Source organism: Amycolatopsis sp. NPDC006131 (assembly GCF_040614175.1).
Lineage (GTDB): Bacteria > Actinomycetota > Actinomycetes > Mycobacteriales > Pseudonocardiaceae > Amycolatopsis_E > Amycolatopsis_E tucumanensis.
The window spans coordinates 56,975-98,733 of sequence record NZ_JBEXTX010000015.1 but is presented as its reverse complement, the minus strand read 5'-3'; the positions used below and the strand labels follow the sequence as shown (position 1 = coordinate 98,733).

General features: G+C 71.9%; 46 protein-coding genes and 1 pseudogene (1 of these 47 cut by a window edge). 36 read left to right on the top strand and 11 right to left on the bottom strand.

All coding sequences use genetic code 11. From position 1 onward, the window contains the following. Positions 1-82: 82 nt before the first annotated feature. Both ABZ215_RS11440 and ABZ215_RS11435 read left to right on the top strand, forming a co-directional pair. Positions 83-196, top strand: coding sequence for a hypothetical protein (locus ABZ215_RS11440; RefSeq protein WP_354949434.1), 114 nt, complete (start codon positions 83-85; stop codon positions 194-196). A 7-nt stretch (positions 197-203) separates the two neighbouring features. After that, a pseudogene (locus ABZ215_RS11435) lies at positions 204-359 on the top strand (allantoicase); the annotation flags it as partial. Between the two features lie 25 nt (positions 360-384). Here the strand turns inward: ABZ215_RS11435 and ABZ215_RS11430 are convergent. From ABZ215_RS11430 to ABZ215_RS11415, 4 genes are all read right to left on the bottom strand, one after another. Next, positions 385-1,158 (bottom strand): SDR family oxidoreductase, encoded by a 774-nt coding sequence (locus tag ABZ215_RS11430; protein WP_020418137.1) that lies wholly within the window; start codon positions 1,156-1,158, stop codon positions 385-387. Positions 1,159-1,171: 13 nt separating this feature from the next. Next, a complete protein-coding gene (locus ABZ215_RS11425) occupies positions 1,172-1,936 on the bottom strand; it encodes an MBL fold metallo-hydrolase (protein ID WP_027935878.1) in 765 nt (254 codons plus the stop codon). Between the two features lie 123 nt (positions 1,937-2,059). Beyond that, positions 2,060-2,590 (bottom strand): CoA-binding protein, encoded by a 531-nt coding sequence (locus ABZ215_RS11420; protein ID WP_354949433.1) that lies wholly within the window; start codon positions 2,588-2,590, stop codon positions 2,060-2,062. Continuing rightward, complete coding sequence (locus tag ABZ215_RS11415) at positions 2,587-3,879, bottom strand: O-acetylhomoserine aminocarboxypropyltransferase/cysteine synthase family protein (protein WP_354949432.1); 1,293 nt, start codon at positions 3,877-3,879, stop codon at positions 2,587-2,589. The genes ABZ215_RS11420 and ABZ215_RS11415 overlap by 4 nt, the downstream gene beginning before the upstream one ends. Positions 3,880-4,042: 163 nt before the next feature. On the opposite strand from ABZ215_RS11415, the gene ABZ215_RS11410 reads away from it, so the two are divergent. After that, positions 4,043-4,774: an alpha/beta hydrolase gene (locus ABZ215_RS11410; RefSeq protein ID WP_354949438.1), complete on the top strand. Its 732-nt coding sequence runs from the start codon at positions 4,043-4,045 to the stop codon at positions 4,772-4,774. On the opposite strand, the gene ABZ215_RS11405 is transcribed toward ABZ215_RS11410, so the two are convergent. Together ABZ215_RS11405 and ABZ215_RS11400 are read right to left on the bottom strand one after the other, a co-directional pair. After that, positions 4,761-5,396: a (2Fe-2S)-binding protein gene (locus ABZ215_RS11405; protein WP_354949431.1), complete on the bottom strand. Its 636-nt coding sequence runs from the start codon at positions 5,394-5,396 to the stop codon at positions 4,761-4,763. The genes ABZ215_RS11410 and ABZ215_RS11405 overlap by 14 nt on opposite strands. Then, the gene (locus tag ABZ215_RS11400; RefSeq protein ID WP_354949430.1) at positions 5,393-6,238 is read right to left on the bottom strand and encodes a putative RNA methyltransferase; all 846 of its coding nucleotides are present in this window, start codon (positions 6,236-6,238) and stop codon (positions 5,393-5,395) included. The genes ABZ215_RS11405 and ABZ215_RS11400 overlap by 4 nt, the downstream gene beginning before the upstream one ends. A 219-nt stretch (positions 6,239-6,457) precedes the next feature. Between ABZ215_RS11400 and ABZ215_RS11395 the strand changes: the two genes are divergently transcribed. The 25 genes from ABZ215_RS11395 (at position 6,458) to ABZ215_RS11275 (ending at position 30,475) form a co-directional block, all read left to right on the top strand. Further along, positions 6,458-7,846, top strand: a complete 1,389-nt coding sequence (locus ABZ215_RS11395) for an ammonium transporter (protein ID WP_051123526.1) — start codon at positions 6,458-6,460, stop codon at positions 7,844-7,846. Then, complete coding sequence (locus ABZ215_RS11390) at positions 7,843-8,181, top strand: P-II family nitrogen regulator (protein WP_017987570.1); 339 nt, start codon at positions 7,843-7,845, stop codon at positions 8,179-8,181. Before ABZ215_RS11395 ends, ABZ215_RS11390 begins: the two co-directional genes overlap by 4 nt. A gap of 11 nt (positions 8,182-8,192) precedes the next feature. Then, on the top strand, positions 8,193-10,505 hold the full coding sequence (locus ABZ215_RS11385) for a [protein-PII] uridylyltransferase (RefSeq protein ID WP_354949429.1): 2,313 nt from the start codon (positions 8,193-8,195) through the stop codon (positions 10,503-10,505). Positions 10,506-10,551: 46 nt separating this feature from the next. Continuing rightward, positions 10,552-10,911 (top strand): hypothetical protein, encoded by a 360-nt coding sequence (locus ABZ215_RS11380; RefSeq protein WP_020418146.1) that lies wholly within the window; start codon positions 10,552-10,554, stop codon positions 10,909-10,911. A gap of 38 nt (positions 10,912-10,949) precedes the next feature. Continuing rightward, positions 10,950-11,831: a Ku protein gene (locus ABZ215_RS11375; protein WP_354949428.1), complete on the top strand. Its 882-nt coding sequence runs from the start codon at positions 10,950-10,952 to the stop codon at positions 11,829-11,831. Positions 11,832-12,120: 289 nt separating this feature from the next. Then, complete coding sequence (locus ABZ215_RS11370) at positions 12,121-12,420, top strand: YciI family protein (protein WP_354949427.1); 300 nt, start codon at positions 12,121-12,123, stop codon at positions 12,418-12,420. Further along, complete coding sequence (locus ABZ215_RS11365; protein ID WP_354949426.1) at positions 12,417-13,280, top strand: hypothetical protein; 864 nt, start codon at positions 12,417-12,419, stop codon at positions 13,278-13,280. The genes ABZ215_RS11370 and ABZ215_RS11365 overlap by 4 nt, the downstream gene beginning before the upstream one ends. 78 nt (positions 13,281-13,358) lie before the next feature. Beyond that, entirely contained in the window at positions 13,359-14,885 is a 1,527-nt protein-coding gene (ffh, locus tag ABZ215_RS11360; protein WP_017987574.1) for a signal recognition particle protein, read from the top strand. Next, positions 14,886-15,950, top strand: coding sequence for an amidohydrolase family protein (locus ABZ215_RS11355; protein ID WP_354949425.1), 1,065 nt, complete (start codon positions 14,886-14,888; stop codon positions 15,948-15,950). Between the two features lie 677 nt (positions 15,951-16,627). Further along, entirely contained in the window at positions 16,628-17,335 is a 708-nt protein-coding gene (locus ABZ215_RS11350; protein ID WP_354949424.1) for a hypothetical protein, read from the top strand. Between the two features lie 116 nt (positions 17,336-17,451). After that, positions 17,452-18,204 (top strand): type II CAAX endopeptidase family protein, encoded by a 753-nt coding sequence (locus ABZ215_RS11345; RefSeq protein ID WP_354949423.1) that lies wholly within the window; start codon positions 17,452-17,454, stop codon positions 18,202-18,204. Positions 18,205-18,266: 62 nt separating this feature from the next. Next, entirely contained in the window at positions 18,267-19,040 is a 774-nt protein-coding gene (locus ABZ215_RS11340; protein ID WP_020418153.1) for a type II CAAX endopeptidase family protein, read from the top strand. A gap of 175 nt (positions 19,041-19,215) precedes the next feature. Continuing rightward, the gene (rpsP, locus tag ABZ215_RS11335; RefSeq protein ID WP_020418154.1) at positions 19,216-19,641 is read left to right on the top strand and encodes a 30S ribosomal protein S16; all 426 of its coding nucleotides are present in this window, start codon (positions 19,216-19,218) and stop codon (positions 19,639-19,641) included. After that, positions 19,638-19,877 (top strand): RNA-binding protein, encoded by a 240-nt coding sequence (locus tag ABZ215_RS11330; RefSeq protein WP_017987579.1) that lies wholly within the window; start codon positions 19,638-19,640, stop codon positions 19,875-19,877. The genes rpsP and ABZ215_RS11330 overlap by 4 nt, the downstream gene beginning before the upstream one ends. 7 nt (positions 19,878-19,884) lie before the next feature. Next, positions 19,885-20,403, top strand: coding sequence for a ribosome maturation factor RimM (rimM, locus tag ABZ215_RS11325; RefSeq protein ID WP_017987580.1), 519 nt, complete (start codon positions 19,885-19,887; stop codon positions 20,401-20,403). 21 nt (positions 20,404-20,424) lie between these two features. Further along, the gene (gene trmD / locus ABZ215_RS11320; RefSeq protein WP_017987581.1) at positions 20,425-21,180 is read left to right on the top strand and encodes a tRNA (guanosine(37)-N1)-methyltransferase TrmD; all 756 of its coding nucleotides are present in this window, start codon (positions 20,425-20,427) and stop codon (positions 21,178-21,180) included. Positions 21,181-21,327: 147 nt separating this feature from the next. Next, positions 21,328-21,687, top strand: coding sequence for a 50S ribosomal protein L19 (gene rplS / locus ABZ215_RS11315; protein ID WP_017987582.1), 360 nt, complete (start codon positions 21,328-21,330; stop codon positions 21,685-21,687). Positions 21,688-21,718: 31 nt separating this feature from the next. Further along, on the top strand, positions 21,719-22,651 hold the full coding sequence (gene lepB, locus ABZ215_RS11310; protein ID WP_354949422.1) for a signal peptidase I: 933 nt from the start codon (positions 21,719-21,721) through the stop codon (positions 22,649-22,651). A gap of 53 nt (positions 22,652-22,704) precedes the next feature. After that, a complete protein-coding gene (locus ABZ215_RS11305) occupies positions 22,705-23,484 on the top strand; it encodes a ribonuclease HII (protein ID WP_027931788.1) in 780 nt (259 codons plus the stop codon). Next, positions 23,481-23,804, top strand: coding sequence for a DUF2469 domain-containing protein (locus ABZ215_RS11300; RefSeq protein WP_017987585.1), 324 nt, complete (start codon positions 23,481-23,483; stop codon positions 23,802-23,804). The genes ABZ215_RS11305 and ABZ215_RS11300 overlap by 4 nt, the downstream gene beginning before the upstream one ends. A 927-nt stretch (positions 23,805-24,731) precedes the next feature. After that, positions 24,732-25,106, top strand: coding sequence for a YraN family protein (locus tag ABZ215_RS11295; RefSeq protein WP_354949421.1), 375 nt, complete (start codon positions 24,732-24,734; stop codon positions 25,104-25,106). Further along, positions 25,106-26,617, top strand: a complete 1,512-nt coding sequence (locus ABZ215_RS11290) for a YifB family Mg chelatase-like AAA ATPase (RefSeq protein WP_354949420.1) — start codon at positions 25,106-25,108, stop codon at positions 26,615-26,617. The genes ABZ215_RS11295 and ABZ215_RS11290 overlap by 1 nt, the downstream gene beginning before the upstream one ends. 412 nt (positions 26,618-27,029) lie before the next feature. Further along, positions 27,030-28,193: a DNA-processing protein DprA gene (gene dprA / locus ABZ215_RS11285; protein ID WP_354949419.1), complete on the top strand. Its 1,164-nt coding sequence runs from the start codon at positions 27,030-27,032 to the stop codon at positions 28,191-28,193. 70 nt (positions 28,194-28,263) lie between these two features. Next, positions 28,264-29,256, top strand: a complete 993-nt coding sequence (locus tag ABZ215_RS11280; protein WP_354949418.1) for a tyrosine recombinase XerC — start codon at positions 28,264-28,266, stop codon at positions 29,254-29,256. 154 nt (positions 29,257-29,410) lie between these two features. Further along, complete coding sequence (locus ABZ215_RS11275) at positions 29,411-30,475, top strand: FliA/WhiG family RNA polymerase sigma factor (RefSeq protein WP_354949437.1); 1,065 nt, start codon at positions 29,411-29,413, stop codon at positions 30,473-30,475. Here ABZ215_RS11275 and ABZ215_RS11270 read toward each other — a convergent pair. Continuing rightward, on the bottom strand, positions 30,472-30,918 hold the full coding sequence (locus ABZ215_RS11270; protein WP_354949417.1) for a M23 family metallopeptidase: 447 nt from the start codon (positions 30,916-30,918) through the stop codon (positions 30,472-30,474). The two genes, ABZ215_RS11275 and ABZ215_RS11270, sit on opposite strands and share 4 nt — an antisense overlap. Positions 30,919-31,871: 953 nt before the next feature. Between ABZ215_RS11270 and rpsB the strand changes: the two genes are divergently transcribed. The 5 genes from rpsB (at position 31,872) to ABZ215_RS11245 (ending at position 35,928) form a co-directional block, all read left to right on the top strand. Continuing rightward, complete coding sequence (gene rpsB / locus ABZ215_RS11265) at positions 31,872-32,693, top strand: 30S ribosomal protein S2 (protein WP_017987592.1); 822 nt, start codon at positions 31,872-31,874, stop codon at positions 32,691-32,693. A 69-nt stretch (positions 32,694-32,762) separates the two neighbouring features. Continuing rightward, positions 32,763-33,590 carry a translation elongation factor Ts gene (gene tsf / locus ABZ215_RS11260; protein WP_017987593.1) on the top strand — a complete coding sequence of 276 codons (828 nt, stop codon included), beginning with the start codon at positions 32,763-32,765 and terminating at the stop codon, positions 33,588-33,590. A gap of 104 nt (positions 33,591-33,694) precedes the next feature. Beyond that, a complete protein-coding gene (gene pyrH, locus ABZ215_RS11255) occupies positions 33,695-34,444 on the top strand; it encodes a UMP kinase (RefSeq protein WP_017987594.1) in 750 nt (249 codons plus the stop codon). 44 nt (positions 34,445-34,488) lie between these two features. Continuing rightward, entirely contained in the window at positions 34,489-35,046 is a 558-nt protein-coding gene (frr, locus tag ABZ215_RS11250) for a ribosome recycling factor (RefSeq protein ID WP_017987595.1), read from the top strand. Next, entirely contained in the window at positions 35,047-35,928 is an 882-nt protein-coding gene (locus ABZ215_RS11245) for a phosphatidate cytidylyltransferase (protein WP_020418163.1), read from the top strand. It abuts the gene before it with no gap. A gap of 6 nt (positions 35,929-35,934) precedes the next feature. On the opposite strand, the gene ABZ215_RS11240 is transcribed toward ABZ215_RS11245, so the two are convergent. Both ABZ215_RS11240 and ABZ215_RS11235 read right to left on the bottom strand, forming a co-directional pair. Next, a complete protein-coding gene (locus tag ABZ215_RS11240) occupies positions 35,935-36,456 on the bottom strand; it encodes a GNAT family N-acetyltransferase (RefSeq protein WP_354949416.1) in 522 nt (173 codons plus the stop codon). A 37-nt stretch (positions 36,457-36,493) separates the two neighbouring features. Next, on the bottom strand, positions 36,494-37,336 hold the full coding sequence (locus tag ABZ215_RS11235) for a VOC family protein (RefSeq protein WP_027935885.1): 843 nt from the start codon (positions 37,334-37,336) through the stop codon (positions 36,494-36,496). 84 nt (positions 37,337-37,420) lie between these two features. On the opposite strand from ABZ215_RS11235, the gene ABZ215_RS11230 reads away from it, so the two are divergent. Continuing rightward, positions 37,421-38,251: a class I SAM-dependent methyltransferase gene (locus ABZ215_RS11230; RefSeq protein ID WP_237336315.1), complete on the top strand. Its 831-nt coding sequence runs from the start codon at positions 37,421-37,423 to the stop codon at positions 38,249-38,251. On the opposite strand, the gene ABZ215_RS11225 is transcribed toward ABZ215_RS11230, so the two are convergent. Further along, a complete protein-coding gene (locus ABZ215_RS11225) occupies positions 38,200-38,646 on the bottom strand; it encodes a PadR family transcriptional regulator (RefSeq protein ID WP_017987599.1) in 447 nt (148 codons plus the stop codon). The two genes, ABZ215_RS11230 and ABZ215_RS11225, sit on opposite strands and share 52 nt — an antisense overlap. A 241-nt stretch (positions 38,647-38,887) precedes the next feature. Continuing rightward, positions 38,888-40,117, bottom strand: coding sequence for a DUF6801 domain-containing protein (locus ABZ215_RS11220; RefSeq protein ID WP_020418167.1), 1,230 nt, complete (start codon positions 40,115-40,117; stop codon positions 38,888-38,890). A 213-nt stretch (positions 40,118-40,330) separates the two neighbouring features. On the opposite strand from ABZ215_RS11220, the gene rlmN reads away from it, so the two are divergent. Together rlmN and ABZ215_RS11210 are read left to right on the top strand one after the other, a co-directional pair. Beyond that, complete coding sequence (rlmN, locus tag ABZ215_RS11215; protein WP_354949415.1) at positions 40,331-41,437, top strand: 23S rRNA (adenine(2503)-C(2))-methyltransferase RlmN; 1,107 nt, start codon at positions 40,331-40,333, stop codon at positions 41,435-41,437. Positions 41,438-41,471: 34 nt separating this feature from the next. Beyond that, positions 41,472-41,759 carry the 5' end (the start) of a histidine kinase gene (locus ABZ215_RS11210; RefSeq protein ID WP_354949414.1) on the top strand. Its footprint extends 792 nt past the window's final position, so 288 of the gene's 1,080 nt are visible here — the first part of the coding sequence; the start codon lies at positions 41,472-41,474; the stop codon falls past the right edge of the window.

Here is a 41,759-nt window from a genome sequence, read left to right as displayed (position 1 = left end):
CTTCGAACGGCGGTTCACCGAGAGCAGCGGCTGATGGCGCGCGGCACCGGTTCCTGGTCCGGAGCCGCGCGAGCTGAGCGTGGTGCGGCTGGACATCTACCCGGACGGCGGCATGGCGCGACTGCGCCTGTGGGGCGTGCTGACGGAGCGGGGCTGGGCGGACTTCGAGCGGCGGTTCACCGACAGCAGCGGCTGATGGCGCGCGGCACCGGTTCTTGGTCCCGGAGCCGCGCGAGTTGAGCGAGGTGCGGCTGGACATTTACCCGGACGGCGGCATGGCGCGACTGCGCCTGTGGGGCGCGCTCACCGAGCGTGGCCGGGCGGAGTTCGAACGCCGGTTCACCGACAGCGCGGGCTGACGGCGCGCGGGCCGCCCGGGACGTGTCAGAGCGCGTGTCCGCCTGCCACCTGGAGCACCTGGCCGGTGATCCAGCGCGCCTGCCGCGAAGCGAGGAACACCACGGCGTCGGCGATGTCCTCCGGCTCGCCGACCCGGCCCAGCGGCACCAGGCCGCGCACCTCCTCCTCGAGCGCGGCGCTCATCCAGCCTGTCTGCACCGGTCCCGGCGCGACCGCGTTCACCCGGATCCCCTGCCCGCCCAGGTCCAGCGCGCTCGCGCGCGTCAGCGCCTCCAGCGCTGCTTTCGAGGTCCCGTATCCGATCTGCCCCGGGAAAGCCCTGGCGCTGTCGGTCGAGACGTTCACCACGCACGGCGGCTCCGCGCCCCGCCGTCGCGCCACCTCGGCGATCAGCAACGCGGGCGCCACCGCGTTGACCCGGTAATGCCGCTCCAACGACGCCGCCGACAGCGCGTCGATCGTGTCCGGCGTCTCGCAGTGCGCCGCGTTGTTGACCAGCACGTCCACTGGGCCGAGCCGCTCCGCCACCTCGGCCACCAGGCGGCGCGGGCCCTCCGGATCCGCCAGGTCCGCCGCGACCGCGACCCCACCCAGGTCCCGCGCCAGCGAAACCGCTGCCTCCACCGCGGGCGTGACGTGCGCCCACTCGCCGCCCTCCGGCGGCGCCGGGTCCTCCGCCAGGTAGTGCACCGCGACCCGCGCCCCCTCGGCGGCGAACGCGCGGCTGATCGCCGCGCCGATGCCGCCCGCGCCACCGGTGACCAGAACCGTCCGGTCACGCAAGCCGGTTTCGATCATGGAACCGAACGTATCAGCTGATATGTGCGCTTTCGCCCGGTTCCAGCACGTGCAGCCGGTCGCTCAACCCCGCCCCGGCGAACGCCTTCCGCACCTCGTCGGGGCCCTCGCTGAAGTGGGCCCACCCGCGGGTGTGCACGGGCACGATGTTGCGCGCCCGCAGCGCGTGGGCGGCCTCGGCGGCGTCCTCGCTGGTGAGGGTCAGCGGGGCGCCGTCGAACAGGGACGTGCGCGCGGCGCCTGCGAACAGCACCGCCAGGTCCAGGCGCCGCAGGCGGCGGGAGATGTCCCGCACCACGTCGAGCGACGCGTTGTCCCCGCTGACGTACACCGTCGGCAGGTCCTGGCCGGTCAGCACGAAACCGATGACCTCACCGGTCAGCTCCTCGCTGCCCTTCGGCCCGTGCTGGGCAGGCACGGCGGTCACCGCGACCGGCCCGATGTGCAGCTGGTGCCACGGCGCGAGCCCCTGCGCGGTGCCGCCCAGCCGGCGCGCGCCGCTCGGTGTGGTGAGCGTCAGCAGGGCCTGTTCGACGTACCGGCGGCCGTCCGGGTCGAGGTTGTCCGCGTGCTGGTCGTGCGACAGCAGCACCGCGTCGACCGGGCCGACCTCCGCCGCGGACAGGCCGGGGCCCTCGGTCTTCGTCAGCGGCCGCCCCGGCGTCGTCTCGTGCACGCCGGCCGGGCTGAACGTCGGGTCGGTCAGGAACCGCTTGCCACCCACCTCCAGCAGCAGCGTCGGGCCGCCGACGTAGGTCACCTGCACACCGTTCGCCATCACCAGCACCCACCTCCACACGGGGAACTTCCCGCCACACCAATGAGTCTGACACGAACGGCCGTTCCCGGAGGAGCCTCAGTGGAGGGTGAGTTGCGCCGGATCGCTTCCGTGGGCGGGGGATCAGGGCTTCAACCGCCGCCGCGAGGAGATCACCCCGGTGTTGAAACCGGCCAGGTGCAACCCGCCCGCGAAGCGCGCGTGCTCGATCTTCACGCACCGGTTCATCACCACGTCGAGGCCCGCCTCGCTCGCCCGCTGCGCCACCGGCTCGTGCCACAGGCCCAGCTGCAGCCACAGCGTCCGCGCGCCCGCCTTGATCACTTCCTCGGCCACTTCGGGCAGGTCGGAGTGCTTGCGGAACACGCTGACCAGGTCCGGCTCACCCGGTACGTCCGCCAGCGACGGGTACACCGGACGGCCCAGCAGCGTCGACAGCCGCGGGTTGACGAAGTGCACCTCGTACCCGCTGGAGGACAGCAGGTAGGTCGCGACGAAGTAGCTCGGCCGCGCCGGGTTGTCCGACGCGCCCACGATCGTCACCGACTTCGTCCGCGACAGCAGCGCGAGCCGCTCCCGCGCCGTCGGCGGAGACCAGGACAGGGGCGATTCCGACCGGACGGCTCCGGCGGGCACGGTCGTCTCCAGGCTCATGCGGCCTTCACCGCCGCGGTCAGGGCCTGGTCGATGTCCCACAGGATGTCCTCGGCGTCCTCCAGCCCGACCGACAGCCGGATCAGGTCCGGGCCGACGCCGCCCGCCTCCAGCTGCTCGTCGGAGAGCTGCTGGTGCGTCGTGGAGGCGGGGTGGATGACCAGCGTGCGGGCGTCGCCGACGTTCGCCAGGTGCGACAGCAGCTCGACGGACTCGACGAACTTCTCCCCGGCCGCGCGCCCGCCCTTGACGCCGAACGAGAACACCGCGCCCGGCCCGAGCGGCAGGTACTTCTTCGCCAGCTCGTGGTGCTTGTGACCGGGCAGCCCGGCGTAGCTCACCCATGCCACGCGGTCGTCGGCGTCCAGGAACTCCGCGACCGCCTTGGCGTTGGCCAGGTGCGCGTCCATCCGCTGCGGCAGCGTCTCGACGCCCTGGAGCAGCAGGAACGCCGAGTGCGGCGACAGCACCGCGCCGATGTCCCGCAGCTGCTCGGCGCGCAGGCGGGTGCAGAACGCGTACTCGCCGAAGTTCTCCCAGTACTTGAGGCCGCCGTAGCTCGGCACGACCTCGGTCATGCGCGGGAACTTCCCGTTGCCCCAGTCGAACGTGCCCGATTCGACGACGATCCCGCCGAGCGTAGTGCCGTGCCCGCCGAGGAACTTCGTCGCCGAGTGCAGCACGATGTCCGCGCCGTGCTCGATCGGGCGGCACAGGTACGGCGTCGCCAGCGTCGCGTCGACCACCAGCGGGATGTCGTGACTGTGCGCGAGGTCGGCGAGCCCGGCGAGGTCCGCGATGCCGCCACTCGGGTTGCCGATGACCTCGGTGAAGATCAGCCGGGTGCGGTCGGTGATCGCGGCCGCGTAGTCGTCCAGGCTGTCGCCGGCCACGAAGGTCGTGTCCACGCCGAAGCGGCGCAGCGTCCCGTCCAGCTGCGTGACGGTGCCGCCGTAGAGCCCGCTCGCCGACACGACGTGGTCGCCCGCCTCGGTCAGCGCCGCGAACGTGAGGAACTCCGCGGCCTGCCCGCTGCTGGTCGCGACGCCGCCGATGCCGCCCTCCAGGCTGGCCAGGCGCTCTTCGAAGGCCGCCACGGTCGGGTTGCCGATCCGGCTGTAGATGTTGCCGTACTTCTGCAACGTGAACAGGTTCGCCGCGTCGGCCGCGTCCTCGAAGACGAAACTCGTGGTCTGGTAGATCGGCACCGCCCGCGCCCCGGTCACCGGATCGGGAGACCCGCCGGCGTGCAGGGCGCGGGTGCGGAAGCCCCAGCTGCGCTCACTCACCCGGCCGACGCTACCTCCCGGTGCGGCGGTCGGGCGACCGTTCCCGCGCGGTGGACCACGAGCGCGCCACGTACGGTGAGTTCATGATCAACGAGGATCGGGACGTCCCACCGCTCTCGGCACACTCCGGGTCGCCGTCCGCGGCTCCGGTGAACCGATCGTGATGTGGCCCAGCCTCCTGATGGATCACACGCTCTGGCAGGCGCAGGCCGGCCACTTCGCGCAGCGGTACACCACCGTCGCCCTCGATCCACCCGGGCACGGCGCCAGCAGCGCGCTCACCAGGACCTTCACCCTCGACGAGTGCGCGGGGGTCGTCTGCGAGGTCTTGGACGCGCTCGGGTTCGAGCGGGCGCACTTCGTCGGCAACTCGTGGGGCGCGATGGTCGGGGCCACCTTCGCCGCGCGCCACCCGGAGCGGGTGCTCACCAGCACGTTGATGAACGGCACCGCCTCCGCCGCGCCGGCCCGTCAGAAGGCCGAGTACGCGGTGCTCGTGGCGGCGGTGCGGCTCTTGGGCGGCATCCGCCCGCCGCTGACCCGGTCGGTGGTCAAGGCGTTCCTCGGGCCGACCTCGCTGCGCACCCGGCCGGAGGTCGTCGCCCGCATCCTCGGCCTGGCCCGCCGCAACGATCCGCGGTCCGTGAGGCACGCGGTGACCAGTGTCGTGTCCCGGCGGCCGGACCAGCGCGGGCTGCTCGCCTCGATCAGCACGCCCGTGCTGGTCATCGGCGGCCGCGAGGACGCGACCTTCCCGCCCGGCGAGGTCGAGGAGATGGCCGCCGCCATCCCGGGCGCCGAACGGGTCGTCATCGAGGACGCGGCCCACCTCGTCGCCGCCGAGGTGCCGGACACCGTCAACAAGCTGCTGGACGAGTTCCTCAGCCGAACGTGAGCCGCAACCGCTGCTCCCGCTCCGAAGGCGTCTGGCGCGGGCAGCTGACGCACTTGGGCGCCCCGCCGGTCCGGTAGATCAGGCAGCACGACGCCCGCCGCACCACCGGGGTTCCGCCGACCTCCACGAACCTCGGCCGGGGCAGGTGGTCGCCCACGGCGGCGACCACCGCGCCGGCCAGCGACACCCCGCGCGCGACGTCCCCGGCCGCCTTCCCGGCCCACAACAGGACGTTCGCGATCGAGTCGGTCGCGATCGCGCACAACGCCCGGGTTCCGGCGCCGCTCACCTCGGCCACGGCGGCGATCCCGGCGTCCAGCGACCCGGCCAGCGCCTTGCCGATTTCGTCCACATCGGACCCCAGCGGCCGCGACGAGCGGGCGTCCAGCACCCGGCCGTCGGGCACCACGTCCAGCGTCACCGCCTCCAGCGCGGGGTCCATCGCGCGCCCGGTCGCCACCAGCGGGTCCAGCGCGGGCGTCACCAGCACCGCCGACACCGAGTACCACCAGATCGTCCCCAGCACGACCGGCCCGGCGTCGCCGTACAGCCCGGCGGCCAGCCGCAGCTGCGCGGACAGCCAGTCGCGGTCGGTGATCGCGGTCGCCGGCACGGCTGTCATGCGGTCCTCCGGTACTCCGACAACGAAAACGCGAGCGTCACCGCCGCCGGCGCGGCCACGCCGTCGAGCGCGGCCAGGCGGTCGGGGTGGTGGCCGGTCGGCCCCATCCGCACGGCGTTGCGGACGTCGTCCGGTTCCAGCGTCACCCGGTCCCGCAGCGACCGCCGGGACACCAGTTCGAAATGCTCCGACAACGCGGCGTCGAGACGTTCTTCCTTCCGCGAATCCACCTCGAGAACCGGCGCCACCGCGGCGAGTTCGGCCAGGTGCCCCCGTTCGGGCGACACGACGAGCAAAGTCCCGCCCGGCCGCAGCACCCGCCGGAACTCGGCGGCGTTGCGTGGCGCGAACACGTTCAGCACCACCGCGGCCGTCTCCGCCGCGACCGGCCACGGCTCCCACAGGTTCCACACCGCCGCCCCCAGCCGCGCGTGCGCCTTCGCGGCGCGGCGGAGGGCGACCGCCGAGACGTCCAGCGCGAGCCCCGCCGCGTCCGGCAGCCGGTCGAGCACGCCGGCGAGGTAGTAGCCCGTGCCGGCGCCCGCGTCGACCACCAGGCCGTCACCGACGGCATCCGACGCGACCTGCGCCAACAGGTCCCGCAACCTGTCGTAGTGCCCCGCGCCGAGGAACGCCACCCGCGCGGCGACCATCTCCGCGGTGTCGGCCGTGCCCGCCGGGATGCCGGCGTGCAGCAGGTTCACATACCCCTGTTTCGCCAGGTCGAACGAGTGCCGCGACGGGCACCGCAGCGACCGCCCGTCGAGGTCGAACGCGGACGCGCACAACGGGCACCGCAACGCCGCGACGACGGCGCCGGGCAGCGTGGCGGGCCTGGTCATGCCCACATCTCATCACACCGGCGGGCTCACCCAACGTCACCGGTGACGGGCGGTATTCGACGCCGACGTTTCGTGACCGGACATATCAGCCCTGGTGGCGCGAAACGTGCTCGTAACAAGAGCGGCGGCACAGTTCACCCGCGGGAAACGTGCGAAGTGCCGTCGTGAAACACGGGAATCGAAAACTCCCCGTCAATATCTCGTGTACGGGAGGACGATGTGCTGAACGCAGGAGACACCGCATGGGTGTTGGCCAGCGCCGCGCTGGTCATGCTCATGACACCAGGGTTGGCGTTCTTCTACGGCGGCATGGTCCGCGTGAAGAGCGTCCTGAACATGCTCATGATGAACTTCATCTGCCTGGCGATCGTCGCCGTGCTGTGGACCCTCTACGGGTTCACGATGGCGTTCGGCGACGACGCGTTCAGCGGGCTGCTGGGCAACTTCAGCCACGCGGGCATGGCGGACACCTGGGGTCAGCTGGTCGGCTTCGCCACCGCGGCGACCGACACGACGCCGGAGATCCCGTGGCCCGGCGGCGACGGCATCCCGATGCTCGTGTTCGCCATGTTCCAGCTGATGTTCGCCATCATCACCCCGGCGCTGATCTCCGGTGCCATCGCCGACCGCGCCAAGTTCTGGGGCTGGGCGCTGTTCGTCGTGGTGTGGGTGACGATCGTCTACTTCCCGGTGGCGCACTGGGTGTTCGCGTTCGACGGCTTCATGAGCGCCGACGCGGTCGGCGGCTGGATCGCCAACGAGCTCAAGGCACTGGACTTCGCCGGTGGCACCGCGGTCCACATCAACGCCGGCGCGGCGGGCCTGGCGCTGGCGCTGGTCCTCGGCAAGCGCCGCGGCTGGCCGCGCGACACCGGTCGCCCGCACAACGTGCCGTTCGTCCTGCTGGGCGCCGGCCTGCTGTGGTTCGGCTGGTACGGCTTCAACGCCGGTTCCGCGCTGAGCGCCGGTGACCTCGCCGGCGTCGCCTTCACCAACACGACCGTCGCCACCGCGGCCGCCGTCCTCGGCTGGCTGATCGTGGAGCAGCTGCGGTTCGGCAAGCCGACCACGCTCGGCGCCGCGTCCGGCGCGATCGCCGGTCTGGTCGCCATCACCCCGGCCGCCGGTTTCGTCACGCCGCTCGGTTCGATCGCGATCGGTGTCATCGCGGGCGCCGTCTGCGCGCTGGCCGTCAGCCTCAAGTACAAGCTGGGCTTCGACGACTCGCTCGACGTGGTCGGCGTGCACCTCGTCGGTGGTCTCGTCGGCACGCTGCTGATCGGCTTCTTCGGCACCACCAGCGTCAACTCGCTGGGCGCCGACGGCCTCTTCTACGGCGGCGGGTTCACGCAGCTGGGCAAGCAGGCCGCCGCGGCCGGGGTCGTGCTGGTGTACTCGTTCGTCCTGACCTTCATCATCGGCGGGATCATCAAGGTCGCCGGTGGTTTCCGGGTCAGCAAGGAGGACGAGGTCAGCGGCATCGACGAGGCGCAGCACGCGGAGAGCGCGTACGACTTCGTGGGCGGCAGCATCGGCGGCCACAGTGGATCGTCCCCCGCTCCGCTGCCGTCGAAGGACGGGGCGGCCCTGGAAGGAAGCAAGGCATGAAGCTGATCACCGCCATCGTCAAGCCGTTCACGCTGGACGACATCCGCGCCGCGCTGGAGCAGCTGGGCACGCTCGGCATGACCGTCAGCGAGGTGCAGGGCTACGGCAGGCAGAAGGGCCACACCGAGGTCTACCGCGGCGCCGAGTACGCCGTCGATTTCGTGGCCAAGCTGCGGGTCGAGGTGCTCACCGACGACGCGAACGTCGAGAAGGTCATCGAGGCCATCGTCAACGCCGCCCACACCGGCAAGATCGGCGACGGCAAGGTCTGGGTCACCCCGGTCGAGACCGTCGTCCGCGTCCGTACCGGCGAGCGCGGCACGGACGCGCTCTAGGGAAGCACCGGATGGTCGTCGGGGGGGAACTCGCCAAGGCGGCGAACCGGTTGCTGGAAGGCCGGCACGGCAGGCTCGGTGCCTCGGCACTGCGCGCCGCGCTGGTGGACCTGTACGAGTTCTGGCTCAGCAAGGCCGCCGCGGCGGCCGGCGTGGACACCGCCGAACCCGGTGTCGCGCTGGTCGCCGTCGGCGGCCTCGGCCGCCGCGAACTCGTGCCGTTCTCGGACCTGGACCTCGTCCTCGTCCACAACCAGCACCCGGGGATCGCCGAAATCGCCGACGCGCTGTGGTACCCGCTGTGGGACGCGCGCATCGGCCTCGACCACTCGGTCCGCACGCCGGGGGAGGCCCTCCAGGTCGCCTCCGAGGACCTGCGGACCGCGATGGGACTGCTCGACGCCCGGCACATCGCCGGGGACGCCGAGCTGACCGGCAGGCTCGCCACGGCGGCGCGCGACCAGTGGCGCCGCACCGCGCGCAAACGCCTGCCGGAGCTGGCCGAGTCGACCCGCAAGCGCTGGCAGCGCAGCGGGGAGATCGCCCAGTCCGCCGAGCCCGACCTCAAGTACGGCCGGGGCGGCCTGCGTGACCTCGGGGTGCTGGAGGCGCTCGCCGTCGCCCAGCTCACCGACCGGCCGGGCGAGGAACTGCGCCAGGCCAGGGAACTGCTGCTGGACGTGCGCACCGAGATGCGGCGCGAACTGCGGCGCGACCGGGACGTGCTGTCCGGTGTGGACGCCGAGCTGGTAGCCGCCGAACTCGGGTTCGGCGACCGGTTCACGCTGGCGCGCAAGCTCTCCGGCGCCGGGCGCGCGGTCGGGTACGCGGTCGACGTCGCGTTGCGCGCCACGGCCGAGGTGCCGCGCGGGCGGTTCTCGCGCCGGCCCAGCCGCACGCCGCTGGACGACGGCGTGGTGCTGCACGGCAACGAGGTGGCGCTGGCCAGGGATGCCGTCCCGGCCAAGGACCCCGCGCTGCTGCTGCGCGTCGCGGCCGCCTCCGCCCGCACCCGCACCCCGATTTCCCACGGCACCCTGCGCACGCTCGCCGATTCGGCGCCGGAACTGCGCACGCCGTGGCCGCCCGACGCGCGGGACTCGCTCACCGAACTCCTCGGCGCGGGCGAGGGCCTGATCGACGCGGTCGAGGCGCTGGACCGCACCGGCCTGTGGGCACGCTTGTTCCCGGAGTGGGGCGCGGTGCGCGACCTGCCGCCGCGCGAGCCGGTGCACGAGTGGACCGTCGACCGGCACCTCGTGCAGACCGCGGTCGAGGCCGCGAAGCTCACCACCACGGTGTCCCGGCCGGACCTGCTGCTGCTGGCCGCGCTCCTGCACGACATCGGCAAGGGCCGCGAGGCCGACCACTCCGAGCTGGGCGCCGCGATCTCGATGCAGGTCGCCCGCCGCATCGGGCTGCCCGACTCCGACGCCGCGCTCGTCTCCGCCGCGGTGCGGCACCACCTGCTGCTGGTGCACACCGCGACCCGCCGCGACATCGAGGAGCCGAGCACCGTCGCGCGGGTGGCCAAGACCGTCGACAACGACGTGGTCCTGCTGGAACTGCTGCACGCGCTGACCCAGGCCGATTCGCTGGCCACCGGGCCCGGCGTGTGGACCGACTGGAAGGCCGGGCTGGTCGCCAACCTGGTCAACCGGTGCCGCCAGGTCGTGCAGGGCAAGGGGTTCAGCCCGCCGGAGCCGCTCGACGCGCGGCGGCGCGAGCTGGTCGCCGCGGCGGTGGCGTCCGGCCGCAGCGAAGTGCTGATCACGCACGACGGCAAGATGGCCACGGTGGTGGTCGCCGCGCCCGCGCGCACCGACCTGCTGGCCCCCGCGGCCGGGGTGCTCGCGCTGCACTCGCTGGAGGTGCACACCGCGGTCCTGCGCGGCCACGACGGCGGACGGGCCGGGATCTTCACCGCGTCCCCGAAGTTCGGCTCGCTGCCCGATCCGGCGCTGCTGCGCGAGCAGTTCGCGCGGGCGGTCGCCGGCGGGCTCGCGCTGGAGGCGAAGCTCGCGGCGAAGGAACGGGACTACCAGCCGACCCGGGTGTCGGCCAGGCCGAAGGTGCTGTGGTTCGACGACGAGACCAGCGGCCCGAACACGGTCGTGCTGGAACTGCGGGCCACCGACCGGATCGGCCTGCTGCACCGGGTCGCCGGCGCGCTGCAGTCCTGCGGCGCGGAGGTGAAGTGGGCCAAGGTCGCCACGCTCGGCGCGGCCGTCGTGGACTCCTTCGCCGTCTCCCCGCGCGACGGGAAGCTGGACCCGGCGTGGCGGCAGCGGGTCGAGCAGGCGGTGCTCGCCGCGGCGTCGTGATCCGCTCCGGGGTGTCGCCACGGTTTTCTTGATCGGGGGTGGCAGGATGTCGCTCGTGCCAGAGTCGACGATCCTGCCGCTCACGGTCGCCGCCGCGCACCTGGAGGCCTGCGCCGCGGAGCTGGACCGGGCGCCGGAAACCGATCTCGGGGAGATCGTCGCCGTCCTCAAACACCTCGTCGCCGGGCAGCGCCACCTGTCCGGCGCGCTCACCGGGCTCGCCGAGCGGCTCGGCGAAGCGCGGTTCGGCGCGCTGGCCGCGATGCCGTCGGCCGAAATGGCCGCGCTCGTGGAGATACTCCAGGCAGCAGGCGCCGCGTTCGGCTATTCGGCCGACGCGCTCGGCGAGAGCGAGCCGCTGGCCGCGTTCATCGCCGCGAACGCTGGTGAGAGCACCCGTTTGTAGCTGTTGAACGTCGTTCCCGCGTCGCTAACGTCGGTGGGATGCGGACAGTCTGGAAGGGCACGATCGGGGTCGGCAGCTTCGCCATCCCGGTGAAGGCGTACAGCGCCACCGAGGAGCCCGGCAGCGGTCTGCACCAGCTGCACCTGACCGACGGCGGGCGGCTGCGGTTCAAACGGGTCTGCGAGGTCGACGGCGCGGAGATCCCGGCGGAGGAGGTCGGCCGCGGCTACGCCCTGCCCGGCGGCGACGTCGTCGTCCTGTCCGAGGCGGAACTGGCGTCACTGGCGCCGGAAAGCGCTCACTCGATCCAGGTGTGCGGGTTCGTCCCGCCGTCGCAGATCGACCCGGTCTACTTCATCAAGAGCTACTACCTGGAGCCCGAGGTCCCGGCCACGAAGCCGTACGTGCTGCTGGCCGAGGCGCTGCTCACCGCGGGCCGCGTCGCGCTGGTGAAGGTCGCGATCCGGCAGCGGGAGACCCTGGGCGCGCTGCGGGTGCGCGACCAGCTGATCGTGCTCGACACGATGCACTGGCCGAACGAGGTCCGCCGCCCCGACTTCCCGTTCCTGCACGAGGACATCGACGTGCGCATGCCCGAGCTGCGGGCCGCGGCGAACCTCATCGAGAACCTCTCCGGCGACTTCGAGCCGTCCGCCTTCGCCGACGGCTACGCGGCCGCGCTGCACGACCTGGTCGACGCGAAGGTCGAGGGCCGCGAGGTGGTCCGCCCGACCGCCGCGATCCAGGACGAGGCCGTCACCGAACTGCTGCAGGCGTTGCAGAGCAGCGCGCAGGACCGCACCGACGCCGACCAGGGCGTCGCGAAGGCCAAGACGGCCGCGAAGAAGGCCGCGGAGGCGAAGGGCCGGGCGCGCAAGGCCACGTCGAAGGCGAAGTCGGCGCCCAAGTCGCAGCGCTGAAATCTTTTTGCCCGAACCCGCGTCACGCACCCGCGCGACGCGGGTCACACCCGTGCGCGCACGCGGTTCCTGAGTAGATCTACCTACCACTACTTGGGGGTCTTCACGCTGCCCCGTGCCTCGCGGAACCGGCAGTCTTGGGACATCACGCCACGGATGTCCGGAGGGACTCGCTGGGACTGGGGGTACGGCGAGCACCGGGGGACCGGCGGTCGCGGCGTGCGTGTGCGGGTGGCCCGGCGAGGGGGCGGGCCACCCGCACTTTCCCATGCGCGGTTGGATGTCGCGCATGCTGCATCTGCTGATCCTGCGCTACCTGGGGAGCGAGGCGGACGTGGAGCCGCACATTCCCGGCCACGTCGAGTACCTCGAGCGGCACCACGCCGCGGGCACGTTCATCGCGTCGGGGCAGACGGTGCCCGCGAGCGAGGGCGGCGCGATCCTCGCGCGTGGCGTCGACCGGGCCGCGGCACTGGCCATCACCACCGAAGACCCGTTCGTGCGGGCCGGTGTCGCCGAGTACTCCGTCACCACGATCGACGTCGGCCGCGCCCACCCGGCGCTGGCGGGGCTGGTGAGCGCGGCGTGAACACGGACGTGACGCAGAACCTCTTCGCCTTCCAGCTCCACGGCCTGGACGAACCGGTCGTCGCGAGCGCCCCCACCGTGGCGGACGACGCCCTGCGGCAGGCGTGGGCCCAGGTGCGCGCCGAGCGCCAGGTCCAGCCGGGGGACGTCGCCGCCGTCTACAGCGAGTGGGAGCCCTCCGCCGAGGACCTCGGGTTCGTGGCGCTGATGTTCCCCGGCATCCGGCAGACCTACAGCTTCGACCGGCCGGGCCCGGACGGCTGGGCGGCCGCGTTCGCCGAGGCCGAGCGTGTGCTGGCGGAGCAGGCCGCGCCCGAGCCGGAGCTGCTGCCGGTGCTGTGGAGCGCGTCGTCGCCGCGGGCCGAGGTGCTCGGTGCGGTCCCGCACCACCCGCTGGTGCCCGGCCGGTTGTCCGTCGCACTCGCCCACGTCGGCCCCACCCCGCGCGGCACCGTCGGCATGCACCACGTCACCACGCACGGCTACCAGGAGCTGGGCTCGCCGCCGTTCGCCGAGCTGATGGCCGAGGCGGGCGCGAACCTCAAGCGCGGCCTGCGCGTCACCGGCCACCGCGGCGAGCGCGGCGACCTGCTGCACCTCACCCGCGAGAACTGGCTGGCCGGCTCCGCGCTGGCGCTGGACGACTTCGCCGCGCAGATGTCCCGCAACCTCGGCACGGAGCGGCTGGTGGTCGGCCTGCCCTGCCCGGACGAGCTGTTCGTGGCCGACGCGGACTCGGGCTGGGCGGAGGTGATCCACGAGCAGGTGCTGGGCTCCGAGTACGACACGACCGAGCTGGTCCCGTGCGTGGTGCTGCTGGAACCCGGCGGGATGCGGCTGCTCGCCGAACGGCAGGCCTGACAGGTCACCCGCCACGAGCGGCTACCCTGGTGGGACGCCGCAGGCGGACAACCACGACCAGCTGGAGCGTGCACACCCGTGTTCGACACCCTCTCCGACCGGCTCACTTCGGTCCTGCAGAACCTGCGGGGCAAGGGGAAGCTGACCGACGCCGACATCGACGCCACCGCGCGCGAGATCCGCATCGCGCTGCTGGAGGCCGACGTCGCGCTGCCCGTCGTCCGGGAGTTCATCGCGCACGTCAAGGAACGCGCGAAGGGCGCCGAGGTCTCCGAGGCCCTCAACCCGGCGCAGCAGGTCATCAAGATCGTCAACGAGGAGCTCATCGGCATCCTCGGCGGCGAGACCCGCAGGCTGAGCCTGGCCAAGAACCCGCCGACGGTGATCATGCTCGCCGGTCTGCAGGGTTCCGGTAAGACGACGCTGGCGGGCAAGCTCGCGTTGTTCCTCAAGAAGCAGGGGCACGCGCCGCTGCTGGTCGCCTGTGACCTCCAGCGCCCCAACGCGGTCACGCAGCTGCAGGTCGTCGGCGAGCGCGCCGGGGTCCAGACGTTCGCGCCCGAGCCGGGCAACGGCGTCGGCGACCCGGTGGACGTCGCCCGCCGCGGCATCGACGAGGCCAAGCACGCGCAGCACGACATCGTGATCGTCGACACCGCCGGACGGCTGGGTGTCGACGAGGAGCTGATGAAGCAGGCCGCGGACATCCGCGACGCGGTCCAGCCGGACGAGATCCTGTTCGTCGTCGACGCGATGATCGGTCAGGACGCGGTCACCACAGCCGAGGCGTTCCGCGACGGCGTCGGCTTCACCGGTGTGGTGCTGACCAAGCTCGACGGTGACGCCCGCGGTGGTGCGGCGCTGTCCGTCCGGCAGGTCACCGGCCAGCCGATCCTGTTCGCCTCCAACGGTGAGAAGCTCGAGGACTTCGACACCTTCCACCCGGACCGGATGGCCAGCCGGATCCTCGGCATGGGCGACCTGCTCACCCTGATCGAGCAGGCCGAGCAGGCCTTCGACCAGGAACAGGCTGAGAAGGCCGCGGCGAAGCTGGGCACCGGCCAGCTCACGCTGGAGGACTTCCTGGAGCAGATGCTCGCGGTCCGCAAGATGGGCCCGATCGGCAACCTGCTCGGCATGCTGCCCGGCGCGGGGCAGATGAAGGACCAGCTCGCGCAGGTCGACGACAAACACCTGGACCGCCTGCAGGCGATCATCCGCGGCATGACCCCGGCCGAGCGGGCCGATCCGAAGATGATCAACGGTTCGCGCCGTCAGCGCATCGCGCAGGGTTCGGGTGTGACGGTCCGCGAGGTCAACGACCTGGTGAACCGGTTCTTCGAGGCCCGCAAGATGATGCAGCAGATGGCGGGCCGCTTCGGCTTCGGCGGTGGCAGCGCGACCAAGCGCAAGAAGGGCAAGAAGGGGAAGAAGGGCAAGGGCCCCACGCAGCCCAAGGTGCGCGGCGGGTTCCCCGGCGGCATGCCGATGCTCCCGCCCGGTGGCGCCGGCGGCGGCATGCCCGACCTGTCCCAGCTGGGCGGCGGCATGAACGACGTGCCCGGTTTCGACCCGTCCAAGTTCAAGCTGCCGAAGAACAAGTAGATGCACCTGCGCGGGGTGGTGCTGCCCGACGGTGAGCAGCGCGACGTCTGGATCAGCGACGGCAGGGTCACGTTCTCCCCGGTCGAGGGCGCGCGGACCCTGGTGGCGGACGGTTTCCTGGTGCCGGGGCTGGTGGACGCCCACTGCCACCCGGCGATCGGGCCGGGCGGGCCGACGGATCTCGACGGCGCGGTGGTCAACGCGCTGGCCGACCGGGACGCGGGGACGCTGCTGATCCGCGACTGCGGCCAGCCGATCGACACCCGCCCCCTGCAGGAGCGCGCCGACCTGCCGCGGATCATCCGGTCCGGGCGGCACCTCGCGCTGCCCAAGCGCTACATCCCCGGGCTGGGCATCGACCTGTCGCACCCGGACGAGCTGCCCGCCGCGGTCGCCGAGCAGGCCGCGGACGGTGACGGCTGGGTCAAGCTGGTGGGGGACTGGATCGACCGTTCGGTGGGCGATCTCGCGCCGCTGTGGCCGGACGACGTGCTGGCCGAGGCGATCAAGGTCGCCCACGAGGCCGGAGCTCGCGTGACGGCGCACGTCTTCGGCGAGGACGCGTTGCCGGGGTTGATCAACGCGGGCATCGACTGCCTGGAGCACGGCACCGGCCTGGACCCGTCGTTGCTGGCCGAGATGGCCCGCCGGGGCACGGCGCTGGTGCCGACGCTGATCAACATCGAGAACTTCCCGGGCATCGCGGACGCGGCCGGCAAGTACCCGGTGTACGCCGCCCACATGAGGGCGCTGCACGCGAGGGTCGGCGAGCTGGTCGGAAACGCACTCGACGCCGGCGTGGCGGTCTACGCGGGCAGCGACGCGGGAGGCATGATCGCCCACGGACGGCTCGTGGACGAACTGGAAGCTTTCCACCGCGCGGGGATGACCGCGGAGCAGGCGCTCGCCGCAGGTTCTTGGGCGGCCCGGGAGTGGCTCGGACACCCCACCATCACCGAGGGCGCCCCCGCCGACTTCCTGGTCTACGACACCGACCCGCGCGAGGACCTCTCCGCCCTGCGCACACCCAGGCACATAATCCTCCGCGGCGCGATCATCCGCTGAGGGTTCACCGACACCGCCTCCGCGGGCGTGGTTTGGCGGCACCGCTTTCCCTCTGCCGCCCTGCGCCGCCGAGGCGCGCCGCTGCGCTGGCGTCCTGTTGTGCTGCCGCCCGCTCCGCGCTGCCCTAGCCGCTCCGGTCGCCCAGCCGCTGGGCGCCCTGCTGCCCGCCCTACGGCGCTGCCCGCTCTGCCCGTCTGGCCCGCTGGGCTGTGCGGGTTGCTGCCTGGCCTGCCGGCCTGCCCGCTCTGCCCGGCTGGCCCGCTGGGGTGCCCGGGTTGCTGCCTGGCTCGCTGGGCTGCCCGCTCTGCCCGGCTGGCCCGCTGGGGTGCCCGGGTTGCTGCCTGGCTCGCTGGGCTGCCCGCTCTGCCCGGCTGGCCCGCAGGGCTGCCCGCTTTGCCCGGGTTGCTGCCTGGCCCGCGGGGCTGCCCGCCCTGCCCGCCCGTCACGGTTCGCCCCTGGCCACCCCGCCACCCTCGCCTGCCCAGCCGCCCCGCTGCCATACCGCCTGCCGCCCTGCTGCACCTGCCGCCAGCACCCACCGCCCTGCCGATCAGCTCATCAGCTGCCCCACTGGGCCCCAAGCACCGGCCAACAGGCGCCGTCGCGCCCCGCCGATCCACTCCCCACCACCCAACGCGAGCCCCCGCCCCCTTCCCTCTCCTCCACTGACGGCCGAAATGCCGCTACCGTCCCGATCGATCCTTGAACAAGATGTCCGAGCGAAGATCATCAAGTCGCTGGGACTGCTCTACGCGGTCCCGCTGGCCCTGCTCGTCGTCGGCGTCGTCGGCGGGCTCGTCCTGGGGGAGGGCCTCTACCTGGCGGCCTTCGGGGTGGGTGCGGCGGGCACGCTCGCCGCCGTCTTCGCGCTGGTCGTCGCACGGATGAACGGCCGCGCAGCCGCCGACTGGACGCGGGTCGCCGTCGCGACGGTCGTGCTTGTCGTCGCCGGTCTGCTCCCGCTGCGCGCGGAACTGTTCGGCGGCCCGGACCTGCTGACCGCCGAGGGCCTGGAGACCGGCGTCGAGGAGCTGCGCAGCGTCGCCACCACCTACGACGCGATCCACATCGAGCACGACGTCATCCGCGGCCAGCGTGGCGACCGCGCGGTGATCTACCGCGACGGCGACCTGTCACCGGCCCCGGGCGACGCGGCAGGGCCGGATCCCGACTACGCGTTCGGCCTGGACGAGGTCGACTTCGGCGCGGTCCCGGGCCTGATCGACCAGGCGCGCCAGCGGTACCCCGACGCCACGGACGTGCTGCGCGTCGAGGTGACCCGCCCGCGCCGCGGGGAACCGGTCGAAATCAGGGTGCACGTCGGGCGGTCGGGCGCCGAGCGTCGCGGAGAGCTCGTCGCCGACGCCTCCGGCAACCCCCGCTAACGCCGCACCGACCGCGCTCGCCGCACCGGTACCGGTCGCCGTCGGCCTGTGGATCCGGTGACACCGCTCACGCCCCGGGGTCGATTGATCGCGCCCAGCCACATAGCCTGAACTCCATGAGCGCGTCGAGGGTGGGCCAGGGCATCGGCGAGGACGTGCGGAACCGGTTGGTCTTCGGCGCCCACTGGGGTTTCGTCGCGTTCTTCGCCGGCCTCGGCGGCTACCACCTCGTCACCGTCGTGATGACCGCGTTGCGTTCCGGGCAAGCCAGCGTCGACCCGCTGGAACTGCTCGACGTCGGTCCGGTGCTGCTGCTCGCGTTCGTGCCCAGCGTCCTGCTCGGGCTCGCCCCGCTGGTCGCGTCGCGCCGCTGGGGGAGCGGGCCGCGGCGCGACTTCGGCTGGCTCCCGACGCTGCGCGACGTCAAGGTGGGCCTGGCCTGCGGTGCGTTCGCCCTGCTCGCCGGCTACCTGGTGAACCTGGTGCTGCTGGGCATCTACGGCACCGACCGCGTCTCCGACAGCCCGCTCACCGACCTCGCCGAGGACGGCGGCCGGGACGAGTTCGTCTGGCTCGCGCTCGCCGCGCTCGTCGTCGTGGTCGCCACCCCGATGGCCGAGGAGCTGCTGATGCGCGGCTCGCTGTGGGGAGCGCTCGAGCACCACCGCGTCCCGCAGTGGGTGATCCTCGTGCTCACCGCGGTCGTCTTCGCCTACCTGCACGGCGAGCCGACCCGCACGCTGGCGCTGCTCGCGCAGGGGCTGGTGATCGGCGCGGCCCGCTGGCGGACCGGACGGGTGGGGGCGAGTTTCGTCGCGCACGCGGCGAACAACCTGGCCCCGGCGTTGCTGCTGTTCACCGGGTCCTGAGCGGAACGACCATGGCGACTAGGCTCGGTAGGTGCTGGGCGAGGATCAGAGGGAGGCGAGCCGTGACGGCACATCCGGGCGAGCTCGATCCGCCTGATCTGCCGGCCACCGCGGAGCCGGCGCCGTCGCACCGCTGGGGGTTCGGCGCCTTCCTGGTCGTCGAGGCCGTCCTGCTGGCCTCCGCCGCGTTCGTCAGCGTCCTGCTCGGCCCGGCGCCGCCCGGTCAGCCGCTGCCCGCGCGGGACGTGCTGATCGGCACGATGGCCCCGACCGTCCTCGCCGCGCTGGTCGCCATCCTGATCACCAAGGTGCGCGGCAACGGGCCGCTGGCCGACCTGCGGTTGTCCTGGCGCTGGGACGACGTGAAGCTCGGCCTCAAACTCGGCTCCTTCGGGCTGGTCCTGACCACCGTGAGCGCGTTCATCTGGACCCAGGCGGTGGGCGAGGCGAACGCCGGCTCGGCGATCAGCGCCCTGGTCGAGGAACAGCCGATGTCGGTGAGCGCGGCGATCGTGATGTTCGCCTACCTGTGGCTGCTCGGTCCGATCTGCGAGGAGGTCATCTACCGCGGCCTGCTGTGGGGCGCGGTCGAGCGGCTGCACTGGGGCCAGGAGAAGTGGGCGCGGCTGGCGGCGTTCCTGCTGTCCACCGCGGTGTTCGCGGCCAGCCACCTGGAGCCGCTGCGCACCACGCTGCTGCTGGTGATCGCCATCCCGATCGGCCTGGCCCGGTTGTTCACCGGCCGCCTGCTCGGCAGCATCGTGGCGCACCAGATGAACAACTTCCTGCCCGCCGTGGCGATGCTGCTCACGGCGCTGGGCGTCATGGCGATCTAGACGCCGCCTGCGAGCCACGCGAACGGGTCTGGCAGAATAGTCGCTTGCCTGCTGCGGCCGGGCCCTCTCACCGTGCCGTGGCGACCGAAAGCTTCGGGTACTCGTCCGGTGTCCCCACACGGATCGTGACCCGACACCCGCGAGCACGCAGAGAACCAAGGAGTACCCACACACCGTGGCCGTCAAGATCAAGCTCCAGCGCCTCGGCAAGATCCGTGCGCCGTACTACCGCATCATCGTCGCCGACGCCCGCACCCGCCGGGACGGCAAGGCGATCGAGTCGATCGGCAAGTACCACCCGAAGTCCGAGCCGAGCTTCATCGAGGTCGACTCCGAGCGCGCCCAGTACTGGCTGGGTGTCGGCGCGCAGCCGACCGAGCCGGTGCAGCGCATCCTGGAGATCACCGGTGACTGGCAGAAGTTCAAGGGCCTGCCGGGCGCCGAGGGCACGCTGAAGACCGCCGCGCCGAAGCCGACCAAGGAGGAGCTGTTCAACGCGGCCCTCGCGGCTGCCGGTGACGAGCCCGCCAACGAGGCCACCACCCCGAAGAAGAAGTCGGCCAAGAAGGCCGACGACGAGGCGGCGAAGGACGAGGCGTGAGCTTCCTCGCCGACTCCCTCGAACACCTGGTGCGGGGGATCGTGGACAACCCGGACGACGTCCGGGTCGACCTGATCACCACCCGCCGCGGTCGCACGCTCGAGGTCCACGTCCACCCGGACGACCTCGGCAAGGTCATCGGCCGTGGCGGCCGGACAGCGACCGCGCTGCGCACCGTCATGGGCGGCATCGGTGGCCGCGGCGTCCGCGTGGACGTCGTCGACACCGACCGCTGACCCATCCGTGGACGTCGTCGTCGGGCGGGTCGCCAAGGCCCACGGTGTGCGCGGTGAACTCGCCGTGGACATCCGGACCGACTCGCCCGAGGAACGCTTCCGCGACGGCGCGACGGTGACCGCGCGTTTCCGCGACGGCACCACGCGCCCGCTGACCGTCGCAGCCGCCCGCCCACACAGCGGGCGGCTGCTGGTCACGTTCGAGCAGGTGGTGACGCGTGAGGCCGCCGAGGCCCTGCGCGGCGCCCTGCTGCTCGCCGACACCGCCGACCTCCCGCCATCGGACGACCCGGACGAGTTCTACGACCACGAACTCGAGGGGCTGCGCGCCGAGCTGAGCGACGGCGAGGTGATCGGCACCGTCACCGAGGTCGTGCACGCCCCGCACGGCGAGCTGCTCGCGCTCGACCGCGACGGGCGCACCGTCCTCGTGCCGTTCGTGCAGGCCATCGTCCCCGTGGTGGACGTCAAGGGCGGCCGCGTCGTGGTCGATCCGCCCGAGGGCCTGCTCGACGACGCCGGCTGACGGGCTGGTTACGCTCGCGCCGTGCGGATCGACGTCGTCACCATCTTCCCCGAATACCTGGACCCGCTGCGGGCCGCGCTGCTGGGCCGCGCCATCGAGCGCGGGCTGATCGAGGTCGGGGTGCACGATCTGCGGGACTGGACCCACGACGTGCACCGCGCCGTCGACGACGCGCCCTACGGCGGTGGTCCGGGCATGGTCATGAAGCCCCAGGTCTGGGGCGACGCGCTGGACGCGGTGTGCGGTCCGGAGACCCGGCTGGTCGTGCCGACCCCGGCGGGCCGCCCCTTCACGCAGGAGATGGCGCACTCGTACGCCCGCGAGAAGCACCTCGTGTTCGCCTGCGGCCGCTACGAGGGCATCGACCAGCGCGTGATCGACGACGCCGCGCGCCGGATGCCGGTCGACGAGGTGTCCATCGGCGACTACGTGCTGGTCGGTGGCGAAGCCGCGGTGCTCGTCATGGTCGAGGCCACGGTCCGGCTGCTGCCCGGCGTGCTGGGCAACCCCGTGTCGGCCGAGCAGGACTCCTTCTCCGACGGCCTGCTCGAAGGCCCCAGCTACACGCGCCCCGAGGTGTGGCGCGACCTGTCCGTGCCCGAGGTGCTGCGGTCGGGCAACCACGCGCTGATCGACCGCTGGCGGCGCGACCAGGCCCTCGAACGGACCCTCCTGCGCCGCCCCGATCTCCTCGACCGGTTGCCGGAAGGTACGCTGGACCAGCGCGATCTCGCCGTGCTCGACCGTGTCCGGTCCGAGCAGCGGCAGGCCGGGTGATCCGGCCGGGGACGCGTCTGCAATACTTGACAGGTTGGCCGTGCCAGTGGTGCGTGCCTGCCACAAGCCCCCGGGTCGCCTGCCGTGAGTGAGCGTGCGCGTGCTCGGATGACTGCCAGACAGACGAAGGACGAGGACGGACTCCCGATGAACACCCTGGACGCCCTGGACGCTCAGTCGCTGCGTTCCGACATCCCGAACTTCCGCCCGGGTGACACGCTGAAGGTGCACGTTCGCGTCATCGAGGGAAACCGTGAGCGTGTTCAGGTTTTCCAGGGCGTCGTGATCCGCCGCCAGGGTGGCGGTATTCGCGAGACCTTCACCGTGCGCAAGGTTTCGTTCGGTGTCGGCGTGGAGCGCACTTTCCCGGTGCACAGCCCGAACATCGCGAAGATCGAGGTGCACAAGCGCGGTGACGTGCGTCGCGCCAAGCTGTACTACCTGCGCGAGCTGCGCGGCAAGGCCGCCAAGATCAAGGAGCGCCGCGAGGCTCCGACCGCGTCCTGAGGGATCGGACGTTCTCCGATAGCCTGGCGAAGTGGTCGAACCTGTGCCCTCCAGCGCCGCTGAGGACGAGCCCGAACGCCCGGAACCGGACGAGAGTGCCGATGCCGGCGCAAATGGGAAACGGCGCCGCCGTAAACCCAAGAAACAGCGCTCGTTCTGGGTCGAACTCCCGATTCTGATCGTCGTCGCGCTGGCGCTGGCATTCGTGTTCCAGCAATTCCTGGCGCGGGTCTACACGATTCCTTCGGGGTCGATGGAGACCACGCTCCACGGGTGCACCGGGTGCTACGGCGACAAGGTCCTCGTCGACAAGATCACCTACGACTTCACCGACCCCGAACCGGGTGATGTCGTGGTGTTCAAGGGCCCGGAGCCGTGGGTGGAGAACGAGGTCGCGACCGAGCGGTCGGGTAACGCGGTCGTGCGGTTCTTCCAGAACATCGGCTCGGTGTTCGGGCTGGCGCCGCCGGACGAGCGCGACTTCGTCAAGCGGATCATCGCGACCGGTGGCCAGACCGTCGAGTGCTGTGACGCCCAGAACCGGGTCGTCGTCGACGGCAAGGCCCTCGACGAGCCCTACATCCACTGGCAGAATCCGGACAACCAGCGGCAGGAGCCGTTCGATCCGGTGACGGTGCCGGACGGCTACGTCTGGGTGATGGGCGACAACCGCAACGACTCGTGCGACTCGCGCTGCCAGGGCGGCGGCGGGGTCCGCGGTGCCGTCCCGGTGGACAACATCATCGGCAAGGCACGCATCATCGTGTTGCCACCCAGCCGGTGGGGCGGGGTCAGCGACCACAACCCGCAGGCCGCCGCGCAGCCGGCCGCGCTCGGCATGAGCGCTCCGGCGTGGCAGGAAGGCGTTCCGCTCGGGTTCGGGGTCGTCGCCGCGTGGCCCGCGGTGTGGGGCGGACGGCGACTGGGCTCGAAGGTGCGCGAGGCGGCCGAGCGAAAGCGGTAACCAGGTTGGGTAGGTCTTCGGCGGTTCTGGCCTCCTTCCGCCCGCCCAGGGCGATCGTCCGGGGTGAGACGGCGTGGGGTCTGCAGTCGGCGCTCGACCGGCGTGGTCTCGGCCCGGTGGCCGGGGTCGACGAGGCGGGTCGCGGGGCCTGCGCGGGTCCGCTGGTGGTCGCGTCATGCGTACTCCGGCCGGGGGACGCCGCCCGGCTGGCGGAGCTGAACGACTCGAAGCTGCTCACCGCGCTGGCCAGGGAGCGGGTCTACGAGCGGCTCCTGGTGCGCGCCCTGGACTACTCGATCGTCGTCATTTCGCCCGAAGAGGTGGATCAGCTCGGCATTCATGTCACGAACATCGAGGGCATGCGCCGGGCGGTGGCGGGGTTGCGGGAGTGCCCCGGGTACGTGCTGACGGACGGTTTCAAGGTGCCGGGTCTGCCGGCGCCGAGCGTGCCGGTGATCAAGGGGGACCGGGCGGTCGCGTGCGTGGCGGCCGCGTCGGTGCTGGCCAAGGTGACGCGGGACCGGATCATGGCCGAGACGCACCTGGAGTACCCGATGTACGGATTCGATGTGCACAAGGGGTACACGACCGCGGACCACGGCGCGGCGCTCGTCGAACACGGGCCGTGTGAGGTACACCGGTGGTCGTACACCAATGTGGCAGCGGCGGCCGCCGCCCACGGTCTGCGACCACCGCGGAAGGTCATGCTCACCGCTGCTGCATTGGGGCAGTCCGATGCTCCGGTACGTGCTCTGGAGGGCACCGTGGTTCAGAATGGGAGTTCCGCCGCCGGAGACCGGTCGAACTCGCGAGGAGGGGCGCGGATTTCATGAGCGCAGAGGATCTCGAGAAGTACGAGACCGAGATGGAGCTGTCGCTGTACCGCGAGTACCGCGACATCGTCAGCCAGTTCTCGTACGTGGTGGAGACCGAGCGGCGGTTCTACCTGGCCAACGCGGTGGACGTGCAGGTCAGGGACAGCGGGGGAGACGTCTACTTCGAGGTCCGCATGTCCGACGCGTGGGTGTGGGACATGTACCGCCCGGCCCGGTTCGTCAAGAACGTCCGCGTGATCACGTTCAAGGACGTGAACGTGGAGGAGCTGGAAAAGCCAGAGCTGAGGCTCCCCGAAGAGGGCCCGTTCTCCAGCTGACACCCCAAGCTCGACGAGGGACGTCCCCCAGCGGGGACGTCCCTTTTCTTTTGACCGCCGCACCTCACCGGCCGTCTGCCCCTTTCGCCACCTACCCGGGCCTGACCCCTGGCGCCCCCAGCGGCCGTCCGCCTCCTGGCGCGACCCCCAGCCGTCCGTCCCCGGCGCCACCCACCGGTCTGCCTCCTGGTGCGACCCCCAGCCGTCCGTTCCCGGCGCCACCCACCGGCCGCCCGCCTCCCGGCATCACCCAGCGGCTGTCTGCCCCTGTCGTCGTCTACCTGGCGTCTGCCTCCTGGCGCGAGCCACCGGCCGTCTGCCTCCCGGCGTCACCCAGCGGCTGTCTGCCCCCTACGCGCCCGAACAGCCGTCCGCCCCGGGCGCCACCCAGCGCCCGTCTGCCCCTGGCGCCACCTACCGGGGGCCCGCCTCCCGGCGCGACCTACCGGCCTTCCGCCTCCCGGCGCGCCCCATCAGCCGTTCCCCCGGCGCCACCCACCGGGGGTCTGCCTGCCGGCGCGACCTACTGGCCGTCGGCCTCCCGGCGCGCCACACGGCCGTCCGCCACCTGGCACGCCCCATCAGCCGTTCCCCCGGCGCCACCCACCTCTCGACTCTGCTTCTGCCCCCACTCCGGGCGCTGCGAGGCCCGTTTCCCATCTCGACCCGAATCCCGACCGCTGCCCGGCCCTTTCCCGCCTTCACCTGGGCTCCCGGCCGCCCGCGCGCCTCCAACCCCAGCTCATCTCCCGCCCGCCGCCCCTACCACCCGGGTCCGACATTTCCGCCCCACCGAGCCGCACCCCACCGCGGTTTGTCCACATCACCCCACTTGTCCACAGGCCTGGCAATTCGCTCTGTCGACGAAACCGCAGGTCATGGCACCGTCGAAGGCAGTGAACGACCACCGACCTTGGGGGACCAGCCATGACCACCGCGGCCAGACCCGCCCGCCACCTGACACTCGGCCGTTGGGGCGAGGACATCGCCGCGCGCCACCTGCAGAAGCTCGGCTTCGTCGTGCTGGCCAGGAACTGGCGCTGCCGCCAGGGCGAGCTCGACCTCATCGCCACCAACGGCCGCACCCTGGTCATCTGCGAGGTCAAGACCCGCACCCGGGAGAGCTTCGGCGATCCCGCGGAGGCGGTCACCGAGGACAAGGTCGCCCGCATCCGGCGCCTCGCCGGGCAGTGGCTCAGCATCCACCGCGTCGGCTGGTGCCGGGTCCGCTTCGACGTCATCGCGGTCTACGCGGATGGCGACGGCGAACCCCGCGTCCGCCACATCCCGGGAGCGTTCTGATGCCGCTCGGACGCGCCTGGTCGGTGGCACTCGTCGGCCTCGACGGCCGCCTGGTCGAGGTCGAGGCCGACCTGGGCGGTGGCCTGCCCGGGATCAAGATGATCGGCCTGCCCGACGCCGGCCTGCGCGAAGCGAAAGACAGGGTCCGCTCGGCCATCCGCAACTCGGGCCAGCACTGGCCGGAGGACAAGCTCACCCTCGGCCTGTTCCCGGCGAACCTGCCCAAGCTCGGTTCTGGCTACGACCTCGCGATCGCGGTGGCCATCCTCGCGTCCGCGGGCAAGGTCCCGGCCACTCGGCTGCTCGGCACGGTCCTGCTGGGCGAGCTGGCGCTCGACGGCCGGGTGCGCGAAGTCCGCGGAGTCCTGCCCGGCCTGCTCGCGGCCCGCAAGGAGGGGATCAAGCGCGCGATCGTGCCGTCCGGGACGCTGTTCGAAGCTGCACTGGTCGACGGCCTCGAGGTCTACGGCGCGGCGAGGCTGCGGGACGTCCTTGCCTGGCTGGAGGGCGAAAACGCCCTGGCCCGGCCGGAGCCACCCACCGAAAGCGAGCCGCCCAAGGGGCTGGATCTGGCGGACGTCGTCGGCCAACCCGAGGCGCGCTGGGCGCTCGAAGTGGCTGCCGCGGGCGCGCACCACCTCCTCCTCACCGGTCCGCCCGGCGTGGGGAAGACCATGCTCGCCAAGCGACTGCCCGGACTCCTGCCCATGCTCTCGCCGGGGGAGTCGCTCGAAGTCACCGCCGTGCATTCGATCAACGGCAAACTGACACCCGAGTCCCCGCTGATCAAAGTCCCGCCGTTCGTCGCGCCGCATTACTCGGTGTCCGAGGCCGCGCTCATCGGTGGCGGCGCGGGCATCGCCACACCGGGCCTGATCAGCCGCGCCCACCGCGGGGTCCTCTTCCTGGACGAAGCGGCGGAATTCGGATCGCAGCGGCTGGACTCCCTGCGCACGGTCCTGGAGGAGGGCGAGGTCAGCATCGCCCGCGCCCGTGGTTCGGTCCGCTACCCGGCGCGCTTCCAGCTCGTGATGGCCACTAACCCGTGCCCGTGCGCGCCACCCCGCGAAACCGACTGCACGTGCTCGCCGACCGAGCGCCGCCGCTACCTCAGCAGGTTGTCCGGCCCGCTGCTCGACCGCGTCGACCTGCGCGTCCGGCTCCGCCCGATGACGGCGATGGGCCGCCACGAGAGCAGCGAGCCCGAGCCGACGGAGGTGGTCCGCAAACGCGTCCTGGCCGCCCGCGACCGCGCCGCCGCCCGCTGGAGCGAGCACGGCTGGAAGACCAACGCCGAGGTCCCCGGCCCCGCCCTGCACCGCGAGTTCGCCCTCCCACCCACGACGACAGCCCTGCTGAACCGAAGCCTGGAACGCGGCACGGTGACCGCCCGGGGCGTCGACAGGTGCCTCCGGATCGCCTGGACCCTGGCCGACCTCGCCGACGCCGACGAACCCCAGGCCGACCACGTCGCCGCCGCGCTGGAGTTCCGAGACCGGAGGGCGGCATGAGCCCTCGACGTTCGCTGCGCAACCTCGGCCCTGGCCAAGGCGCAGGCAGTTCACACACGGAGGGCTGCACGAGCCTCCGCCACTCCTCCGCACCGCTCAGGCACCGGCCATGGCGCGCGTCGTCGCCCGTGCTTCGGTACCGGGCATTCGGGGAGGGCCGCATTAGCCCTCGGACCTCACCGCTTGCCACGGCTCATCTCACAACCCCGGTTCTGACACCGGCACCCGTGACGGGCCGCATGAGCCTTCAACGTTCGCGCCGCGCCACCTCGGCACTGGTCAGGAGCATGTCGCCATCCAGCTTCCACGGAGGGCTGCAAGAACCTCTGACATTCCTCTACACCGCTCCGGCACCGGCCGTGGCGCGCCTCGTCCCTGCTCCCGCACCGAGACGCCACGCGGGGAGGGCCGCATGACGACCACCCCCGAGCCCGTCAGCGCCAAGCTCGACGCAGAGCGCCTTGCCCGCTCCTACCTGGTCCGTGTCGCCGAGCCGCCGGCACCCGCCGTCGTCGACTTCGTCGCTCAGCACGGACCCGTCGCGGCGGCTGAGGCGATCCGCGCCGGCGACTGTCCCAACCGCGTCCGCGACGAAACCGAGGCCCGCCGCACGCACGACCACGCCCAGCGCGACCTCGACGAAGGCGCTCGCCTCGGCATGCGGCTGCTGATCCCGGAGGACGACGAGTGGCCGGGCTGGCCGCTCCTGTCCCTCCAACTCGCCGCCAGCCGTGGTGTGCAGGGCGTCGCCCCGCCGCTCGCGTTGTGGGTGCGCGGCCAAGCCCGCTTCGACGAGGCCACCGAGCAGGCCGTGGCGATCGTCGGCGCGCGAGCTGCCACCGGGTATGGCGAGCACGTCGCCGGCGACTTCGCCTCCGCGTTAGCCGGCCAGGGCGTGTCGGTCTTCTCCGGCGCCGCCTACGGGGTCGATGGCGCGGCGCACCGCGGAGCCCTCTTCGTCGGCGGCACCACCGTCGCGCTGCTCGGCTGCGGTCTCGACGCCGGATACCCCGCTGGGCACGTCGTCCTGCTCGACAAGATCGCCGAGCACGGCGGTCTCGTCGTCAGCGAGTACCCGCCGGGCACACCGCCGGCCCGCCACCGCTTCCTCGTCCGCAACCGCCTCATCGCCGCGCTCAGCGAGGGCACCATCGTCGTGGAGGCGGGCCGCCGCAGTGGCGCCCGCAACACCGCGACCACGGCCGGAGCGCTCGGCAAAGTCGTGATGGCCGTGCCCGGGCCGATCACCTCCGCGTTGTCGATCGGCTGTCACGAACTGATCCGCGAGTCCGGCGCCACCCTCGTGGCCTCGGTCGATGACGTGATCGAAACCGTCGGGCGGCTGGGCACGCCCCGGCCCGAGAAGGTCCGCTCGAAACGGCCGACGGACGGTCTCGGGCCGGACGCCCTGCGCGTCCACGAGGCGCTCGACCGGCGCGAGGGCAAATCCGCCGAGCAGGTCGCCACCGAATCCGGGGTGCCGGTCGCCCGGGTCCGGGCGTTGCTGCCCGCCCTCGAACTCGACGAGTTCGCCGTGCGCTGCGAGAGCGGCTGGCGTCGCAGGTCGAGGAGGTGATGCGATCGTCATCTGCCGCCGGTGTGGCGATGCTTGACCGCACGCGTCCCTTCGCGCAGCGTGAACAACCATGTCCGCACGGGAATCTCGGGGCCGCAAAACGGACCTGCACGCCCTCCGGGACGCCCTGCCGCGCGCCGCCGCCGAGCTGGTCGACGCCTACGAACGGCACCTCGGGCTTGAACGAGGGCTGTCCCCGCACACGGTGCGCGCGTATGTCGGGGATGTGGTGTCCCTGCTGGGGTTCCTGCACGGTGAGGAGCCGCAGCCGGACGTCGCCGCCCTCAAGGGCTTGGACATCGGGGCGCTGCGGGCCTGGCTCGCCGACCAGCGCAACGGGGGAGCCGGCCGGACCACCCTCGCGCGCAGAGCGGCCTCGGCGCGGACCTTCACCGCCTGGGCCCGCCGCCAGGGCGCGCTCGACCACGACCCGGGTGCGAAGCTGGTCGCGCCACGCGTGCACCGGACCCTGCCGCCGGTGCTGCGGCCGGACGAGGCCGAGGACGTCCTGACGGCCGCGGGCAGCGGCGCGGCGCAGCAGGAACCGGTCACCTTGCGTGATCTCGCCGTCCTCGAGCTGCTCTACGCGACGGGTGTGCGGGTGTCCGAGCTGTGCGGGCTCGACGTCGACGACGTGGACTTCGGCCGCAGGCTCGTCCGCGTCCTCGGCAAGGGCGGCAAGGAGCGCATGGTCCCGTTCGGCGCGCCGGCTGACCGCGCGTTGCGCGGCTGGCTGGACCACGGCCGTCCGGCGGTGGCGAGTGCGGTGGCGAAGCCGCACGCATCCGCGCTGTTCCTCGGCGTCCGGGGCGGCCGGCTGGACCCGAGAACGGTCCGGCGGGTGGTGCACGAGGCCCTCGACGCGGTGCCCTCGGCGGCCGACATGGGTCCGCACGGACTGCGGCACACCGCGGCAACGCACCTGCTGGAGGGCGGTGCCGACCTTCGCAGCGTTCAGGAGCTACTCGGTCACGCTACGCTTGCCACGACACAGCTCTACACCCACGTGACCGTCGAGCGGTTGAAGGCGATCCATGACCAAGCCCACCCCCGATCCCGATGACCTCGGAGGACGGCAGGCAGGATCGTTGACACCGCCCGTCCCGTACGAGCCCGGAGAACGACCTGAGCCCGCTACCGAGAACGGTTTCCGTGTGACGGCCGATTTGCGAGCTACCCCTGCCCGCCCTGCCCCCGAGCAGGCCGGACACCCGACGCTGCCCGAGTCCGAACCGGACAGTGGGCTTCGGAGCGACCCCGCCGGCGCGCCCATCCCGGACCTCGGTCCTCGGAGTGGCGCGCTCGCGACGGACGCCGAGGCGCAGGCCGGGGCCAACCCTAGCGGCGATTCCCAGGCCGGGGCCAACCCGAGCGGCGATTCCCAAGCCGGTGCAGGGACACCCGGCGGCGCGGAAGCGTCTGCGGCCACTGGCGCGGTCGCGGACAGCGAGGCGCAGGCCGGTGGCACGGCGGGCACCAGCACCGCTCAGCCCGGTGGGTCCTCCGCCCGGAGCGCGGGAGACGGTGACTCCGCGATCCAGGCGGTGTGGCGCGAGTTCCGTGAACGCCCGGAGCAGCGGCTGCGCGAGCGCCTGGTCCTGCACTACGCGCCGCTGGTCAAGTACGTCGCCGGGCGGGTCGGCACCGGGCTGCCCACGCACGTCGACGTCAGCGACCTCATCCAGTCCGGCATCTTCGGCCTGATCGACGCCATCGAGAAGTTCGAACCCGAGCGCGGCCTGCGGTTCGAGACCTACGCGATGCAGCGCATTCGCGGCGCGATCCTCGACGACCTGCGCTCGCAGGACTGGGTGCCCCGCGTCGTGCGCAGCCGCGCCCGCGAAGTGGAGCGCGCGCTCGAACGCCTCGGCGGCCGGCTGCGCCGCACCCCGACCGACACCGAGGTCGCGGCCGAGCTGGGCATCACCCTCGACGAGCTGCGTGACCTCTACAGCCAGCTCCAGCTGACCAGCGTCGTCGCGCTCGAGGACCTCATGGCGGCAGGCCGGGAGAGCGGTTCGCTGGTCGACACGCTCCCCGACGACGACGCCATCGACCCCGTCGCCGTCCTCGTCGACCGCGACAACCGCCGCCAGCTCGCCGAGGCCATCGCGCAGCTCACCGAACGCGACCGGATCGTGGTCAGCCTCTACTACTTCGAACGGCTGACGCTCGCCGAGATCGGTCGCGTCCTCGGCGTCACCGAGTCGCGGGTCAGCCAGCTGCACACGCGCGCGGTCCTCCGGCTGCGGGCTCGGCTCACGGAACAGGCCGGGGTCTAGCCGGTCCACGGCTTCAGTCGGATCGCCGAGCCGGTCTGGACCAGGGGGAGCGGGTTCAGGTACTCCTCGCCCCGTCGCACGCCCCAGTGCAGGCAGGCCTCGACCGAGCAGCCCGGATGCCCGGCCTCGACGACCCCGACCGGCTGGCCCCGCCACACCTGCGTGCCGACCGGCACCGACGGCGCGACCGGCTCGTAGGTGGTCCGCAACCCGCCGTCGTGGTCGATCGAGATCACCGGCCGCCCGGCGACGAGCCCCGCGAACACGACCACGCCCGGCCCCGCGGCCAGGACTTGCTGGCCGGGCGTGGCGGCCAGGTCCACGCCGCGGTGACCCGGCCCGTAGGGCCCGGACGGCGCCTGGAACGGCCGGACGACCACGGGCTTCGGCGACAACGGCCACCCGAACCGGGGATCCAGCTCGTCCGCCACCGCGCGGGCCACAGCCGCCGTCCCCGTCCCGGGAGGCCCGACCGTCCCGGGAGACCCGATCGATGTGCCGGGCACCGCCGCCGGTCCCTTGGCGGCCGGCTCCTGCGGCGAGCTGGCTCCGGCGGCTGTCGGCTCCTTCGCTGCCGGCCCCTGCGGTGAGCTGGCTCCGGTCGCTGCCGGCGCGTTGGGTGCCGACCCTTGCGGTGAGTTGGCTGCGGCGGTCGTGGGTCTCCTCTTCGCTACCGGGCCCTGCGGTGAGCTTGTGGTGGCCGCAGCGGCTGGTGCAGCCGTGCCTGGCGCCTCCGGTGGGTTGGCGGCCAGGGCCGCTGGTCTTGCGGGGACCGGTTCGAGGGGTGGGTCGGCCGCGGCCGGTGGCTCGGTCGTGGCCGGCGCCTGCGGGAGATCGGCTGCAGCCACCGCCGCTGGCTGTGCGATGACCGGTCCGTGTGAGGACTCGGCCACCGCCGCACCCTGCCTCCACGGCACCTCGCCCACAGCGCCCACGGCAGCCGGGACCGAGAGCCACCCAACGGCGCTGACCAGCACGAACCCGACCAACCGGCGAATCACCATGATCATCGGCCCAGCCTGGCGCACATCGGGCTCCACGATCGGGCGGCGACAGAATCTGTGGACAACTCCGCCTCGCCTGTGGACAACCGCGCCCGACCAGCCCATCCGCGGCGGCCTGGACCAAGCAGCCCGGAGCACCAGGCCGCCCGTGGTGAACCCCGCGCCGCCAGGGCGTACACTGTTCGCGCGGCCTGTCACGACAGGTCGACTTCGCGTGTACGTGCACGTTCCCGCTCACGGAACCCACGGCGCCCGGCGGTCCCCGAGGAGTCATCCACGGGGTCCGGGCATCGGCACTGCACCAGGGTCGCCGGCCACCCGGCCGACGGCGACAAAACCGGCCAGCGCGTCCCGCGGGGCGCGCGCTACACAGAAGAGGTGCGAATCCGGCCATGGCCGTCGTCACCATGAAGCAGCTGCTCGATTCCGGCGTGCACTTCGGGCACCAGACCCGCCGCTGGAACCCGAAGATGAAGCGCTACATCCTCACCGAGCGCAACGGCATCTACATCATCGACCTGCAGCAGACGCTGAGCTACATCGACCGTGCGTACGAGTTCATCAAGGAGACCGTCGCGCACGGCGGCACCATCATGTTCGTCGGCACGAAGAAGCAGGCCCAGGAGGCGATCGCCCGCGAGGCGCAGCGCGTGGGCATGCCCTTCGTCAACCAGCGCTGGCTCGGCGGCATGCTGACCAACTTCCAGACCGTCCACAAGCGGCTGCTGCGCCTCAAGGAGCTCGAGGCCCAGGAGCAGACCGGCGGTTTCCAGGGCCTCACCAAGCGCGAGATCCTGACGCTGACCCGCGAGAAGGAGAAGCTGGAGCGCACCCTCGGCGGTATCCGCGACATGCAGAAGGTGCCCAGCGCCGTCTGGATCGTGGACACCAAGAAGGAGCACATCGCCGTCGGCGAGGCGCGCAAGCTGAACATCCCGGTCGTCGCGGTCCTGGACACCAACTGCGACCCGGACGAGGTCGACTACCCGATCCCGGGCAACGACGACGCGATCCGCTCGGCCGCGCTGCTCACCAAGGTGGTCGCCGAGGCCGCCGCCGCCGGCCTGATGGCCCGCTCCAGCCGCAACGGCTCCGCCGCCGCCGAGGGCCAGGACAAGCCCGAGCCGGGCGTGTCCGACGAGCCGCTCGCGGAGTGGGAGCAGGACCTGCTGAAGAACAGCGAGGCCCCGGCCGAGCAGACCACCGCCTCCTGAACCTTTCCGGCACGGCCGCGCCGGACCGGCGCGGCCCCCAAACTTTCCGAGAGGAACGGACACCGCACGATGGCGAACTACACCGCGGCGGACGTCAAGCGTCTCCGCGAGCTCACCGGCTCCGGCATGATGGACTGCAAGAAGGCGCTCGAGGAGAGCGGCGGCGACTTCGACAAGGCCGTTGAGTTCCTGCGCATCAAGGGCGCCAAGGACGTCGGCAAGCGCGCCGAGCGCGCCACCGCCGAGGGCCTCGTCGCCGGCGACGGCGGCGTGCTGGTCGAGATCAACTCCGAGACCGACTTCGTCGCCAAGAACGAGCAGTTCCAGGAGCTCGCCAACAAGATCGTCAAGGTCGCGCAGACGCTGAAGACCGACGACGTCGAGAAGCTGGCCGCGGCCGAGCTCGAGGGCGGCAAGTCCGTCGGCGACGCCGTGCAGGAGCTGGCCGCCAAGATCGGCGAGAAGCTGGTCCTGCGCCGCGTGGTGGCCTTCGACGGCCAGGTCGCGACGTACCTGCACCGCCGTGGCACCGACCTGCCCCCGGCGGTCGGCGTGCTGGTCGAGTACAACGGCGAGGGCGACGGCGCCGCCGAGGCGGCCCGCAACGCGGCGCTGCAGATCGCGGCCCTCAAGCCGAAGTACCTGACCCGCGAGGAGGTGCCCGCCGACCTGGTCGACAACGAGCGCCGCATCGCCGAGGAGACCGCCCGGGCCGAGGGCAAGCCCGAGCAGGCCCTGCCCAAGATCATCGAGGGCAAGGTCAACGCGTTCTACAAGGACACCGTGCTGCTGGAGCAGCCGTCGGTCCTCGACAACAAGAAGACCGTCAAGGCGCTGCTCGACGCGGCCGGCGTGACCGTGACCCGGTTCGCCCGGTTCGAGGTCGGCCAGCCGTAACACGACGGCAGTGACGTGAGGGTGCCCCGTCTCCGTGATCACGGGGACGGGGCACACTCGCGAAGGCAGGCTCCACGAGAGCACCCGAGCGGGCGGAGGCGGACATGGGCGAGGCGAAACGAGCCGACGGCGGTTACCGGCGGGTGCTGCTGAAACTGGGTGGCGAGATGTTCGGCGGGGGAGCGCTGGGCCTCGACCCCGACGTCGTCCACTCCGTGGCCGCGCAGATCGCGGACGTCGTCCGCACCGGTGTGCAGATGGCCGTCGTCATCGGCGGTGGCAACTACTTCCGCGGCGCCGAGCTGTCCCAGCGCGGCATGGACCGCGACCGCGCCGACTACATGGCCATGCTCGGCACGGTCATGAACTCCCTGGCGCTGCAGGACTTCCTGGAGAAGGAAGGCGTCCCCACGCGCGTGCAGACCGCCATCACGATGGGCCAGGTCGCCGAGCCCTACATCCCGCGACGAGCCGAGCGGCACCTCGAAAAGGGCCGTGTGGTGATCTTCGGCGCGGGCACCGGGATGCCCTACTTCTCCACCGACACCGCCGCCGCTCAGCGCTCGCTGGAGATCGGCTGCGAGGCCGTGCTCATGGCCAAGGCCGTCGACGGGGTCTTCACCGCGGACCCGAAGAGCGACCCGAGCGCGAAGATGTTCGACGAGATCAGCCACCGCGAGGTGCTCGAGCGCGGGCTCAAGGTCGCCGACGCCACCGCCTTCAGCCTCTGCATGGACAACAACATGCCCATCATCGTGTTCAACCTTCTCACCGAGGGGAACATCGCGAGGGCGGTGCGTGGTGAGAGGATCGGCACGTTGGTGAGCACCTCCGGGGCCGGGCCCAGCGCCTGACCCCGAACGGACCGGGAACAACAGCACACACAACGGGAGTAGCCGTGATCGACGAGACCCTCCTCGACGCCGAGGAGAAGATGGAAAAAGCGGTGTCCTTCGCCAAGGAGGATCTGTCGTCGGTGCGGACCGGCCGGGCCAACCCGGGCATGTTCGCCCGCATCATGGTGGAGGCGTACGGGTCGACGATGCCGCTGAACCAGGTGGCCGGCGTCAACATCCCCGAGGCCCGCATGGTGATCGTCAAGCCCTACGACCAGGGGCAGCTCGGCGCCATCGAGAAGGCCATCCGCGAGTCCGACCTGGGTGTCAACCCGTCCAACGACGGCCAGATCATCCGCATCACCATTCCGCAGCTCACCGAGGAGCGGCGCAAGGAGATGGTCAAGATGGTCAAGGCCAAGGGCGAGGACGCCAAGGTCCACATCCGCGGTGTGCGCCGCAAGTCCAAGGAAGAGCTCGACCGCATCGCCAAGGACGGCGAGGCCGGTGAGGACGAGGTCGCGCGCGCGGAGAAGGAACTGCAGCACCTGACCGACAACTACGTGGCGAAGGTCGACGAGCTCGTCAAACACAAGGAAGCCGAGCTGCTCGAGGTCTGAATGCCACAGGTGAGCGAAGAACGCGAGAAGGCCCCGGTGGCTTCTCCCGAGCCGGCTGAACCGGCCAAGAAAACGTCGCGGGCCGGTCGCAACCTCCCCGCGGCGATCGGTGTCGGGCTGGCACTGGGTGCGGCGATCCTCGTGTCGCTGCTCACCGTGCGGTACCTGTTCATCGGGATCATCGCGGCGGCGATCGCCGTCGGCACCTACGAGTTCGCCCAGGCGCTGCGGCGCGCCGCGAACATCCGCCTCGCGCTGGTCCCGCTGCTGCTCGGCGGTCAGGCCATGCTGTGGCTGTCCTGGCCGTTCGGGTACGAGGGCGCCCTGATCGCGTTCGCGCTCACCGTGCTGGCGTGCCTGCTCTGGCGGTTGCCCGGCGGACCGGTCGGCTACGTGCGCGACATCAGCGCGTCCGTGTTCACCGCCGCGTACCTGCCGTTGTTCGGCGCGTTCGCGGCGATGCTCGTCCCGCCGTCCGACGGGGTCGGCCGCGTGCTGGCGTTCCTGATCGGCGTCGTCGCGTCGGACACCGGCGGTTACATCGCCGGTGTCCTCAAGGGCAAGCACCCGATGGCGCCGTCGATCAGCCCGAAGAAGACGTGGGAGGGCTTCAGCGGCTCGCTCGTCGCGGGTGTCGTGGCGGGTTCGCTGACGCTGACGCTGCTGCTCGACGGGCAGGTCTGGCAGGGCGTGGTGTTCGGGGTCGCGATCGTGCTGACCGCGACCCTGGGCGACCTGGTCGAGTCGCTGATGAAGCGGGACCTCGGCATCAAGGACATGGGCACGCTGCTGCCCGGCCACGGCGGGCTGATGGACCGGCTCGACTCGCTCCTGCCCTCCGCCGTGGTGTCGTTCCTGCTGCTGTCGGCGTTCGTGAACTGATTGCGGTCAGCGGGACCACACGCCGAACCACTGCTCGGCACCGTACTCCTCGTACCGCTCCACCTCGGTGAACCCCAGCTTCACGGCGAGGCGCAGCGCGCGCTCGTTGGCCGTCTGGGTGGAGAGAACCACTGGTTCGCCGGGATGCGTCCCGGCGAACCAGCCGAGCGCCGCCGCGCACGCCTCGGCCGCGTAGCCCGAGCCCCACGCCCGCGGCAGGAACAGGTAGCCGAGCTCGGCTTCCCCGGCCTCCGCGCGGACGTGCCCCGGGCGCTCCGCGTCGCGCGGGTCGAGGGTGATCATCCCGATCATCGCGCCGTCGAGTTCGACCACGAACAGCCCCGGGCGCCGTCCGGGCACTTCGGGCACTGAGCGCTCCAGCTCGTCGCGCGGCCGAGACCCGCCGACGTAGGCGCCGACCTCCGGTGACGCGAACAGCTCGATGAACGCCGCCCGGTCCCGGGCGGCGGACTCGCGGAGGACGAGCCGCTCGGTCCGGATCGGGGCGGGTGGCCAGGCGTCGAACATGGCGGCGAACCTATCGCACGCCAGGGCGAGCGACGGCTCAGTCGTCGTAGGGGTCGTCCACCTCGGCGCGGCCCCAGCCCTCGCTCGTGCGGGAGTGGTCGATGATCGAGAACACCGCGCCGGCCGGATCGGCGAGGATCGCGATCCGGCCCCACGGTGTGTCGTAGGGCTCCACCAGCACGGTGCCGCCCAGCATCAGCGCGTGTCCCGCCGTCGCGTCGGTGCCGCGCGCCGGGTCGACGCCGAAGTACACCATCCAGTGCGGCGGCGCCTGCGGCGGGTACTCCGGGCCCATCACGTACCGGTACAGCACCGGTTGCTGTTCCAGCCGCCACTCCACGTAGTCGATGCCGCGGTTGTCCCCCACCTGCAGGCTCGTGTACGAGAAGAGCCGGGTGAAGAAGCCGTCCGCCGCCTCGCCGTCGCGCGTGTTCAGGTCGGCGCCGGAAAAGGTGTTCGGGAAGCCCGCCGCGAACGCCCAGTCCGCCGGCGGCTGCCACAGCACGAACGGCGCCCCGGAGGGCTCGATGCCGTGCAGGATGCAGCCCCGGTGCGGCAGCACGGTCGGTTCGAGCGTGACGACTCCGCCGAGCCGTTGCACCCAGTTCGCCGCCGCGTGCGCGTTCTGCACCGAAATGTTGATCATCCAGGCGCTCGCCTGGTCCGGCGCCGCCTGGTAGAGGCCGCCGACGGGCACACCATCCATCGTGCCGATCAGGTACCGGCCGGTGCGCGTCGCGGGATCGCGGCTGAGCAGGAAGGTCCAGCCGAACAGGCCTTCGTAGAACCGGTGGGAGGCCGCCTCGTCGACGCTGGCGAGCTCGACCCAGCACGGCACCCCGGAGGGCAGGACGGACGGGGCCGAAGATCCGAGGGACATACCGCCTCCGATCGGTGGGGAGGGCAGCAAGTCTATGCCGAACGCGAAGCGCTTTCCGGGCATCGTCTCGGATATCCTTGCGGTGTGTGGAAGATCGCCCGGCGTGGGCAGCGGACCACGTCCAGGGCGGACGTCCTGCCCAGCCCGAACATCTGGTACTACCCGGACACCTACGAGCTGGAGAACCGCGCGCAGGACGTCGAAGGCGACATCTGGCGGGTCCTCGCCGACGAATGTCCCTGGCAGGGCAAGGATGTGCTGGACGTCGGCTGTGGGGACGGTTTTCACCTGCCCCGCTTCGCCGAGTCCGCGCGGTCGGTGATCGGCGTCGAACCACACGAACCGTTGGTGCGCCGGGCGGAAAGCCGGGTCGCCGGGCTGTCCTCGGTGCGGGTGCTGCGTGGTTCCGCGCAGTCGATCCCGGTTCCCGACGCCAGTGCCGACATCGTGCACGCACGCACCGCGTACTTCTTCGGCCCCGGCTGCGAACCCGGTCTGCGCGAGGCGGATCGCGTGCTGCGCCCCGGGGGTGCGCTGGCGATCGTCGATCTGGACGTGTCCAGTGAGCCGTACGGCCGGTGGATGCGGGCGGATCTGCCCGACTACGACCCGGCGGCGGTCGACGCGTTCTTCGACGGCCAGGGTTTCCGCTGCCGTCGCGTGACGGCGAAGTGGCGGTTCGCCGACGCCGAAAGCCTCGCGGCGGTGCTGCGCATCGAGTTCAGCCCCGAGGTGGCCGACCGCGCGATCGAAGACGTCCTGCGGGACAACGGATCACGCGGCCGGCACGCTGCGGGCTTCACGGTGCCGGTGGGCTACCGCGTTCTCGTCCGCGACAAGCCCACCGGCCTCGTGCTGCCCGGTCACTCCTCGTCGTCCTCGTCGTCGGTGTCGATCTCGCCGAGCACGGCGTAGATCGACCGACGGGCCTCGTTGAGGATCTCCGCGGCACGCCGCTTCTGACCCGGCGTCCCGGCCTGGGACACCTGGACCGCGGCGGCGGCCAGCATCGCACCCGCCTTGCGCAGGTCGACCTCGTTGGGGTCGACGTCCGAGGCGATCTGCTCCCACGGCGGCTTCCCGTCCTGGTTCGCGGCCGCCTCGCGCCCGGCGTCGGTCAGCTCGAACAGGCGCTTGCCGCCGTCCTCGCGGGCCACCACCAGGCCTTCGTCGGCCAGCAGCTGCAGGGTCGGGTAGACCGAGCCGGGGCTCGGCCGCCAGAAACCGCCGCTGCGCTCGGCGATCTCACTGATGATCTCGTAACCGTGCCGCGGCTGCTCGGCCAGCAGGGCGAGGATGGCGGCGCGCACGTCGCCCCGCCGTCCTCGCCGCCCGCGGTGCGGGCCACGAGGGCCGCGCCCCCGGAACTCGCCACGCGGACCGCCCGGGCCCCAGCCCGGGGGGAACTCTCCGAAACCACCGCGGGCGAACGGGCCGAAGGCGGGCCGTCCGTGCGGCGGGGGGAAGTGTCCGTGTCTCATGTCGGTCTCCTTCCGTACTGTTCCGACATGCTCACGATATATCGGAAACAGTCGGAAGGCAAACCCGATGTCAGGTCACCGGGTTGTCGACCAGGATGACCTGCGGAGACGGGGCGGCGCAGGTGGCCCGGATCGTCTGGGTGCTGCCGTTGATCCGGAAGTCCGCGGCGGCGTCACCGAGCGAGATCCGCACGCTCTCCGCGCCCGGCGACGGGGTGAACGGGCCCGCGGTCAGCGTGCCCTGCTGCGGGAGCGAGATGACGATCTTCTGGTTCCGCACCAGCGTGGTCTGCGGGATGTCGATGCCGGCCGCGGCCACGTTCTGCACGGCAGGGGTGCCGCCCTCGACCACCAGGTTCTGCGTGGTCACCCGCCCGGACACGGTCCGCACGCCGGCGTCGAGCAGCGCGTTCACCGTGGCCGGCGGGATGGTGAGAGCCCCGGAGGCGTTCGTGAACGACAGCGAACCGCCCGCCTTGACCGACAGCGGGATGGTGCCGCCGACGGCGATGCCCACGTCGAGCGGCTGCCCGCCCAGCGTGCAGTGGTAGGGCGCGTTGATGATCCCGATCAGCGACTCGGCTGGCGGGACGGGGTAGTTCAGCGGCGCGCCGGTGATCTTCGATGGCGGCTGGCCCGCCGGCCCGCCGACGGCGATCGACAGCAGCGCGTTGCCCGCGGTCGGCGTGCAGTTGGCCTCGACGTTCAGGGTGAAGCCGGCCGCCGACTTCAGGGCGACGCGGGCGACGGCGTCGACGAACTGCAGCGTGACGATGCCCGAGCCGGGCGCGGTGAACGGGCCGACGTCGAAGGTGCCTTCGAGTGGCAGGCCGACCTTCAGCGGCCGGCCTGCCTGGATCGGGATGTCCTTGATCACCGCGGGCGGGTCGGCCACGTTGATCTGCGCGGGGGTCGCGTTCTGCGCGCCGATGTTCAGCGCGGAAATGGTCGCGTCGGCTTTGTCGATACCGGCGAACCCGGCCAGCGCGGTGAGCGCTTCCGGAAAGGTGATGCTGCCCGATCCCTGCGTCAGCCAGAATTCCTGGCCGGGCCCGAGTTGCGCGGCGACGGCGCCTTGCACGTCCACCGTGGTGCCGAGGTCGAGCACCTTGATGCCGCCGAAATCCGGCAGGCTGATGGCGCAGTTGATCGGCAGGCTGAACCGGCCGGTGTCCACGCCGATGTCGGGAACGTCCTGCACTGGCAAGGCGTTCGCGGTGCCGGTCAGCGCGAGGGTGAGCAGGGTCGCGGCGCCGGTGGCCAGTGCGGCCAGCCGTCGTCGCCAGCGGGTCGATGGCATGCGTTTCCTCCGGTTCTCGATGGTTTTGTCAGCTGGGTGACAATGCGGCGGAAATGTTTTTTCGCGGGCCGGCCGGCCGCGCCAAGAATCGCAGCGCGGGGAAATCCGGGCAATCGTCCGGCGGGAATTTGTGCCGCGCATTCGCGGATTTCCCCGCGGTTCGCGCACCCCGGCGCGGGTTCCCCTGGCGGCGGCGTGGGACAATGTGTGGTTGTGTCGACATTGCCGCTGCTCTTCGAGGCTCCCCGGCGCGGGATGCCGCCTCGCCACCTCGCCGACCTGACCGCCGCCGAACGCGCGGCGGCCGTCAGCGACCTCGGCGAGAAGCCGTTCCGCGCCAAGCAGCTGTCGAACCACTACTTCGCCCGCCTGACCGCCGACCCCGCCGCGATGACCGACATCCCGGCCGCGTCGCGGGAACGGCTGATGTCCGAGCTGATGCCGCCGCTGCTGACCGAGGTGCGCGCGGTGGCCTGTGACGACGGCGCGACGCGCAAGACGCTGTGGCGCGCGCACGACGGCACTCTGCTGGAGAGCGTCCTGATGCGTTACCCGGACCGGGCGACGCTGTGCATCTCCAGCCAGGCCGGCTGCGGCATGGCGTGCCCGTTCTGCGCGACCGGCCAGGCGGGGCTGACGCGGAACCTGTCGACCGCGGAGATCGTCGACCAGGTGCGCTCGGCCGCCGCGGTCATGCGGGACGGCCTGATGCCCGGCGGTCCCGGGCGGCTGTCGAACATCGTGTTCATGGGTATGGGCGAGCCGCTGGCGAACTACAAGCGCGTGCTGGCCGCCGTGCGCCGGATCACCGACCCGGCGCCGAACGGGCTGGGCATCTCGCAGCGATCGGTGACGGTGTCGACGGTCGGGCTGGCCCCGGCGATCCGGCGGCTGGCGGACGAGAAGATGCAGGTCCGGCTGGCGGTGTCGCTGCACACCCCGGATGACGAGCTGCGTGACACGCTGGTGCCGGTCAACAACCGGTGGCCGGTGGACGAGGTGCTGGAGGCGGCGCGGTACTACGCCGACTCGACGGGCCGGCGCGTGTCGATCGAGTACGCGCTGATCCGGGACGTGAACGACCAGCCGTGGCGGGCGGACCTGCTCGCGAAGCGGCTGCGCAAGCACCTGGGCCAGCTGGTGCACGTGAACCTGATCCCGCTGAACCCGACGCCCGGCTCGAAGTGGGACGCCTCACCGAAGCCGGTCGAGCGCGAGTTCGTGCGCCGCGTCAACGAGGGCGGGGTGGCGTGCACGGTGCGGGACACGCGGGGGCAGGAGATCGCCGCCGCGTGCGGGCAGCTGGCCGCCGAGGGCTGACCTCCCAGGCTCGGCCGCCTCTAATCTCGGCCCCATGCCGTTTCCGCGCGCTTCCCGGCGGCTCCTGACCGACGGGGCCGTCGCCGTGCTGTGCGTGGCGGTGTTCTGGCTTCCGCTCCCACCGGAGCACGGGCCTGCCGTCGTGCTCGTCCCGTTGCTCGTCGCCGGGGTCCTGCTGCGCTCGTGGTGGCCTGCGGTGGCGTTCGGCGTCGTCGCGACGGTGACTCTCGCGGGCGCGCTGCTCGGTTTCACGCCCGATCCGTTCGTCGCGGCGGCGTGGACGCTGTACCCGCTGGTGGTCCGGGCCGGCGGCGCCCGCTCC

Bases quoted from the DNA above. Each gene is read 5' to 3' on its own strand.
- ABZ215_RS11235 (WP_027935885.1), bottom strand. From the start codon at position 37,336: ATGTCCCTCGGATCTTCGGCCCCGTCCGTCCTGCCCTCCGGGGTGCCG.
- pyrH (WP_017987594.1), top strand. From the start codon at position 33,695: ATGGGCGAGGCGAAACGAGCCGACGGCGGTTACCGGCGGGTGCTGCTG.
- ABZ215_RS11425 (WP_027935878.1), bottom strand. From the start codon at position 1,936: ATGGCGAACGGTGTGCAGGTGACCTACGTCGGCGGCCCGACGCTGCTG.
- ABZ215_RS11430 (WP_020418137.1), bottom strand. From the start codon at position 1,158: ATGATCGAAACCGGCTTGCGTGACCGGACGGTTCTGGTCACCGGTGGC.
- rplS (WP_017987582.1), top strand. From the start codon at position 21,328: ATGAACACCCTGGACGCCCTGGACGCTCAGTCGCTGCGTTCCGACATC.
- ABZ215_RS11300 (WP_017987585.1), top strand. From the start codon at position 23,481: ATGAGCGCAGAGGATCTCGAGAAGTACGAGACCGAGATGGAGCTGTCG.
- tsf (WP_017987593.1), top strand. From the start codon at position 32,763: ATGGCGAACTACACCGCGGCGGACGTCAAGCGTCTCCGCGAGCTCACC.
- ABZ215_RS11380 (WP_020418146.1), top strand. From the start codon at position 10,552: ATGTCGCTCGTGCCAGAGTCGACGATCCTGCCGCTCACGGTCGCCGCC.
- ABZ215_RS11295 (WP_354949421.1), top strand. From the start codon at position 24,732: ATGACCACCGCGGCCAGACCCGCCCGCCACCTGACACTCGGCCGTTGG.
- ABZ215_RS11420 (WP_354949433.1), bottom strand. From the start codon at position 2,590: ATGAGCCTGGAGACGACCGTGCCCGCCGGAGCCGTCCGGTCGGAATCG.
- ABZ215_RS11375 (WP_354949428.1), top strand. From the start codon at position 10,950: ATGCGGACAGTCTGGAAGGGCACGATCGGGGTCGGCAGCTTCGCCATC.
- ABZ215_RS11220 (WP_020418167.1), bottom strand. From the start codon at position 40,117: ATGCCATCGACCCGCTGGCGACGACGGCTGGCCGCACTGGCCACCGGC.
- rpsB (WP_017987592.1), top strand. From the start codon at position 31,872: ATGGCCGTCGTCACCATGAAGCAGCTGCTCGATTCCGGCGTGCACTTC.
- ABZ215_RS11280 (WP_354949418.1), top strand. From the start codon at position 28,264: ATGTCCGCACGGGAATCTCGGGGCCGCAAAACGGACCTGCACGCCCTC.
- ABZ215_RS11290 (WP_354949420.1), top strand. From the start codon at position 25,106: ATGCCGCTCGGACGCGCCTGGTCGGTGGCACTCGTCGGCCTCGACGGC.
- ABZ215_RS11405 (WP_354949431.1), bottom strand. From the start codon at position 5,396: ATGACAGCCGTGCCGGCGACCGCGATCACCGACCGCGACTGGCTGTCC.
- ABZ215_RS11390 (WP_017987570.1), top strand. From the start codon at position 7,843: ATGAAGCTGATCACCGCCATCGTCAAGCCGTTCACGCTGGACGACATC.
- ABZ215_RS11370 (WP_354949427.1), top strand. From the start codon at position 12,121: ATGCTGCATCTGCTGATCCTGCGCTACCTGGGGAGCGAGGCGGACGTG.
- ABZ215_RS11240 (WP_354949416.1), bottom strand. From the start codon at position 36,456: ATGTTCGACGCCTGGCCACCCGCCCCGATCCGGACCGAGCGGCTCGTC.
- ABZ215_RS11355 (WP_354949425.1), top strand. From the start codon at position 14,886: ATGCACCTGCGCGGGGTGGTGCTGCCCGACGGTGAGCAGCGCGACGTC.
- ABZ215_RS11245 (WP_020418163.1), top strand. From the start codon at position 35,047: ATGCCACAGGTGAGCGAAGAACGCGAGAAGGCCCCGGTGGCTTCTCCC.
- ABZ215_RS11385 (WP_354949429.1), top strand. From the start codon at position 8,193: ATGGTCGTCGGGGGGGAACTCGCCAAGGCGGCGAACCGGTTGCTGGAA.
- ABZ215_RS11345 (WP_354949423.1), top strand. From the start codon at position 17,452: ATGAGCGCGTCGAGGGTGGGCCAGGGCATCGGCGAGGACGTGCGGAAC.
- ABZ215_RS11410 (WP_354949438.1), top strand. From the start codon at position 4,043: ATGTGGCCCAGCCTCCTGATGGATCACACGCTCTGGCAGGCGCAGGCC.
- ABZ215_RS11400 (WP_354949430.1), bottom strand. From the start codon at position 6,238: ATGACCAGGCCCGCCACGCTGCCCGGCGCCGTCGTCGCGGCGTTGCGG.
- ABZ215_RS11350 (WP_354949424.1), top strand. From the start codon at position 16,628: ATGCCGCTACCGTCCCGATCGATCCTTGAACAAGATGTCCGAGCGAAG.
- dprA (WP_354949419.1), top strand. From the start codon at position 27,030: ATGACGACCACCCCCGAGCCCGTCAGCGCCAAGCTCGACGCAGAGCGC.